At 73.5% G+C, this 55,473-nt stretch carries 59 protein-coding genes and 1 riboswitch (2 of these 60 cut by a window edge); of the genes, 43 read left to right on the forward strand and 16 right to left on the reverse strand.

The genetic code is table 11. The features are described from left to right. Window positions 1-1,991: the 3' portion of a diguanylate cyclase gene (locus tag VFG42_RS05950; protein WP_324906268.1), read on the forward strand. 13 nt of this gene lie to the left of the window's left edge; the window shows 1,991 of its 2,004 coding nt (coding positions 14-2,004); its start codon lies beyond the left edge, outside the window; it ends in the stop codon at window positions 1,989-1,991. Between the two features lie 2 nt (window positions 1,992-1,993). On the opposite strand, the gene VFG42_RS05955 is transcribed toward VFG42_RS05950, so the two are convergent. Beyond that, window positions 1,994-3,568 (reverse strand): PQQ-binding-like beta-propeller repeat protein, encoded by a 1,575-nt coding sequence (locus VFG42_RS05955; RefSeq protein WP_324906270.1) that lies wholly within the window; start codon window positions 3,566-3,568, stop codon window positions 1,994-1,996. A 46-nt stretch (window positions 3,569-3,614) separates the two neighbouring features. On the opposite strand from VFG42_RS05955, the gene VFG42_RS05960 reads away from it, so the two are divergent. The 8 genes from VFG42_RS05960 (at window position 3,615) to VFG42_RS05995 (ending at window position 9,231) form a co-directional block, all read left to right on the forward strand. After that, window positions 3,615-4,775, forward strand: a complete 1,161-nt coding sequence (locus VFG42_RS05960; RefSeq protein ID WP_324906272.1) for a hypothetical protein — start codon at window positions 3,615-3,617, stop codon at window positions 4,773-4,775. Window positions 4,776-4,785: 10 nt separating this feature from the next. Continuing rightward, window positions 4,786-5,469 carry a polyphenol oxidase family protein gene (locus VFG42_RS05965; RefSeq protein ID WP_324906274.1) on the forward strand — a complete coding sequence of 228 codons (684 nt, stop codon included), beginning with the start codon at window positions 4,786-4,788 and terminating at the stop codon, window positions 5,467-5,469. Then, window positions 5,457-6,134 carry a YggS family pyridoxal phosphate enzyme gene (locus VFG42_RS05970; protein ID WP_324906276.1) on the forward strand — a complete coding sequence of 226 codons (678 nt, stop codon included), beginning with the start codon at window positions 5,457-5,459 and terminating at the stop codon, window positions 6,132-6,134. Before VFG42_RS05965 ends, VFG42_RS05970 begins: the two co-directional genes overlap by 13 nt. 45 nt (window positions 6,135-6,179) lie before the next feature. Continuing rightward, complete coding sequence (locus VFG42_RS05975; protein ID WP_324906278.1) at window positions 6,180-6,743, forward strand: cell division protein SepF; 564 nt, start codon at window positions 6,180-6,182, stop codon at window positions 6,741-6,743. Window positions 6,744-6,835: 92 nt separating this feature from the next. Then, entirely contained in the window at window positions 6,836-7,588 is a 753-nt protein-coding gene (locus VFG42_RS05980) for a pyrroline-5-carboxylate reductase (RefSeq protein ID WP_324906280.1), read from the forward strand. 2 nt (window positions 7,589-7,590) lie between these two features. Further along, window positions 7,591-7,893, forward strand: a complete 303-nt coding sequence (locus tag VFG42_RS05985) for a YggT family protein (RefSeq protein WP_324906282.1) — start codon at window positions 7,591-7,593, stop codon at window positions 7,891-7,893. Continuing rightward, complete coding sequence (lspA, locus tag VFG42_RS05990) at window positions 7,890-8,360, forward strand: signal peptidase II (protein WP_324906284.1); 471 nt, start codon at window positions 7,890-7,892, stop codon at window positions 8,358-8,360. The genes VFG42_RS05985 and lspA overlap by 4 nt, the downstream gene beginning before the upstream one ends. Beyond that, complete coding sequence (locus tag VFG42_RS05995; protein ID WP_324906287.1) at window positions 8,335-9,231, forward strand: RluA family pseudouridine synthase; 897 nt, start codon at window positions 8,335-8,337, stop codon at window positions 9,229-9,231. The genes lspA and VFG42_RS05995 overlap by 26 nt, the downstream gene beginning before the upstream one ends. Here the strand turns inward: VFG42_RS05995 and VFG42_RS06000 are convergent. Beyond that, window positions 9,209-9,622: a TA system VapC family ribonuclease toxin gene (locus VFG42_RS06000; protein ID WP_324906289.1), complete on the reverse strand. Its 414-nt coding sequence runs from the start codon at window positions 9,620-9,622 to the stop codon at window positions 9,209-9,211. The genes VFG42_RS05995 and VFG42_RS06000 overlap by 23 nt on opposite strands. A gap of 9 nt (window positions 9,623-9,631) precedes the next feature. After that, window positions 9,632-9,853, reverse strand: coding sequence for a hypothetical protein (locus VFG42_RS06005; protein ID WP_324906291.1), 222 nt, complete (start codon window positions 9,851-9,853; stop codon window positions 9,632-9,634). Window positions 9,854-10,072: 219 nt separating this feature from the next. On the opposite strand from VFG42_RS06005, the gene rpsB reads away from it, so the two are divergent. The 10 genes from rpsB (at window position 10,073) to VFG42_RS06055 (ending at window position 18,931) form a co-directional block, all read left to right on the forward strand. Further along, a complete protein-coding gene (gene rpsB, locus VFG42_RS06010; RefSeq protein WP_324906293.1) occupies window positions 10,073-11,056 on the forward strand; it encodes a 30S ribosomal protein S2 in 984 nt (327 codons plus the stop codon). Window positions 11,057-11,161: 105 nt separating this feature from the next. Continuing rightward, entirely contained in the window at window positions 11,162-11,707 is a 546-nt protein-coding gene (gene tsf, locus VFG42_RS06015; RefSeq protein ID WP_349260391.1) for an elongation factor Ts, read from the forward strand. Between the two features lie 90 nt (window positions 11,708-11,797). Next, entirely contained in the window at window positions 11,798-12,532 is a 735-nt protein-coding gene (gene pyrH, locus VFG42_RS06020; RefSeq protein WP_324906297.1) for a UMP kinase, read from the forward strand. Further along, window positions 12,529-13,095 carry a ribosome recycling factor gene (frr, locus tag VFG42_RS06025; RefSeq protein ID WP_324906299.1) on the forward strand — a complete coding sequence of 189 codons (567 nt, stop codon included), beginning with the start codon at window positions 12,529-12,531 and terminating at the stop codon, window positions 13,093-13,095. Before pyrH ends, frr begins: the two co-directional genes overlap by 4 nt. Continuing rightward, window positions 13,092-13,775 (forward strand): polyprenyl diphosphate synthase, encoded by a 684-nt coding sequence (gene uppS, locus VFG42_RS06030; protein ID WP_324906301.1) that lies wholly within the window; start codon window positions 13,092-13,094, stop codon window positions 13,773-13,775. Before frr ends, uppS begins: the two co-directional genes overlap by 4 nt. A 5-nt stretch (window positions 13,776-13,780) precedes the next feature. After that, entirely contained in the window at window positions 13,781-14,662 is an 882-nt protein-coding gene (locus VFG42_RS06035) for a phosphatidate cytidylyltransferase (protein WP_324906302.1), read from the forward strand. Then, window positions 14,644-15,255, forward strand: coding sequence for an ADP-ribosylglycohydrolase family protein (locus VFG42_RS06040; protein WP_324906303.1), 612 nt, complete (start codon window positions 14,644-14,646; stop codon window positions 15,253-15,255). Before VFG42_RS06035 ends, VFG42_RS06040 begins: the two co-directional genes overlap by 19 nt. A gap of 21 nt (window positions 15,256-15,276) precedes the next feature. After that, window positions 15,277-16,647, forward strand: a complete 1,371-nt coding sequence (gene hydA, locus VFG42_RS06045; RefSeq protein WP_324906305.1) for a dihydropyrimidinase — start codon at window positions 15,277-15,279, stop codon at window positions 16,645-16,647. Beyond that, entirely contained in the window at window positions 16,644-17,900 is a 1,257-nt protein-coding gene (locus VFG42_RS06050; protein WP_324906307.1) for a Zn-dependent hydrolase, read from the forward strand. The genes hydA and VFG42_RS06050 overlap by 4 nt, the downstream gene beginning before the upstream one ends. Further along, window positions 17,900-18,931 (forward strand): TIGR03842 family LLM class F420-dependent oxidoreductase, encoded by a 1,032-nt coding sequence (locus VFG42_RS06055; protein WP_324906309.1) that lies wholly within the window; start codon window positions 17,900-17,902, stop codon window positions 18,929-18,931. Before VFG42_RS06050 ends, VFG42_RS06055 begins: the two co-directional genes overlap by 1 nt. Window position 18,932: 1 nt before the next feature. On the opposite strand, the gene VFG42_RS06060 is transcribed toward VFG42_RS06055, so the two are convergent. The 3 genes from VFG42_RS06060 to VFG42_RS06070 are packed head-to-tail and all read right to left on the reverse strand — an operon-like array spanning window position 18,933 to window position 22,759. Further along, on the reverse strand, window positions 18,933-20,870 hold the full coding sequence (locus VFG42_RS06060) for a hypothetical protein (protein ID WP_324906311.1): 1,938 nt from the start codon (window positions 20,868-20,870) through the stop codon (window positions 18,933-18,935). 60 nt (window positions 20,871-20,930) lie between these two features. Beyond that, window positions 20,931-22,256 carry a hypothetical protein gene (locus VFG42_RS06065; RefSeq protein ID WP_324906313.1) on the reverse strand — a complete coding sequence of 442 codons (1,326 nt, stop codon included), beginning with the start codon at window positions 22,254-22,256 and terminating at the stop codon, window positions 20,931-20,933. Window positions 22,257-22,294: 38 nt separating this feature from the next. Further along, complete coding sequence (locus VFG42_RS06070; protein WP_324906315.1) at window positions 22,295-22,759, reverse strand: hypothetical protein; 465 nt, start codon at window positions 22,757-22,759, stop codon at window positions 22,295-22,297. 79 nt (window positions 22,760-22,838) lie between these two features. Here VFG42_RS06070 and dxr point away from each other — a divergent pair, with 79 nt between their 5' ends. From dxr to VFG42_RS06085, 3 genes are read left to right on the forward strand one after another with little or no spacing between them, the layout of a single operon-like run. After that, window positions 22,839-23,990 carry a 1-deoxy-D-xylulose-5-phosphate reductoisomerase gene (gene dxr / locus VFG42_RS06075; RefSeq protein WP_324906317.1) on the forward strand — a complete coding sequence of 384 codons (1,152 nt, stop codon included), beginning with the start codon at window positions 22,839-22,841 and terminating at the stop codon, window positions 23,988-23,990. After that, window positions 23,991-25,073 (forward strand): M50 family metallopeptidase, encoded by a 1,083-nt coding sequence (locus VFG42_RS06080; RefSeq protein WP_324906319.1) that lies wholly within the window; start codon window positions 23,991-23,993, stop codon window positions 25,071-25,073. Between the two features lie 42 nt (window positions 25,074-25,115). Then, on the forward strand, window positions 25,116-26,903 hold the full coding sequence (locus VFG42_RS06085; protein ID WP_324906321.1) for an AMP-dependent synthetase/ligase: 1,788 nt from the start codon (window positions 25,116-25,118) through the stop codon (window positions 26,901-26,903). Window positions 26,904-26,967: 64 nt separating this feature from the next. Here the strand turns inward: VFG42_RS06085 and VFG42_RS06090 are convergent, their stop codons facing one another. Both VFG42_RS06090 and VFG42_RS06095 read right to left on the reverse strand, forming a co-directional pair. After that, a complete protein-coding gene (locus VFG42_RS06090; protein WP_414642331.1) occupies window positions 26,968-27,816 on the reverse strand; it encodes a HugZ family protein in 849 nt (282 codons plus the stop codon). Between the two features lie 5 nt (window positions 27,817-27,821). Continuing rightward, the gene (locus VFG42_RS06095; RefSeq protein WP_324906325.1) at window positions 27,822-28,853 is read right to left on the reverse strand and encodes an HtaA domain-containing protein; all 1,032 of its coding nucleotides are present in this window, start codon (window positions 28,851-28,853) and stop codon (window positions 27,822-27,824) included. Between the two features lie 132 nt (window positions 28,854-28,985). Here VFG42_RS06095 and VFG42_RS06100 point away from each other — a divergent pair, with 132 nt between their 5' ends. From VFG42_RS06100 to VFG42_RS06115, 4 genes are read left to right on the forward strand one after another with little or no spacing between them, the layout of a single operon-like run. Then, the gene (locus VFG42_RS06100; protein ID WP_324906327.1) at window positions 28,986-29,840 is read left to right on the forward strand and encodes an ABC transporter substrate-binding protein; all 855 of its coding nucleotides are present in this window, start codon (window positions 28,986-28,988) and stop codon (window positions 29,838-29,840) included. Window positions 29,841-29,844: 4 nt separating this feature from the next. Further along, window positions 29,845-30,888, forward strand: coding sequence for an iron ABC transporter permease (locus VFG42_RS06105; protein ID WP_324906329.1), 1,044 nt, complete (start codon window positions 29,845-29,847; stop codon window positions 30,886-30,888). Continuing rightward, window positions 30,888-31,682, forward strand: coding sequence for an ABC transporter ATP-binding protein (locus VFG42_RS06110; protein ID WP_324906331.1), 795 nt, complete (start codon window positions 30,888-30,890; stop codon window positions 31,680-31,682). Before VFG42_RS06105 ends, VFG42_RS06110 begins: the two co-directional genes overlap by 1 nt. After that, a complete protein-coding gene (locus tag VFG42_RS06115; protein WP_324906333.1) occupies window positions 31,679-32,992 on the forward strand; it encodes an HtaA domain-containing protein in 1,314 nt (437 codons plus the stop codon). Before VFG42_RS06110 ends, VFG42_RS06115 begins: the two co-directional genes overlap by 4 nt. Window positions 32,993-33,011: 19 nt before the next feature. On the opposite strand, the gene VFG42_RS06120 is transcribed toward VFG42_RS06115, so the two are convergent. From VFG42_RS06120 to VFG42_RS06130, 3 genes are all read right to left on the reverse strand, one after another. Continuing rightward, window positions 33,012-34,649 (reverse strand): GGDEF domain-containing protein, encoded by a 1,638-nt coding sequence (locus VFG42_RS06120; RefSeq protein ID WP_324906335.1) that lies wholly within the window; start codon window positions 34,647-34,649, stop codon window positions 33,012-33,014. A gap of 139 nt (window positions 34,650-34,788) precedes the next feature. Further along, on the reverse strand, window positions 34,789-35,856 hold the full coding sequence (locus VFG42_RS06125) for an alpha-hydroxy acid oxidase (RefSeq protein ID WP_324906337.1): 1,068 nt from the start codon (window positions 35,854-35,856) through the stop codon (window positions 34,789-34,791). Further along, window positions 35,853-36,482, reverse strand: a complete 630-nt coding sequence (locus VFG42_RS06130; RefSeq protein WP_324906339.1) for a class I SAM-dependent methyltransferase — start codon at window positions 36,480-36,482, stop codon at window positions 35,853-35,855. The genes VFG42_RS06125 and VFG42_RS06130 overlap by 4 nt, the downstream gene beginning before the upstream one ends. Between VFG42_RS06130 and ispG the strand changes: the two genes are divergently transcribed. From ispG to VFG42_RS06150, 4 genes are read left to right on the forward strand one after another with little or no spacing between them, the layout of a single operon-like run. Next, window positions 36,472-37,767 (forward strand): flavodoxin-dependent (E)-4-hydroxy-3-methylbut-2-enyl-diphosphate synthase, encoded by a 1,296-nt coding sequence (gene ispG / locus VFG42_RS06135; RefSeq protein ID WP_414642326.1) that lies wholly within the window; start codon window positions 36,472-36,474, stop codon window positions 37,765-37,767. The two genes, VFG42_RS06130 and ispG, sit on opposite strands and share 11 nt — an antisense overlap. A gap of 32 nt (window positions 37,768-37,799) precedes the next feature. After that, entirely contained in the window at window positions 37,800-38,594 is a 795-nt protein-coding gene (locus tag VFG42_RS06140; protein ID WP_324906343.1) for an ABC transporter ATP-binding protein, read from the forward strand. Continuing rightward, window positions 38,591-39,388, forward strand: coding sequence for an ABC transporter permease (locus tag VFG42_RS06145; protein ID WP_324906345.1), 798 nt, complete (start codon window positions 38,591-38,593; stop codon window positions 39,386-39,388). The genes VFG42_RS06140 and VFG42_RS06145 overlap by 4 nt, the downstream gene beginning before the upstream one ends. Before the next feature lie 54 nt (window positions 39,389-39,442). Further along, a complete protein-coding gene (locus VFG42_RS06150) occupies window positions 39,443-39,805 on the forward strand; it encodes a nuclear transport factor 2 family protein (RefSeq protein ID WP_324906347.1) in 363 nt (120 codons plus the stop codon). A 4-nt stretch (window positions 39,806-39,809) separates the two neighbouring features. Here VFG42_RS06150 and VFG42_RS06155 read toward each other — a convergent pair whose 3' ends face one another. Genes VFG42_RS06155 through VFG42_RS06165 form a run of 3 tightly spaced genes read right to left on the reverse strand, consistent with a single transcriptional unit; the run spans window position 39,810 to window position 42,632 of the window. Further along, on the reverse strand, window positions 39,810-40,469 hold the full coding sequence (locus VFG42_RS06155) for a class I SAM-dependent methyltransferase (RefSeq protein ID WP_324906349.1): 660 nt from the start codon (window positions 40,467-40,469) through the stop codon (window positions 39,810-39,812). Continuing rightward, complete coding sequence (locus VFG42_RS06160; RefSeq protein WP_324906351.1) at window positions 40,466-41,986, reverse strand: hypothetical protein; 1,521 nt, start codon at window positions 41,984-41,986, stop codon at window positions 40,466-40,468. The genes VFG42_RS06155 and VFG42_RS06160 overlap by 4 nt, the downstream gene beginning before the upstream one ends. A 40-nt stretch (window positions 41,987-42,026) precedes the next feature. Beyond that, window positions 42,027-42,632 carry a superoxide dismutase gene (locus tag VFG42_RS06165; protein WP_324906353.1) on the reverse strand — a complete coding sequence of 202 codons (606 nt, stop codon included), beginning with the start codon at window positions 42,630-42,632 and terminating at the stop codon, window positions 42,027-42,029. 201 nt (window positions 42,633-42,833) lie between these two features. Between VFG42_RS06165 and VFG42_RS06170 the strand changes: the two genes are divergently transcribed. From VFG42_RS06170 to VFG42_RS06200, 7 genes are read left to right on the forward strand one after another with little or no spacing between them, the layout of a single operon-like run. Next, entirely contained in the window at window positions 42,834-44,501 is a 1,668-nt protein-coding gene (locus VFG42_RS06170; RefSeq protein WP_324906355.1) for a proline--tRNA ligase, read from the forward strand. Next, a complete protein-coding gene (locus VFG42_RS06175; RefSeq protein WP_324906357.1) occupies window positions 44,483-45,136 on the forward strand; it encodes a CDP-alcohol phosphatidyltransferase family protein in 654 nt (217 codons plus the stop codon). Before VFG42_RS06170 ends, VFG42_RS06175 begins: the two co-directional genes overlap by 19 nt. A 60-nt stretch (window positions 45,137-45,196) precedes the next feature. Beyond that, window positions 45,197-45,457: a hypothetical protein gene (locus VFG42_RS06180; protein WP_027007313.1), complete on the forward strand. Its 261-nt coding sequence runs from the start codon at window positions 45,197-45,199 to the stop codon at window positions 45,455-45,457. Between the two features lie 25 nt (window positions 45,458-45,482). Beyond that, entirely contained in the window at window positions 45,483-45,962 is a 480-nt protein-coding gene (locus VFG42_RS06185) for an FHA domain-containing protein (protein WP_324906362.1), read from the forward strand. Next, window positions 45,962-46,717 carry a MerR family transcriptional regulator gene (locus tag VFG42_RS06190; RefSeq protein ID WP_324906364.1) on the forward strand — a complete coding sequence of 252 codons (756 nt, stop codon included), beginning with the start codon at window positions 45,962-45,964 and terminating at the stop codon, window positions 46,715-46,717. Before VFG42_RS06185 ends, VFG42_RS06190 begins: the two co-directional genes overlap by 1 nt. Window positions 46,718-46,748: 31 nt before the next feature. Beyond that, complete coding sequence (locus VFG42_RS06195; RefSeq protein ID WP_324906366.1) at window positions 46,749-47,285, forward strand: adenine phosphoribosyltransferase; 537 nt, start codon at window positions 46,749-46,751, stop codon at window positions 47,283-47,285. A gap of 3 nt (window positions 47,286-47,288) precedes the next feature. Continuing rightward, on the forward strand, window positions 47,289-47,741 hold the full coding sequence (locus VFG42_RS06200; RefSeq protein ID WP_324906368.1) for an SRPBCC family protein: 453 nt from the start codon (window positions 47,289-47,291) through the stop codon (window positions 47,739-47,741). Here the strand turns inward: VFG42_RS06200 and VFG42_RS06205 are convergent. Further along, the gene (locus tag VFG42_RS06205; RefSeq protein WP_324906370.1) at window positions 47,719-48,660 is read right to left on the reverse strand and encodes a sigma factor-like helix-turn-helix DNA-binding protein; all 942 of its coding nucleotides are present in this window, start codon (window positions 48,658-48,660) and stop codon (window positions 47,719-47,721) included. The genes VFG42_RS06200 and VFG42_RS06205 overlap by 23 nt on opposite strands. 49 nt (window positions 48,661-48,709) lie before the next feature. Between VFG42_RS06205 and VFG42_RS06210 the strand changes: the two genes are divergently transcribed. Further along, entirely contained in the window at window positions 48,710-49,108 is a 399-nt protein-coding gene (locus tag VFG42_RS06210; protein WP_324906372.1) for a PaaI family thioesterase, read from the forward strand. A gap of 665 nt (window positions 49,109-49,773) precedes the next feature. Here VFG42_RS06210 and VFG42_RS06215 read toward each other — a convergent pair. Then, on the reverse strand, window positions 49,774-51,216 hold the full coding sequence (locus tag VFG42_RS06215) for a wax ester/triacylglycerol synthase family O-acyltransferase (protein ID WP_324906374.1): 1,443 nt from the start codon (window positions 51,214-51,216) through the stop codon (window positions 49,774-49,776). 172 nt (window positions 51,217-51,388) lie between these two features. On the opposite strand from VFG42_RS06215, the gene VFG42_RS06220 reads away from it, so the two are divergent. The 5 genes from VFG42_RS06220 to VFG42_RS06240 form a co-directional block, all read left to right on the forward strand. Next, entirely contained in the window at window positions 51,389-51,934 is a 546-nt protein-coding gene (locus VFG42_RS06220) for an RNA polymerase sigma factor (RefSeq protein ID WP_324906376.1), read from the forward strand. 11 nt (window positions 51,935-51,945) lie between these two features. Continuing rightward, entirely contained in the window at window positions 51,946-53,088 is a 1,143-nt protein-coding gene (locus tag VFG42_RS06225; RefSeq protein ID WP_324906378.1) for an amidohydrolase family protein, read from the forward strand. Window positions 53,089-53,133: 45 nt separating this feature from the next. Continuing rightward, a riboswitch (cyclic di-AMP (ydaO/yuaA leader) is annotated at window positions 53,134-53,366 on the forward strand. A gap of 6 nt (window positions 53,367-53,372) precedes the next feature. Beyond that, window positions 53,373-54,077: a septal ring lytic transglycosylase RlpA family protein gene (locus VFG42_RS06230; RefSeq protein WP_324906380.1), complete on the forward strand. Its 705-nt coding sequence runs from the start codon at window positions 53,373-53,375 to the stop codon at window positions 54,075-54,077. A 75-nt stretch (window positions 54,078-54,152) separates the two neighbouring features. Further along, a complete protein-coding gene (dinB, locus tag VFG42_RS06235; RefSeq protein WP_324906382.1) occupies window positions 54,153-55,253 on the forward strand; it encodes a DNA polymerase IV in 1,101 nt (366 codons plus the stop codon). A gap of 11 nt (window positions 55,254-55,264) precedes the next feature. Continuing rightward, window positions 55,265-55,473: the start of an alpha/beta fold hydrolase gene (locus VFG42_RS06240; protein ID WP_324906384.1), read on the forward strand. The gene runs 610 nt beyond the window's last position; only the first 209 of its 819 coding nucleotides appear in the window; the start codon lies at window positions 55,265-55,267; its stop codon lies beyond the right edge, outside the window.

The raw sequence follows: 55,473 nt of genomic DNA on the forward strand, positions 1-55,473 counted from the left end.
CGCAACCGCGCTGGCCGTGGTGGGCGCTCGGCGCGCTCGGCCTCTGCCTGCTCACGGGCGCGCTCAACGAGGCCGTCGGGGCGCTCCCGCTCTCGGCCCGGATCACGCACCTGGTCGCCGACTTCGGCGCCGGGCTGGTGTGCGCGGCCGCCGCGCTGCGCCACCGCGGGCCGGCGCGGCTCGGGTGGCTGCTGGTCGCGGGCGGGATCGTCGCGTGGGCGGCGGGCGACGTGTACTGGACGCTCGTGCTGCTCGGCCGCGACGCGGTACCGGTCCCGTCCCCGGCCGACGTCGGGTACCTGCTCTTCCCGCTGCTGGCCTTCACCGGCCTGGCGCGCGTCATGACCGCGCAAGTCGCGGGCGCGCCGAGGCGGCTGTGGGTCGACGGCGCGCTGGCGGCGCTGGCGACCGCGGCGGTCGCGGCCGTGGCGATCGTGCCGTCGATCGTCGGCGGGGTCGGCGGGGACTGGCCCTCGGCGGCGACCAACGCGGCCTACCCGCTGAGCGACATGATCCTCCTGGGCCTCGTCGTCATCGCGATCGCGGTGCGCGGCTGGCGCCTGGACGCCATCTGGGGCCTGACCGCGGTGGGCCTCGTCGTCTTCTGGGCGGCCGACTCGCACTACCTGGTGGAGATCGCCCAGGGCGACGGCGGCTGGGCGGACCTGTTCAACGGCGGCTGGGACATCGCGTTCCTGACGCTGGCCGCGGCGGCGTGGGCACCGGCGCGGGCGGCGGAGGCGGCGGCCGCGACCGGCGGGCGGCGCGGGACGATCCTGCCGCTGGCCTTCGGCGCGATGGCGCTGGGCGTGCTGGTCTACGCGGGCCTGGAGCGCACGACGTGGGTCGCGGTCGTCCTGGCCGGCGTCGCGCTGGTGGCGGTCGGCGTCCGGTTGTTCATCGCCTTCCACGACAACGAGACGATGCTCGCCGCGACCCGGCGCGAGGCGCTCACCGACGCGCTCACGGGGCTGGGCAACCGCCGCGCGCTGCTGCACGACCTGGCGCGGCGCACGGCCAAGGCCGACGACGAGGACCCGGCCGTGCTGGCGCTCTTCGACCTCGACGGCTTCAAGCACTACAACGACTGCTACGGCCATCCGGCGGGCGACGACCTGCTCGTGCGCCTGGGCGCCAACCTCGCGCGCCACGTCGACGGGCAGGGCAAGGCCTACAGGATGGGCGGCGACGAGTTCTGCGCGCTGCTGCGCCCGCGCGGCGCCGATCCCGAGACCGTCGTCGCCGGCGCGGCGGCCGCGCTGAGCGAGCGCGGCGAGGGCTTCGCGATCGGCGCGTCCTACGGCTTCGTGGTCGCGCCGGTCGAGACCGACGACCCGGCCGAGGCGCTGCGCCTCGCCGACCAGCGGATGTACGCCCAGAAGCACGGCGGGCGCCCCTCGGCGGGCTCGCAGTCCCACGACGTCCTGATGCGCGCGCTGGCCGAGCGCGACCCCGAGCTGCGCACGCACCTGGCGTCGGTCGCCGACCTGGCGGTCGCGGTCGCGCGCAAGTTGGGGTTGAGCGCCGCCGAGGTCGAGCAGGTCCGCCACGCCGCGGACCTGCACGACGTCGGCAAGGTCGCGATCCCCGACGCGATCCTCGACAAGCCCGGCCCGCTGGACGCCGACGAGTGGGCCTTCATGCGCCGCCACACGATCATCGGCGAGCGCATCGTCGCCGCCGCGCCCGCGCTGAGCGCCGTCGCGCCGCTGGTGCGCGCCAGCCACGAGCGCTGGGACGGACGCGGGTACCCGGACGCCCTCGCCGGGGAGCGGATCCCGCTGGGCGCGCGGATCGTCGCGGTCTGCGACTCCTTCGACGCGATGATCGACCAGGACCGCGCCTACCGCGAGCCCATGGCCGAGGACGACGCGCTGGCCGAGCTTCAGCGCTGCGCGGGCACGCAGTTCGACCCGCGGGTGGTGGCGGCGTTCCGCGAGGCGCTCGCGGAGGCGCGGGCGGCGGCTGCCGCCGTGCCGCGGGCGGCCTAGCCTCAGCCCTTCCGCGCCCGGCACACGGTCCGGCCGTCCGACCGCTTGAAGCAGACCGGCGGCCTCGGCACCCGGCACACCGTCTTCCCGCCCGACCTGAAGCACACCCGCGCGCCCGCGCGCCGCCGGGCCAGGCGCTCCGCCACCTCGCGCTTGCGCGCCGCGACCCGCGCCGCGACGTAGCGCCGGTGCCGGCGCACGGACGCCGCGCGCAGGTGCGCCCGGCGCCGCTCCCGCGCCGCCGCGGTCAGCGTGCCCTCGGCGGTCCGCCCCTCCTCGGCGAAGGCGTACAGGTTGGTGTAGCCGACGAGGTAGATCCGCTGGCCGTCGGAGACCACCGGGTTGAACGCGCCGCGGCCGATCGACCAGACCGGCGCGCCGGTGGCGGCGCCGACCGCGGCCGTCGACTTGCGCGACAGGTTGGAGTAGAACACCAGGTCGCCGATCACGACCGGGCCGCCGGAGATCTTGCCGCCGCTGTTGCGCGACCACTTCACGTTGCCGGTCCGCGCGTCGAAGGCGTACAGCTTGCCGTCGTAGGACCCGGCGTAGACCGTCCCGCCGCGCACCGGCGAGACCGCGGGGGAGGAGTAGACGTAGCCGCCGGTCTTGTGACGCCACGCCAGGCGGCCGTCCTTGGCGCCGAAGGAGTACACGAACCCGTCGGTGTTGCCGATGAACACGCGGCCGTAGGCGACCGCGGCCGTCGCGTAGAAGTTCCCCGACCGCAGCCCGAAGGCGCCGCCGCTGGTCCCGGTCTTCCAGATCCGCGCCCCGTCCGCGCGCCGCAGCGCGGTCACCGAGCCCGAGTAGTCCCCGAAGAACAGGCGCCCGTCGCCGTCCTCGGCGATCGCGCCCTTGACCGCGCCGCCGGCCTTGTAGGTCCACTTCACGTCGCCGTTGGCGGTGTCCAGCGCGTAGACCGTCCCGTCCTCGGACCCGAAGTACAGCCGGTCCTGGAAGATCAGCGGCGAGGACTCGCTGCGGCTGGGCAGCTTGCGCGACCACATCGTCCGGCCGGTGTAGCCGCGCAGCGCGACGACGCGGCCCGCGCGGATCGTCTTGCCGCGCTGCAGCAGCACGCTGTAGACGACGCCGTCGTGGCAGGCGGGCGACGCCGCGGCCAGGTAGCCGAGCTTCTTGCGCCAGCGCACGTGGCCCGTCCGGCGCGAGATCGAATACAGCGCGCCGTTGTTCTTCAGCAGGTACAGCGACCGCCCGCAGATGACCGGCGGGAACTCCAGCAGGATCCGCCCCGTCACCTTCCAGCGCAGCGAGAACGGCGGGCGCAGCGGGCGGTCGAGCGGCAGGTAGCGCGCCCGCGTGTCCGTGTAGCCGTACATCGGCCATTCGAACCCGTCGTCGAACGGGTCCTTCGCTGTGGTGGTCGTCGAAGGCTGGGGCGTGGTCGCGGACGGCACCGTCGGCGGCGCCGTGTCGAACTCCACATCGGGGTTGGAGACGTCACCCTGGCCGCCCGTCAGCACCTTGACCGCGCCGGCGGCGAGCAGCAGGGCGAGCAGCGCCGGCAGGATCCACACCAGCCGACGGCGTCGGCCGCCGGAGGGACGGGTCATGGGCCAACAGGGTACGAGAGGCGGCGGCGTGGCAGGATCGCCGGCGGTGTTCAGCTCCCGACAGGCCCTCGAGGCGCTCCGCGCGCTGCCCTGCGGCGACCGCGTGCTCGGCGTGCTCGCCGAGTTCCCGGACGCGTGGATCGTCGGCGGCGCGGTCCGCGACGCGCTGCTGGGCCGGGAGACGCTCGATGCCCTCCCGGACCTCGATGTGACGGTCGTCGGCGACGCCGCCGCGGTGGCGCGCGCGCTGGGACCGGTGACCGAGGCCCACGAGCGCTTCGGGACCTACGTGGTCGAGACCGCCGAGGGCTGCGTCGTCGACGTCGTCACCGCGCGGACCGAGCGCTACGACGCGCCCGGCGCCCTGCCCGAGGTCACGCCCGCGGGCCTGGAGGACGACCTGCTGCGCCGGGACTTCACGATCAACGCGCTCGCGCTCAACGCCGCGGGCGTGCTGCACGCGGCGCCCGCGGCGCTGGACGACCTCGAGCACCGCCGCCTGCGCGTCTTCCACGCCGCGTCGTTCCGCGACGACCCGACGCGCCTGTGGCGCCTGGTCCGCTACGCGGTCCGGCTCGGGTTCACGCCCGAGCCCGCGACCGACCGGCTCGCCCACGAGGCCGTCCGGCACGGCGCGCTGCGGACCGTCAGCGGCGACCGCCTCGGCGCCGAGCTGCGCCTGGCGCTGCGCGAGCCCGACCCGCTGAGCGCGCTGCACGCCGCCCAGAACCTCGGGCTCGTCGACGGGCTGGCGCTGGACCCCGCGCTCGTGGCGCGGGCGCTGGCGATCCTGCCGCGCGCCGAGGGACGGGCCGACCTGACGATCCTCGGCGCGGTGATCCCCGACGCCACGTGGGCGGACGGCTGGGGCTTCGACGCGCGCGAGCTGGCGGTGCTGCGGGCGTGCGCGCAGGCCGTGCCGCTCGACGCCGCCGCGCCGCCGTCGGCGGTCGCGCGGCGGCTGCGCGCGCTGCCCGTCGAGGCCGTGGCGGTCGCGGGCGCGCGCGGCGACGGCGACACCGCGCTGCGCTACCTCGGCGCGTGGCGCCACGTGCGCCTGGCCATCGACGGCGACGACCTGATCGCCGCCGGCGTCCCGCAGGGCCCGGACGTCGGCCGCCGCCTGGCCGCGACGCTCGCCGCGCGCCTGGACGGCGCGCTGGGCGACGACCGCGACGCGCAGCTGGCCTTCGGGCTCAACTGCTAGAACGAGCACCGTGGCCCTCGACGCCATCGACCTCGAACTGCCCGGGGCGCGCGTGCGCTTCACCGGCCGCGCCGGCGGCGTCTCCGCAGGCCCGTACGCCTCGCTGAACCTCGGCCGCTGGACCGACGACGACCCCGCGGCGGTGGACGAGAACCGCCGCCGCGCCGCCGATCGCGCGCCGATCGCCTTCGCCCGCCAGGTCCACGGGACGCGCGTCGTCGCGCTGGACGCGGCGCCGTCCGGGAGCGAGATCCCCGACGCCGACGGCGTCGTCACCCGCGCCCACGGCGTCGCCGCGATGGTCCTCACCGCCGACTGCGTGCCGGTCGCGCTCGCCTCCGCCGACGCGGTCGCGATGGTCCACGCCGGGTGGAAGGGCCTCAGCGGCGGCGTCCTCGAAGCGGGCGTGGCGGCGCTGCGCGCCGCCGGCCCGGTCCACGCCGCGATCGGCCCGGCCGCCGGCGCCTGCTGCTACGAGGTCGGCCCGGAGGTCGCCGAGCGCTTCCCGGGCTGGGCGCTGGACGGGCGCCTGCTGGACCTCAAGGGCGTCGCGGCCCGGCGGCTGCGCGCCGCGGGCGTCGCGCACGTCCACGATGTCGGCCGCTGCACGATGTGCGAGCCCGACGTGTTCTTCAGCCACCGCGTCAGCGGCGGCGTCACCGGACGCCAGGGAGGGATCGCATGGCGCAGCTGATCGAGGGCCTGACCGTCGAGGGCGTGCGGGCCAACGTCGAGCGCGTGCGCGGCGAGATCGCCGACGCCGCCGCCCGTGCCGGGCGCGGCGCCGACGACGTCGGGCTGCTGGCCGCCGTCAAGTACGTGGCGATCGACGAGCTGCCGGTCCTGGCCGCGGCGGGCATCGACCTGGCCGGCGAGAACCGCGCCCAGGAGCTGGAGCGCAAGGTCACCGCGCCCGGCGGCGACCGCCTCACCTGGGACTTCATCGGCCACCTGCAGTCGCGCAAGGTCAAGCAGATCCTGCCGCTGGTCCGGCTGATCCACTCGGTCGGCTCCGACAGCGTCGTCGACCAGCTCGGCAAGCACGCGCCGCCCGGCACCGAGGTCCTCGTCGAGGTCAACATCGCCTCCGAGGAGGGCAAGAGCGGCATCGCCCCCGACCGCCTCGACGACTTCATCGCGCGCTGCCGCGAGGTCGGCGGGGTGGAGGTCGTCGGCCTGATGACGATGCCGCCGCTGGCCCGGACGGCCGAGGACTCACGGCGCTGGTTCGCCGCGCTCGCCGAGCTGTCCGCGCATCGCGGGCTGCGCGAGCTTTCGATGGGCACGACGCAGGACTTCGCCGTCGCCGTCGAAGAAGGAGCGACCATCGTGCGTGTGGGCACGAGGTTGTACCGGTGATTGCAGGACAATCACCGTCTTTGGCGTACAGTTGGAGACGTGGCCGTGAGCGACAGCTGGCATAAGGCGCTCGTGTACTTCGGGTTGGCCGAAGAGCGCGACAGCTATGCCGACGACGATGAAGACGATTACCGCGGACGTGACCGGGAGCCCGAGCCGGAGCCCGAGAGCTACCGCGAGCGGCCGAACGTGCGCCGCCTCTCGTCGCGCCGTCGTCGCGACGACTTCGACGACATCTTCGCCGACGACGAGCCCCCGACCCGCGCGAACCTCCGCCCGATCGGCGGCGGGGGCGGCGGTGGCGGCGGCTCCAAGGGCCGCAACGGCGGCTCGGTGAAGCTGCACCTGGTCATCCCCAAGTCGTTCAACGACGCTCAGCAGGTCGCCGACAAGTTCAAGGACGACATCCCGGTCGTGCTGAACCTCCAGTCGACCGACACCGACCTGTCCAAGCGCCTGATCGACTTCGCCTCCGGCCTCACCTACGCGCTGGACGGCGGCATGCAGCGGGTCGCCGACCGCGTCTTCATGCTCACGCCGCGCAACGTCGAGATCTCGGCCGAAGAGCGCGCGCAGCTGATCGAGAAGGGCTTCTTCAACCAGTCCTAGGGCGAAGCTCGCCCAGGGGGCGAGTTCGCCTTGCGGGTGTTCGCCCAGAGGGCGAAACCCGCCGCCGTGCGGGGCACTACAGTGTCGCGCGTATGCAGGTCGGATTCATCGGTGCGGGGAACATGGCGCGAGGGCTCGCGCGCGGCTGGGGGCGTCCGGTGCTCGCCGCCGATCCACGCGCGGAGGTCGCCCAGGCGCTGGTCGACGAGCTGGGCGGCGAGGCCGTCGCGAGCAACGTCGCGCTGGCCCAGAAGGCCGACCTCGTCGTGCTCGCGCACAAGCCGCCGCAGCTGCACGACGTGGCGCGCGAGATCGGCGACCACGCCAAGGCGGTGGCCTCGATCCTCGGCGGCGTCTCGCTGGCCGACCTGAAGGCCGCCTACCCGGACCGGCCCGTCTACCGCTTCCTGCCCAACACCCCGGTCGAGCTGCGCGAGGGCGTGGTCGTCCGCGCCGCCGACGGCCACCAGGACGCGCGGCTGGACCAGGACGTCCCGGCGCTGTTCGGCGAGCTGGGGCTGCTCGTCGAGGTCGCCGACGACCTGGTCGACGTCGCGATGGGGCTGATGAGCAACGCCCCCGCCTACGTCGCGCTGCTGGCCGAGGCGCAGGTCGACGCCGGCGTCCGCCACGGCCTGCCGCCGGACAAGGCGGCCGAGATGGTGGTGCAGACCTTCGCCGGAACGGCCGCGCTGCTGCGCGCCCGCGGCAACGACACGCTCGCGGTCCGCCGCGAGGTCACCTCCCCGGGCGGGTCGACGGCCCGCGGCCTGGCGGCGCTGGAGCGCGCCGGGATCCGCGCCGCGTTCCAAGACGCCCTGGACGCCGTCCTCGGAGTGCGTTGAAGATGCTCATCCTCGCCACCACGCGCGAATCGGTCGCCAACTTCGTCGAGGCGCTGCTGCTGGTCTACACGATCATCATCATCGCCTACATCTTCACGTCCATGTACTTCAACGTGGGCGGGCGGATCCCGTACTCGCGCTGGTCGCGCTCGGTGCTCGACTTCCTCCGGGACGTCAGCGAGCCGTACCTCTCGATCTTCCGTCGCTTCATCCCGCCGTTCGGCCCGTTGGACCTCAGCCCGATGATCGCGATCATCCTGCTGTGGGTGGTCGGCGACATCGTCGTCCAGTTGATCCGGGGGTGAGGGGCCGGACGCTCGTCCGCGCCGGGCTCGTCCTGGTGGCGGTCGTCGTGCTCGACCAGGTCACCAAGGCGCTGGTCCGCGGCGGCATCGACGTCGGCGAGGAGGATTCGATCCTCCCGGGCGTCTCGCTCGTGCACGTCCGCAACACCGGCGTGGCGTTCGGCGCGTTCTCCGGAGGCGGGATCATCGTGGTGGCCTTGGTCGCCGCCGCGCTGATCGCGTTGTTGTATTACTTCTTCACCCACCTCGACAAGCCGCTGGTGTGGCTGCCCACGGGCATGCTGCTGGGCGGGTCGATCGGCAACATCATCGACCGCGTCCGCGACGGCGCGGTGACGGACTTCGTGAAGCTGCCGGCGTGGCCGGCGTTCAACGTCGCGGACATCTCCATCACCTTCGGCGTGCTGGTGCTGCTGTGGGTCATCGAGCAGGACGGTCGCGGTGGAGCTGACGGCGAGCGCGGATGACGCGGGCACGCGCCTGGACGCGCTGCTCGCCGGGCCGCTCGGGTCGCGCTCGCGCGCGGCGCGGCTGATCGACGCCGGCGCGGTCACCGTCAACGGCCGCGCGCGGCCCAAGCGCCACAAGGTCGACGCGGGCGACGTGGTCGTCGTCGACGACGCGGCCGACGCGCCGCCGGTCCCCGAGGACGTGGGCGCCGCCGTCGACTTCGCCGTCCCGTTCGAGGACGAGCACCTGCTGGTGGTCGACAAGCCCGCGGGCGTCGTCGTGCACCCGTCGCGCGGGCACCTGACCGGGACGCTCGCCCAGGCGCTGGAAGGGACCGCCGAGGGCGGGGAGGAGGGCTGGCGCGCCGGCCTCGTCCACCGCCTGGACCGCGACACCTCCGGCCTGCTCGTCGTCGCGAAGTCCGACGCCGTGCACGCCGCGCTGAAGGACGCGCTGCAGCGCCGCGACATCACCCGCGAGTACACGGCGCTGGTCGAGGGCCGCCCGCCGGCGCGCACCGGCACGATCGACGCGCCGATCGGCCGCGACCGCCGCGTCCGGACCAAGCACTCCACCGACAGCGACACGCCCCGCGAGGCGCGCACCCACTTCGAGGTCGAAGAGGCCCTGCCGCGCCACACGCTGCTGAAGGTGACGCTCGAGACCGGGCGCACCCACCAGATCCGCGTCCACCTCCAGGCCATCGGCCATCCCGTCGCCGGCGACCCCGAGTACGGCCACGCCGGCCTCCTCGGCCTCACCCGCCAGTTCCTCCACGCCCGCCGCCTCGCCTTCACCCACCCGATCACCGGCGAGCACGTCGAGGTCGAGTCCCCGCTGCCGCCGGACCTGCGGGCGGCGCTCGCTAGAGCGCGCGCAGCAGGGTGACGTCGCCGCCGCCGAGCTTCGCGAGGCCGGCGTCGAACGTCAGCAGGCGGGCTTCCGCGCGCCGGGCGAGCACGAGCAGGTGGACGTCGGTCACCTGACGATGGCCGGCGATCGCCGGGACGTCGTCGTCGACGAGCGAGACGTCGTCGGGGACGAACCGGTGCGTCTCGGCCTGTCGCAACCCGAGGAGGACCTCGCGCGCGACGTCGACCGAGATCGGGTGCGGCAGCACCTTCGGGTTGGACGAGACCCGCACGAACCCGCTCTCGGTGATCGGGCAGGTCGCCCAGCCTCGGGCGGCGTTGGCCCGGAACCACCGCCGCATCACGTGATGGTGGACGTGCGAGTCCCAGGCCAGCGCGACCAGCGCGTTGACGTCGAGGATGTGCAAGGCCCGGCGTCAGTCCTCGTCGAGCGCGCGGCGGACCATCTCCGGCGTGATCGGCGCGCTGCCGGCGGGGACGCGCACGACCGGCAGGTCCGCGTCGGTCTCGACCCGGGCCGGCGTCAGCCCACGGCGCGCCAGCTCGGACACGACCGACCCGAGTGAGCGCCGCTCGGCGGCCGCTAGCTCCCGCGCCGCGGCGATCACGTCGTCGTCGAGGTCGATCGTGGTGCGCACCACCCTGATGCTATCGCATCACCGCATCACCGGCCAACTGCGTCGCGCGCCGCCGAACCGCGGGCGCCGACACGCGTCGTCTATCCTGAACGGCGTACCAGTTCCCTCGACCCCACCGGGTCACAGCGGAACGCGGTCCTGCCTGGGCGATTCGAGCCCGGGTCCCGCGCTCCGGCCGGTGGGTTTTTCCCCGCAAGCACCATCAAAAGGAGCACCTCCATGGCCGCGTCGACCGAAGTCGGCATTCGTGAGCTGCTGGAGGCCGGAGTCCACTTCGGCCACCAGACCCGTCGTTGGAACCCCAAGATGCGTCGGTTCATCTGGGGCGAGCGCGGCGGCATCTACATCATCGACCTGCTGCAGACCGAGCGTCTGCTGCGTCAGGCCCAGGAGTTCGTCGGCGACCTCGCCGCCCGTGGCGGCACGGTTCTCTTCGTCGGCACCAAGAAGCAGGCGCGCGACTCCGTCAAGGAGGTCGCCGAGGCCTGCGGCATGCCGCACATCAACCACCGCTGGCTCGGTGGCCTGCTGACGAACTTCCAGACGATCAACCAGCGGATCAAGCGCCTCCACGACCTCGAGCGCTACGAGGCCGACGGCCAGCTGGCGCTGCTGCCGACGCGCGAGCGCCTGGCCGCCGAGGCCGACCTGGCCAAGCTGCGCGCGAACCTGGGCGGCGTCAAGAACATGACCCGCACGCCCGACGCGATCTTCGTCGTCGACCTCAAGACCGAGGTCATCGGCGTCCGTGAGGCCCAGCGCCTGCGCATCCCGCTGATCGGCCTGGTCGACACCAACTGCGACCCGGACGGCGTCGACTTCGTCATCCCGGGCAACGACGACGCGATCCGGTCCTGCGACCTGATCACGCGCGCCCTGGGCAACGCGATCTCCGCCGGTCGCGCGCAGTGGGAAGCCGCCGAGCAGGCGCGCGTCCAGCGCGAGCAGGAGGCCGCCGCGGCCCGCCAGGCCGAGGAGCACGCCCGCCGCGAGGCCGAGGAGGCCGCGCGCCGCCAGGCCGCCGCCGACGCCAAGGCCGCCGAGGAGGCCGCCGCGGCCGCCGCCGCGGCGCCGAAGGCCAACCAGGACGAGGTCGCCGGCTCCCCGGCGCCGACCGCGCAGGACCAGACGCCCGATCCCGCCTCGACGCCGGAGACCCCGGTCACGGACGCGGTCCAGGGCACCGACGCGCCCGCGCAGTAGCACCGCACCCTTCCCGAACCTGACCCTGAAACGGAGCACACACCCGTGAGCACCACGATCAGCGCCGCCGACGTCAAGGCCCTTCGCGAGAAGACCGGCGCCGGCATGATGGACTGCAAGAACGCCCTCACCGAGGCCGGCGGCGACGGCGCCAAGGCCGAGGAGATCCTGCGCGTCAAGATGGGCAACAAGATCGGCAAGCTCGCCGGTCGCGAGACGTCCGAGGGCACCGTCCAGGCCTACGTGCACGCCACCGGCAAGGTCGGCGTGCTCGTCCAGGTCGAGTGCAACACCGACTTCGTCGCCAAGAACGAGGACTTCGTCGACTTCGCGAAGGACCTCGCCCTGCACATCGCCGCCTCGCCGCAGACGAAGTACGTCACGGAGGAGGAGATCCCGCAGGCCGACAAGGACGCCGAGGCGCGGGTCTTCGAGCAGCAGGCCGCCGACAAGCCGGAGAACATCCGGCCCAAGATCGTCGAGGGCAAGCTGAAGGCCTGGTACAAGGACGTCGTCCTGCTCGACCAGGAGCACGTCAACGGCGACAAGCACGACGGCAAGACCATCGAGCAGCTGCGCGCCGACCTCTCGGCCAAGACCGGCGAGAACGTCGTCATCAAGCGCTTCACGCGCTTCGCCGTCGGAGAGTGACGCTCGCCCCGGGGGCGAGGTCGATGGGGGCCCGCCCACCCGCTCGCGTGGCGGCTCCCTCCCGCGGCCCTGTCCGTTTAGGATCGGGCCGTGCCTGACCCCGTCTTCAAGCGGATCATGCTGAAGTTGTCGGGGGAGTCCCTCATGGGCTCCCGCGACTACGGCACCGACCCGGAGCGCATCCGGGCGGTCGCTTCGGCCATCAAGCGCGTCCACGAGCTCGGCGTCGAGATCGCCATCGTCGTGGGCGCCGGCAACATCTATCGCGGGATGAAGGGCGCGGCCGCCGGCATGGACCGCGCGACCGCCGACTACATGGGGATGCTCGCGACGATCCTCAACGCGCTGCCGCTGCAGGACGCCCTGGAGTCCACGGGCGTCCACACGCGCGTGCAGAGCGCGATCAAGGTCGAGGAGGTCGCCGAGCCCTACATCCGCCGCCGCGCCATGCGCCATCTGGAGAAGGGCCGCGTCGTGATCTTCGCGGCGGGCACCGGCAACCCGTTCTTCACCACCGACACCGCGGCCGCGCTGCGGGCGGTGGAGATCCACGCCGAGACCATCCTGATGGCCAAGAACGGGGTCGAGGGCGTGTACACCGCGGATCCGCGCGAGGATCCCGAGGCGATGCTGATCCCCGAGATCACGCACATGGAGGCGTTGCGGCGCGGCCTGCGGGTGATGGACGCCACGGCGCTCACGCTCTGCATGGAGAACCGGCTGCCGATCCACGTCTTCAACATGGACGACGAGCAGAACATCGAGCGGATAGTGTCCGGCGAGAGGGTCGGGACCCTCGTCAAGCCGGAGGCAGGAGAGTCATGAGCGAGCTGATCGACGAGCTGCTGGCGGACGCCGGCGAGCGGATGGACAAGGCGGTCCAGGCGACCCACACCCAGTTCGGGTCGGTGCGCACCGGCCGTGCGAGCCCGGCCGTCCTGGACCGGGTCGTCGTCGACTACTACGGCGCCCAGACCCCGCTGAACCAGCTCTCCACGATCTCGGTGCCCGAGGCACGGCTGATCACCGTTCAGCCCTACGACGCATCCTCGATCAAGGCCATCGAGAAGGCGATCATGGAGTCCGACGTCGGGCTGACGCCCAACAACGACGGCAAGATCATCCGGCTCCAGGTGCCCGAGATGAACGAGGAGCGCCGGCGCGAGATGGTCAAGGTCGCCCGCGGGATCGCCGAGGACGGCCGCGTCCAGATCCGCAACGTGCGGCGCGACATCATGCACGACCTCAAGGCGCTGAAGGACGACGGCGACGTGGGCGCCGACGACGAGCGCCGGGGCGAGCAGGAGCTGCAGAAGCTCACCGACGCCAAGGTCGCCGACCTCGACGCCCTGCTGAAGGGCAAAGAGGAAGAGATCCTCGAGGTTTGAGCGCCTCGGAGGACGGCGGCAGGGCCCGCTACGTCGCGATCATCACCGACGGCAACGGCCGTTGGGCGCAGTCGCGCGACCTGCCGGTCGCCGAGGGCCACAAGGCGGGCGCCGACGTCGTGAAGGCCCGGCTCCGCGACGCCGTGGAGCTGGGCGTCGAGGAGCTGACGGTCTACTCGTTCTCGACCGAGAACTGGTCGCGCAGCGCCGAGGAGGTCACGGCGCTGATGCGGATGTTCAGCGAGCGGATCATCGGCGAGACGCCCGAGCTGAAGGCCGAGGGCGTGCGGATGCGGTTCGTCGGGCGGCGCGACAAGATCGCCCCGGCGCTGCTGGAGCAGATGGACTGGGCCGAGGCCGAGACCGCGGGCAACGGCACGATCACGCTGTTCATCGCCTTCAACTACGGCGGGCGCGCGGAGATCGTCGACGCGGCGGCGCGCTACGAGGGCGGCGGGGAAGCGGCGTTCCGAGAGTTGTTGTACGCCCCCGAGATGCACGATCCTGATGTCGTGATCCGCACCTCGGGCGAGCAGCGCACGTCGAACTTCCTGCTGTGGCAGGCGGCCTACAGCGAGTGGGTGTTCCGCGACGAGCTGTGGCCGGACTTCTCGCGCGAGGCGTTCGTGGCGTCGCTGTCCGAGTACGAGGCGCGCTCGCGCCGCTTCGGGGGGCGCTGAGCGCGATGCCCCAGCCGCGGCGAGCGATGGCGCAGCGCCGGGCCGGCCGTGGCGGGACGCCGCGGACGCCGCGCGGCGACCGCGAAGGCGGCGGCCGCCGGGGAGGCGACCTCGGCAACCGCGTGCTGGTCGCGATCCCCGCGCTGGCCGTGGCGCTCACGATGGTCGCGCTCGGCGACTGGGTCTTCCTGGCCGGCGTCGCGGTGCTCGGCCTGATCTGCCTGCACGAGCTGTTTCAGATGTTCGAGCGCGCCCGGCCCGCGCGGCTGGCCGGGGCGGTGGGGCTGATCGGCCTGCTGCTCGCCGCGCACTTCGGCACGCGCGAGACCGTCCTGCTCGTCTTCCTGGCCTGCCTGCCGCTGACGTTCGTCGTGGCGGTCAACCAGCGTGGCGGCGGGGGCGCGCCGGGGATCAGCGTCACGATCCTCGGCCTGGCCTGGATCGGCCTGGCGCTCGCGCACGCGATCCTGCTGCGCGACCTCGACCACGGCGGCGGCCTGGTCTTCGCCGTGCTGCTGGGCACGTTCGTCGGCGACACCGGCGCCTACCTCGGCGGCCGCGCGTTCGGGCGCCGCAAGCTCGCGCCGACCATCAGCCCCAACAAGACGATCGAGGGCCTGGCGATCGGGATCGTGCTCGGCACGGCCGCGGTCTGGTGGGCGGGGCTGAGCCAGCCGTGGCTGGGCGGCGGCAACGGCGCGATCCTCGGCGTGGCGATCGCGATCGCGGCGCCGCTCGGCGACCTCTTCGAGTCCTACCTCAAGCGCGACGCGGGCACCAAGGACACCGGCACGCTCTTCGGCGCCCACGGCGGCGCGCTGGATCGCCTCGACGCGATCCTGTTCACCGCGGTCACCGGCTACTACGTGTGGCAGGCCCTGGTCTAGAGGGCTTCGCGCTGGGCGACGCGCTCGGCGTGCCGTGGATCGGCGTCCCGCCGCGGAAGATCACGCGGCGCAGGCTGCTGGACGACCTGGGGCCGACCGGTGAGGCGACGCGGGTCGCCCTGGCCGCCTCGGCATCCGTGTCGCCTGGTGGTGAGCTGGTCACCACGAGACGACACGGATCGCGGGGAGCCGACGCGCTGGCGCTGCCGGTGGCGTTCGTCCGCGGGCTGGGCCTGGAGGACGCGCGCGAGCGCCGCGCGGCGACGCTGCCGCTCGGCTTCGGCGCGGTCGTCGTGGCCGACCTCACCGCGTGGGCGCTGGAGGGACGGCCGATCTACCAGTACCTGATCGACCACGCCAACAAGTGGGGGCCGCCGTACGGCGGCGTGGCGATGGACCAGCGGTCGATCGTCGACTCGCTGCTGGCGACGCTCTCCCGCCACGATGAGGCGAGCGAGGGGATGCTCTCCGCGGTCCGGATCGGCGGGGACGGGGTGGCGGTGCTGACGGCGCTGGTCGGCGGCATCCTCGGGGCGAAGCGGCCGGTGGCGGTCGAGCGCGTCCCGTGGCGCGATCGCGTGACGCTGCCTTGACGCGCCCGTACGCTTGTGCGCATGAGCACAGTGCTGCGGGGCGGGAGGGTCGTCAGCGCGGACGGCGAGTACGACGCCGACGTGCTGATCAGCGGGGAGCGGATCGCGGCCGTCGGGGACGTCGCCCCGCCGGGCGACGCGACCGTGCTCGACGTCTCCGGCTGCTACGTGCTGCCGGGGCTGATCGACAACCACACGCACTTGAGCATGCCGTTCATGGGGATGATGAGCAGCGACGACTACAACACGGGCACGCAGGCCGCGGCGGCCGGCGGCGTCACGTGCCTCGTGGACTTCTCGATCCAGCGCGAGCCCGACCAGCTGCGCTCCGCGCTGGCCGAGTGGCAGGGGCGCGCCGAGGGCGCCGCGCACGTCGACTACGGCTTCCACATGGCGATCACCAACGCCAACGAGGCGACGATCGACGACATGGCGGCGATCGTCGAGGCGGGCGTCACGTCGTTCAAGCTGTTCATGGCCTACAAGGGCGAGCTGATGACGCGCGACGACGCGATGGTCGCCGTCCTGGAGCGCGCCCGCGACCTCGGCGCGCTGACGATGGTCCACTGCGAGAACGGCGACGTGGTCGACATCCTGGTCAAGCGCGCGCTGCACGCGAAGGAGACCGACGCGATCCACCACGCGCTCACGCGCCCGGAGTTCGTGGAGGCCGAGGCGACCTCGCGCGCCGCCCGGCTGAGCGAGTACACCGGCGCGCCGCTGTTCGTCGTCCACGTGACGTGCGAGCCGGCCGCGGCCGAGATCCAGGCCGCCCAGCAGCGCGGCGTCCCGGTCGCCGGCGAGACGTGCACGCAGTACCTCGTCAACACGATCGACGACCTGCGCAGCCCGGGCGTCGAGGGCTGCCGCTACATCTGCTCGCCGCCGCTGCGCGACGCGTCCAACCACGAGCCGCTGTGGGACTTCCTGCGCCGCGGCGTGCTGGAGTCGGTCTCGACCGACCACTGCCCGTTCACCGACGAGCAGAAGGCGCGGGGTCTCGACGACTTCAGCCTGGTGCCCAACGGGCTGCCGGTCATCCAGCACCGGCTGTCCAAGCTGTGGGACGAGGGCGTGGTCGCCGGGCGGATCACGCCGTCGCAGCTCGTGGACCGCTGCTCGACGACGATCGCGCGGCGGTTCGGGCTGGCGTCCAAGGGCGCGCTGGCGCCGGGCAAGGACGCCGACGTGGTGGTCTTCGACCCCGACGCGCCGCGCGACTACGGCACGCACACGTCGTTCATGAACGTGGACTACGACCTCTACGCGGGCGAGACCGCGTCGGGCTCGGTGCGCCACACGCTGTGCCGCGGGACCATGGTGTACGACCACGGCGAGATCGTCTCGTCGCCGGGGCACGGCCGGTTCGTCCGGCGGGAGGGGCAGGCGTGAACGTCGATGCCGACCGCGTGCTGGCCGACCTCCGCGAGCTGGCCGCGGCGTCGGGCGGCGAGCACGCGGGCGCCAAGCGCCTGGCGTGGTCGGCCGACTGGGTCGCGGCGCGCGACTGGCTGCTGGGCAAGCTCGCGGAGATCGACGGGCCGGTCGTCGAGCGCGACGAGGCCGGGAACCTGTGGGCGACGCTGGAGGGCGCCGGCGAGGCCGAGGGCTTCGTCATCGTCGGGTCGCACATCGACGCGGTGCCGTCGGGTGGCTGGCTGGACGGGTGCCTGGGGGTGGTGGCGGCCCTGGAGGTCCTGCGGGCGCTGGCCGCCGCGGACCCGCCGCCGGCGGTGACCGTCAAGCTGGTGGACTGGGCCGACGAGGAGGGCGCGCGCTTCGGGCGCTCGCTCGTGGGGTCCTCGGCGGTCGCCGGAACCCTCGACCCCGACGACGTCCGCGGCCTGCGGGATCCCGACGGCGTGACGCTGCAGGAGGCGATGGCGTCGGTCGGCGTCGACCTCGACGGCGCGCACGCGGCGCGGTCGCGGCTGGACGGCGCGCTGGCCTACGTCGAGCTGCACGTCGAGCAGGGCCCGGTGCTGCTGGACGCCGGGCGGCTGGCCGGCGCGGTCGCCGGGACGGTCGGCGACGAGCGCTACCTGGTCGCGTTCGGCGGCCAGGCCGCGCACGCGGGCTCGACGCCGATGCGGTTGCGGCGCGACACGCTGGCGGCGGCGGCCACGGCGGCGCTGGAGATCCGCGAGGTCGGGATCCGGCACGACGGCGTCACGACCGTCGGGGCGATCGCGTCGACACCCGCGGTCATCACCGCGGTCGCGGGGGAGAGCGAGATGATGCTCGACCTCCGCCACCTCGACGCCGACACGTTGGCCACCATGTTGGCCGAGTGCCTGGACGCCTGCGAGCGGGCCGCGGCGCGCTTCGACTGCACCGTGGAGGCGCGGCGCGTCTTCCGCGCGGCGCCGACGCCGTTTCACCCCGAGCTGGTCGCGATCGCGCGCGAGGCGACCGACGGCGGCGCGCCGATCCCGTCCGGTCCGCTGCACGACGCGACCGAGATCGGGCGCCTGGTGCCCACGGTCATGGTCTTCGCGCAGTCCGACCCGCCGATCAGCCACACCGAGGTGGAGGACTCGCCGCCCGAGGCGCTGCGGGCGGCGATCGCCGCCTACGGCGAGACGGTGGCCAAGACCATCGCGTTGGTCGCCGCCGGCGGCCTGCGCGGCGGGGTGAAGGCCTGATGGACTTCGGCGTGGTCCTGCAGACCGACCCGCCGGCGACGCGGGTCATCGACCTGGCCAAGCGCGCCGAGACCTACGGGTTCACGCACGCGTGGACGTTCGACTCCCACCTGCTGTGGGAGGAGCCCTACGTCATCTACAGCCGGATCCTCAACGAGACGCACAGGCTGATCGTCGGGCCGATGGTCACCAACCCGGCCACGCGCGACTGGACGGTGACCGCGTCGACGTTCGCGACGTTGAACGAGATGTACGGGAACCGGACGATCTGCGGCATGGGCCGCGGGGACTCCGCGGTGCGGGTCATCAACGGCGCGCCGGTCAAGCTCGCCGACATGAGGGCCTCGATCGAGGTCATCCGCGCCCTGGCCAACGGCGAGGAGGTCGAGCATCACGGCGCGCGGCTGCGGCTGCCGTGGGCGCCGGACTGCGCGCTGCCGATCTGGGTCGCCGCCTACGGCCCGCGCGCGCTGGCGCTGGCCGGCGAGGTCGGCGACGGCTTCATCCTGCAGCTGGCCGACCCGGCGATCGTCGCGTGGTCGATCGCCGCGGTGCGCGCGGCCGCCCAGGCCGCCGGCCGCGACCCGGACGCGATCGCCATGTGCGTCGCGGCGCCCGCCTACGTCACCGACGGCACCGACCTCGGCCTCGCCCACGGCCGCGACCAGTGCCGCTGGTTCGGCGGCATGGTCGGCAACCACGTCGCGGACATCGTCGCCCGCTACGGCGCCGACGGCGTCGCGGTCCCCGCGGCGCTGACCGACTACATCGAGAACCGGCAGGGCTACGACTACAACCAGCACGGCCGCGCCGGCAACGACCACGTCGCGTTCGTCCCCGACGACGTCATCGACCGCTTCTGCCTGATCGGCCCGCCCGAGGCCCACGTCGAGCGCCTCGAGGAGCTGCGCGCGCTCGGCGTCGACCAGTTCGCGCTGTACCTCCAGCACGACGACAAGGACGGCACGCTGCGGGCCTACGGGGAGAAGGTCGTCCCGGGCGTGACGACGCGGGCGGCGGCGAAGCGCTGACTCAGCGGCCGTCTGGAGAGAGGACGGTCCGATAGCCGCACTGCTCGCGTGCCGCAGGTAGCTGGAGCGCGCTCGAAAGGGTGCCGTCCACGCGCCGCCGCAGGAGCGTCCGGGGTGTCGCGTCGGCGGGCAGGACGACGACGCCGATGGCGGCGGCGTCCGACGTGCGCAACGCGGCGGGCAGCTTCAGCGTGCGACCGGCGACGGTGCGGCCGGACGCGGTGCGGACCGCGAGCCGGTCCGTCGTGTGGCGCAGGCCGCCGACCAGGACCAAGCGCCGGGGCGCGCAGACGACGGCCGCGGTGAACCAGGCGAACCCGAGCGGCTGGCACTGCGTGTCGACGTCGGCGCTGAGGACCGTCGCGCGGGTGTAGGCCTTGTCGGCGGCCGTCACGCCCGGAGCCAGCGCGGCGACGATCGGGCCCAGCCCCGGCGCGGCGTGGGCGAACAGGGTCCTGCGGTGCCGACGCGTCGGCGTCTCCAGGGCGTCGAGGTGGTCGAGTGCTCGGCCCGCGGCGTCCAGCAGCTGATAGCCGATCACGCGGCGCGCGCCGGGGACGTCGGCGGCGACCAGCGCGGTCGTCCCGGCGTACTGGCCGGTCACCGGCATCGGGACGACGTCGCGGTGCCCGCCGCCCTCCAGGGTGAGCCGCGCGAGCGCGACCCATGCCGGGACGAGGCCCACGACGTAGCGGCCGTTGGCGGTGGGCGTGGTGTCCAGCGTGACGTCGCTCGCGTCGGTCGGTGGGATCGCGCACCCCGCCGGCGGACGCGGCGCGCGGTCGATCGCGACGCACAGCCGCTCGCCGACGTCGGCGAGGTGCGGGGTGTGCGGGCCCGCGCCGAGCTGGCCGGAGCCGACGAGGCCGACCGCGTAGGTGATGATGGACGAGGCGGCACCCAAACATCCGCCGCGCTCCGGGTAGGCCGGCGCAGCGCCGTAGGGCAGGCGGTCGACCAGGCGGCCGTCGGCGCCCAGCCCGTCGACCCGCCGGATCGCGATCCCGGCGCCGAGGACCAGCACGCCCGCGCGCAGACCGTCGGCGTCGCCGGGCACGACGCTCAGCGGCACCGTGCGGCGACGGCCTGCGCCGTCGAGCACGACCACGCGGTGCACCGCTCGGCGCGCGAGGACCGACACGTAGGCGTCGATCGGCGAGCAGGCCTTGCCGAGGTCGACGAGCACCTGCTCGGCGTCGCGTCCCGGCTGATCGCACAGCTCGCCGCCGGTGCGACCGGCCGCGAACGTCGCGCAGGCCAGCGCCGCGCGGCGCTCCGGCACCAGCGGCGTCCCGACGATCGGATGGCCCAAGCGCGTGCGCAGCGTCCACGAGGTGCCGTGGAACGTGCCGCGCCGCAGCACCGGTCCTGGCCCCGGCCGCGGAACGTACCTGGTGGTCGAGGCGTGCTCGCGCGGGTCGGCGGGATCGAGCGCGCGCTGGACCGTCTCGAAGGTGTCGAGCAGCGCCAGCTCGTCGATCGCCAACGGCGAGGGAGCGGTCAGCACGTAGAAGCGCAGCGCGGCGGCGGGGCCGGGCAGCGGCGCGGCCCGGGTCGCGACGCGGGCGACGACCGCGCCGGCCTGGCGCAGCTGGACGACGGCGGTGGCGGCGCCGACCACGGCGATCTCGACGTAGCGCCCGTCGTCGTCGCGGACGACGATGACCCGCCGGCCGAAGGGGCCGAGGACGGGCGCGGCGTCGAGGCAGTCGCCGCCGTCGGGCGTCAGCGTCGTCGGCCTCGGGGCGCCGACGTCGTGGAACGCGGCGCAGAGGCGTTGGCCGTCGGCGAAGACGATCGCCTCCTGGCCGCTGTCCCACCAGCCGGGGATCGTCGGCGCATCGGCGGGGATCGGGATCACGCCGGTCTGGGCGCGGGCCGCCGCGGGCAGGAGCGCGCAGATCGCCGCGACGACGAGGACCAAGCACCGATGGAGCACGCTGCGCAATCTAGCTTCCGTCGCGGACGCCACCGTCCGTCCGTCCAGCTGTGGGCGGCGTCAGGAGAGGACGTCGGAGAGGAAGCCCGGCAGGTCGTCGTAGCCGCACTGCCGCGCCGCGGGCGGCAGGCCGATCGCCAAGCGCCGAGACGCGCGACCGCGGATGATCGCCGAGGCGAGGCCTTCGTCCGGGCGGAGCGTCGCCAAGGCGTAGTACCTGCCAGCCAACGCCCCGGCGGCCGCGGGGAGGCGCGCCGTCCGGGCCGTCACCTCGCGCCCGTCGGTCGTCCGCAGGACGAGCCGGTCGCCGCGGCGCGCAAGCACCGCGCTGACCAGGATCCGGCGCGGGGCGCAAGGCACGTGGACGGTGATGCTGTGGGCCCCGGTCGTGGTGGCGAAGCCGCCGCCGTCGCAACGCGCCGCGTCGCTGATCGCGCGGAATCCGATGCACGTCGCCCGGTAGTCGCCGCTGCGCACCGCGGAGGCGTGGACGGCGGGCACGCCTCCGGCGGCGGGCAGGACGGTCACGTCCGGGCCGTAGCTCACCTCGAAGCCGGCGTCGCCGTTGAGCACCCGGCCGCGGTCGTCCAGCAGCTCGATCCGGTCGACGGTGCGCGGGCCCGGCAGGTCCGCGGCGATCTGGCGCAGCGCGCCCGCGTAGATGCCGGCGTAGCCGGTCAGCGGCCCGGCCGCGAACGTCTGCGTGGTGCGGTCGTGCAGCGTCACGCGCGCGGCGGCGATCTCGGCCGGCACGACGCCGAAGAGGAAGCGTCCGGTGGCCGTCTTGTGCGTCGAGACGTACGTCACCGCCGGGTCGGTCGGCGGCAGCGCGCAGTCGTCGGGGATGCGCAGCGGGCGGTCGATCGCGTCGCACAGCTGCACGCCGTGGTCGGCGAAGCGTGCGACGAGCAGCGCGCCGGCGCGCGCGCCCGCGCCGAAGGGCGACAGCGCCACCGTCCGGCGCGCGCCGTCACCGGTGACCACCACGACGCGCCGGACCGCCGCCGCGACCAGGACCACGACGTGCGCGCCGACCTCGCAGTCGCTGCCGGGGTCGGCGAGCAGCGGCGTCCGCTCGTCGAGCGAGCCGGTGCACGGCCCGCCGTTGGACGCGCCGCCGTTGCGGGAGCGCACGACGAACACGAGGCAGCGCTGCGTGACGCGGCGCTCGGGCTCCAGCGGGGTCGCCGCGAGGTCGTTGGCGGTCGTGCCGCGCAGCTGCCAGGTCGCCGTGCCGACGCGTCCGCGGCGCACGAGCGTGCCCGCCTCGTCGAACGGGTCGCCGCTGAGGCCGCCGACCCGGAACCAGGTCGGGTCGTAGGCGCGCCGCACCACGCCGCCGGCGTCGGCCAGCGCGACCTCGTCGACCCGGGCGGTGGACGGCACCTCGGCCGCCCAGAAGCGCAGCCCGGCGGCCGGCCCGGTCAGCGGGGACGGCGTGGTGGAGACCTGCCCGGCGACGGCGCGCCGGCCTTGAACAGCACGGATCCCGTGTCCTCGCCCGCGACGCCCCAGACCAACGATCGCGCGGACGCCGGGTCGTCCGGTCGGAAGGCGCCGAGCGCGGCGCCGCCGAAGCGGGCCAGGACGGGCGTCGCGTCACAGCCGCCCGGCGCGACGTCCTCCTCGCCGGGGAGGCCGGTGAAGCTCGCGGCCCGGGTCGGCCGCGGTGTCCCGGGCCGCTGGAGCGCGGTGCACGTCGAGCCGCCGTGGACCCAGGCCAGCACCATGGCGCCCGAGGACGTCGTGGCGACGGCCGGCGCGTCGGCGGGGACGGTGACGGCGCGGTTGTCGGGGGCGGCCGCGCCGGCGGGGGCGGCGAGCGCGAACAGGGCGAGGACGGGCAGCAGCGCGCTGAGCGCGCCGCGACGACTGGACCGGTGCGACACGCTGCGCGACGCTACGCCGGAGACCGGTCGCGTCCACTCTTGAGGAGGTGTTGAGGATCGCGCAGCTACCCTCCAGCCAATGCCCCGCCGTCTTCTCGTGCTCGGGTCGACCGGGTCGATCGGGACCCAGGCGCTCGACGTGGTCTCGCGGACCGACGATCTGGAGATCGTCGGCCTGAGCGCCGCGCGCTCCTGGGAGCCCCTGGTCCAGCAGGCCATCGACCACGGCGTGCGCCGGATCGCGCTCGCCGACGAGGACGCGGCCGCGCGCGCCGCCGAGGCGTGGACCGACGGCGAGGTGCTCGTCGGCGCGCAGGGGCTCGTGCAGCTCGTGATGGAGTCGGGCGCCGACCTCGTGCTCAACGCGCTCGTCGGCTCGGCGGGCCTCGGCCCGACCGTCACGGCGCTGGGCGAGGGCATCGACCTCGCGCTGGCCAACAAGGAGTCCCTGGTCGTCGGCGGCGAGCTGGTCACGCAGCTCGCGGAGGCCACCGGGGCGCGGCTGCTGCCGGTCGACTCCGAGCACGCCGCGCTGCACCACCTCCTGCAGGGCGTCCCCGCGGGCGCGCTGGAGCGGATCACGATCACCGCGTCCGGCGGCCCGTTCCGCGGGCGCACGCGCGCGGAGCTGGCCGACGTCACCGTCGACGAGGCGCTCGCGCACCCGACGTGGTCGATGGGCGGCAAGATCACCATCGACTCGGCCACGTTGATGAACAAGGGCCTGGAGGTCATGGAGGCCCATCACCTCTTCGGCGTCGACTACGACCGCATCGGCGTCGTCGTCCACCCCCAGTCGATCGTCCACGCGACCGTCGAGACCGCCGACGGCGCCCAGCTCGCGCACCTCGGGCTGCCCGACATGCGCATCGCGATCGCCTACGCCCTGCACCACCCCGAGATCGTGCCGCTGCCCACGCGCCGGCTCGACCTCGCCGCCCTGGGCTCGCTGACCTTCGAGGAGGTCGACCGCGACGCGTTCCCGTGCCTGGACCTCTGCCTGCAGGCCGCGCGCGCGGGCGGCACCGCGCCGTGCGTGCTCAACGCCGCCAACGAGGTCGCCGTGCACGCGTTCATGAGCGGCCGCCTCGCGTTCACCGGCATCGCCGAGGTCATCGACGCCACGCTGCAGGCGATGCCCGGCGGCCCCGTCCACGCCTTCGACTCGCTGTTCGAGGCCGACCGCGAGGCGCGCGAGATCGCCGCCGAGCAGATCGGGGCGCGCGCCTAGATGAGCTGGTTCCTCGCCGCCCTCGGCTTCATCGTCCTGATCATCCTGCACGAGCTGGGCCACTTCACCGCGGCCAAGCTGGTGGGGATGCGCGTCGAGCGCTTCTCGCTGTTCTTCCCGCCGCTGCTCGGCAAGATCAAGAAGGGCGAGACCGAGTACGCGATCGGGGCGATCCCGGCCGGCGGCTACGTGAAGATCACCGGGATGAACCCGACGGAGGAGATCCCGCCGGAGCACGCCGACCGCGCCTACTACCGCCAGCCGGTCTGGAAGCGCGTCGTCGTCATCGCGGCGGGCCCGTTCGTCAACGTCGTGGTGGCCTTCGCGATCCTCTTCGGCCTGTTCGCCTTCAAGGGCCAGGTCGTCGCGAGCGACCACGTCTACGGCGTGCAGAAGGACTCCGCCGCCCAGGGCGTGCTGAAGCCCGGCGACAAGATCGTCTCGGTCGACGGCGTCGGCGGCGGCCCCGCGGACTTCCGCAAGCAGATCGGCACGCACACCTGCGCCGACGACGCGAGGACCGACGGCTGCGTCGCCGCCACCGCGGCGAAGGTGGTCGTGGTCCGCGACGGCCGGCAGCAGACCGTCGAGGTCCGCCCGCGCTACGACACCGCCGCCGGGCGCATGCTGATCGGCTTCACGTTCGACAACGCCTACGACCGGCTCGGGCCGGCCGACGCCGCGAGCCGCTCGGTCACCGGCATGTGGAACGTGACCAAGGGCACGGTCTCGGCGATCACCAAGATCTTCTACAGCAGCGAGGCCCGCAAGAACGTCTCCGGCATCGTCGGCTCCTACGAGACGACGCGCGAGTCCTTCAAGGCCGACGACATCGTCCTGTCGCTCCAGATCCTGGCCATCATCTCGCTCTCGCTCGCGATCGTGAACCTGTTCCCCTTCCTTCCGCTGGACGGGGGGCATATCTTCTGGGCGCTGGCGGAGAAGGTGCGAGGGCGCCCGATCCCGTTCCGCGTCATGGAGCAGGCCAGCTATGTGGGGTTCGTGTTGGTGATCATGCTCTTCGCGGTCGGGCTCACCAACGACATCAACCGGCTTGCAGGACCCGGGTTCGGCGTGAAGTAGCGCCCGGCCCGGGCAGGGCCACCCGAAGAGGAGAGGGTCGAAGTGGAGAGCAGCACCGCACCGACGCGCGGGGTGGACGCCGCGACGATCGCGCAGGCGTTCCGGATCACGGCGGCGCAACGGGCCGACGAGGTCGCGGTCCGCACCAAGGGCGACGAGGTCTCGTGGACGTGGGCCCAACTGCGCGAGCGGGTCGACCGCCTCGCCGGCGGCCTGCACGACCTCGGACTGCGCAAGGGCGACACGATCGCCCTGCTGCTGGGCAACCGGCCCGAGTTCCACCTCGCGGACCTCGCGGCGATGATGGTCGGGGCGACGCCGTTCTCGATCTACATGACCTACGCGCCCAACCAGATCGAGTACGTGGTCTCGGACGCCGGCGCGCGGATCCTCATCACCGAGCAGGCCTACCTGGCCAACGTCCTGGAGGCGCGGAAGGCCCTGCCGGACCTGGAGCACGTGATCGTCGTCGACGGCGAGCCGCCCGAGGGCACGCTGGCGCTGGCCGACGTCGCCTCCGACGGCTTCGACGTCGAGGCCTCGATCGCCCGGCTGCACGGCGACGACGTGCTGACGCTGATCTACACGTCGGGCACGACCGGCCCGCCGAAGGGCGTGGAGCTGGCGCACCGCAACCTGCTGACCGCGGTCTCGGGCATCGAGGAGATCGTCGAGTTCCCCGAGGGCGCGCGCGTGATCTCGTGGCTGCCCAACGCGCACATCGCCGAGCGCGCCGCGCACCACTACCTGCCGATCGTCTTCGGCTTCACGGTCACCTGCTGCCCGAACCCGCGCGAGATCGTGTCGTTCCTGCCCGAGGTCCGGCCGCACTGGTTCTTCGCCGTGCCGCGGATCTGGGAGAAGCTCAAGGCCGGCCTGGAGGCGATGGTCGCCTCCCAGCCCGACGAGCAGCGCGAGAAGGCGCAGGCGGCGCTGGCCGCGGCGCGCGAGAAGGTCCGGCTCGAGCAGGCCGGCGAGCCGGTGCCCGAGGAGCTGGCCGCGGCGGTCGCGCGGGCCGACGCCGAGATGTTCAGCGGCCTGCGGTCGATGCTCGGCCTCGACCAGGTCGTGGCGATCAACGTCGGCGCCGCGCCGACGCCGGTCGAGGTCCTGGAGTTCTTCCACGCCATCGGCCTGCCGCTGGCCGAGCTGTGGGGGATGAGCGAGACCTGCGGCGGCGGCGCGGTCAACCCGCCCGGCAAGATCAAGATCGGCACGGTCGGCCCGGCCACGCCCGGCGCCGAGCTGAGGATCGCCGACGACGGCGAGCTGCTGATGCGCTCCGGCATGGTGATGCTCGGCTACCGCGGGCTGCCGGACAAGACCGCCGAGGCGATCGACGCCGACGGCTGGCTGCACACCGGCGACATCGCGACGATGGACGAGGACGGCTACGTCAAGATCGTCGACCGCAAGAAGGAGATCATCATCAACGCCGCGGGCAAGAACATGTCCCCGGCGAACATCGAGGCGACCCTGAAGTCCGCTTCGCCGCTGATCGGCAACGCGGTCTGCATCGGCGACGCCAAGCCCTACAACACGGCGCTGATCGTCCTGGACGCGGACTTCGCGCCCGCGTGGGCGGCGCAGAACGGCATCGAGGACCCGTCCCTGGAGACGCTGGCCCACGACGACCGCGTCCGCGCGGCGATCCAGGAGGGCGTCGACGCCGCCAACGCCAAGCTCGCCCGCGTCGAGCAGATCAAGAAGTTCACGATCGTCGAGGGCGACTGGCTGCCCGGCGGCGACGAGCTGACGCCGACGATGAAGCTCAAGCGCAAGCCGATCGCCGAGAAGTACGAGGCGACGATCGGCGACATGTACGCCTAGGCCGGGAGGGGACGCGAGGGGCGGCGCTGTCGTCCGCCGCCCCTCGTCCCCCTCTTCCGCGGTGCTAGCTCGCGTCGTCGGAGCTGAGCGCCGCGCGCGAGCGCTTCGCCAGCTCGACCGTGGCCTGGCGCAGGCCGACCGGGTCGTCGCCGACCGGCTCGGCGAAGCCGACGCGGGCCGTCGCGGAGCCGCGCGGCGTCTTGACCTGGAGGTCGAGGCCGTAGCGGTCGGCGCCCGTGCACTCGGCCGCGGTCGCGTCCGGGTAGCCGCCGAAGGCCTGCGCCATCGCCAGCAGCGCGTCGGCGTGGTCCTCGTTGAGGTGCTTGACCGCGCCGATCGGCTTGCCGACCGGATCGGCCTCCGCGTTGGCGTAGGCCTCGGCGTCGGCCGAGTCCATGCGGCCGTAGCCGCCGACCCAGCGCACGCGCTCGACCTTCAACACGTACAACGAGAAGTCCGTGAAGTCGGCGTAGTACTTCGCGTTCGGCACGGCCTTCAGGTACGCGGCGCGGGCCCGGGCCTCGTCGTCGCCCTCGGGCGAGACGACGCGGCCGGCGATCGTGACGCGGCCGTTGGCCAGCGGGTCGGTGCCCGACGGCGTCTCGGCCACGACCAGGCTCGCGCGCTGGTCGCGCTTGAGGTTGCGGCCGTGCTCGGCCATCGTCGAGACGAAGAGGATCGGCGAGCCGTCCTCCAGCGACGCGTAGCTGACCAGCGACGCCCAGGGGCCGCCGTCGTCGCTCAGCGTCGCGAGCGTGCCCACGGCGGTCTGGGCGACGAGCGTGCGGGCCTCCTCGCCGGCGGTGCGCCGGCGGGTCGGCGGGACGTCGCTCAGCGGCGGGGGCGGGGGCGGCGGGGCCGCCGCGGCGGCGCCCTCCTTCACCTGGTGGTCGCCGAGCGGGATGGCGGAGATGTCGCTCACGAGGGGATGCTCACGGTCTTGGAGGACTTGGCGCCGGTCACCTTGACCTTGACCTTGCCGGACAGGGACGTCACCTTGCTGGCCAGCGTCACCTTGAGGACGCGGCCCTTCAGCGTGCCGGACGCCAGCTTCTTGTTCTTGGTCGAGTAGACGGTGACCTTGCGGCTCGCCGAGCCCTTGTACGGGGCCTTGGCCAGCACGGCCTGGACCGTGCGGATCGTCGTCGAGGCGCCGTCCTTGCCGTTGGCCCCCGCGGCGCCGGGAGCGCCCGCGGCGCCGGTGGCGCCCGTGGCGCCGGTCGCACCCGTCGCGCCGGCGTCGCCCTTCGGGCCCTGGTCTCCGCCGTTGGTCTTCACCGTCAGCGAGAAGGAGCCGAACGTGTTCGGCGAGCGGTCGGGGCCGGCGCCGACCGCGTAGTTGTTGGGGAACGCGGTCTTGGCGGTCGCGATGCTCGGGACGATCGGGCCGATGACGCGCGAGCCGTCGGCCTTGATCGTCACCGACGCGTCGCTGAGGTCGAGGTCGAACAGCGGCGCGCTGCGGTCATAGGTGCCCGAGTCGGTGCTGCCCTTGCCCGAGGCGTACAGCTCGCCGCTGAGGCCGTCGAGCACGAGCTGCGGCTGCTCGATCGAGATGTCGAAGCCGTGGCCGTCGGGCGGCGGGGGCGCGACGAACGACAGGCCGCCGTCGAGCTCGATGGTGCCCGTGCCGTCGGTCGCGTCGTAGCTGCCCGAGGTGGAGGGGAACGAGGTGGTGTAGAAGACGCTCGCGCCCTTGGGGCTGTCGGGCGTGACGGTGTCGCCGGTGGCGGGGGCGATCGGCGTCGCGGTGCCGAGCGCGTTGAGCGGGGCCTTGCTCGTCGCGTAGCCGAGCCACGTCTTGGAGCCGGCCAGGTCGTACACGTTGGCCTGCGTCCAGTCGAGGTGCGCGCTGGTGACCGTGCCCGCCTGGGCGGCGGCCGGCAACGCGGCGGCGCCGGCCGCGAGCGCGGCGATCGCCAGGAGGCGCGGGGTGGTGGTGGAGGTCAAGGGAGGTCCTTTCCGGAAAACGACAGCCCGCCGGTCTGGATGGGAACCGGAGGCTTAGGGGGCCCTACGAACTGTTAGGGTGGCCGAACATACCCGATTCCGGCCTCGCTCGTTAGGCCCCCCTAAACTCCCATGCCCCGCACGCTCACCGCCTCCCTTCTCGCTCTCACGCTCGTCGCCGTCCCCGCCGCGGCGCAGGCCAAGACCTACAAGCGCGTCGCCGCGCTCACGCCGTTCACCGCCAACACGCTGGCCGAGCTGGGCGTCCGGCCCGTCGCCATCGGCCAGACGCTCGGCGGCCAGGACCGCCTCGACCCCCGCCTCAAGGGCGTGCCGACGCTCGCGCTGTCGCACCCCAGCGGCCCCAACCTCGAGCAGCTCGCGGTCCGCAACCCGCAGCTCGTGCTGTCGGCGCCGATCTGGAAGAAGGGCGAGGCGGGCATGAAGCGCCTCGGGATGAAGGTCGCCTACAGCGACCCGCGCTCGGCCCACGACCTCATCGACGACACCAAGACGATCGGCGCCCTGGTCGGGAAGTCGTCGGCCGCCGCGCGCCTGGCGGCCCGCCAGCAGGCGGCGATCCGGTCGGCGTCCGCGGGCGTCAGGAAGCACCCGACGGTCCTGCTGATCATGGGCGTCGGCCGCACCTCCTACGCGATGCTCGCCAACTCGTGGGGCGGGGACATCGTGCGGCGCGCCGGCGGCCGCCTGCTCACCGGCGGGCTGACGGCGTCCGGCGGCTACGCCCGGATCTCCGACGAGGCCGTCGTCCAGCGCAACCCCGACGTGATCATCGCCGTCCCGCACGGCGCCCCGTCCTCGATCCCGTCGTTGGCCAAGTACCTGGCCAACAAGGCGGGGTGGAAGAAGACCAAGGCCGCGCGCCACAAGAAGGTCTTCGTCGCGACCGGCAACTCGTTGCTGCAGGCCTACACCGACCCGGGTCGGATCATCACCGACGTCCGCAAGAAGTTCCTTGGGAACTGATGCCGTGAGCGCTGTCGCCGCGCCCACGGCCCGGACGGCGACCGCCCCCGCGCGCCGCCGCGCGGCGCTGCGGCAGACGGCGGTCGTGGCGATCGCGGCCGTCGTGCTCCTCGTCGCGGCCGCGCTGTCGCTGACGCTCGGCGCCGTCCACGTCCCGCTGCACGACGTGATCGACGCGCTCACCGGGCGCGCCGAGGACGGGCCGCTGCGTGAGATCGTCGTGTCGCTGCGCGTGCCGCGGATGGTCGAGGCGATCGTCGTCGGCGCCGCGCTCGGCGTCGCCGGCGTGCTGCTGCAGGGCGCGCTGGGCAACCCCTTGGCCTCGCCCGACATCGTCGGCGTCACCGGCGGCGCGAGCTTCGGCGCGATCCTCGTGCTGCTCGCGTTCCCCAGCGCCGTGGCGCTGCTGCCGGTCGGCGCGCTGGTCTTCGGCGTGCTCGCCGGCGCGATCGTGCTGATGATCGCGTGGAGCGGCGCGAACGCGGGCGCGACGAGCCGGCTGATCCTCGCCGGCATCGCGGTCGCCGCGCTGTTCAACGCGGGCACGACGTCGTTGATGGTGGCCTTCAGCGACCGCGTCCAGTCCGCCGTGCTGTGGATGGCCGGCGGGCTGTCGTCGGACGGCTGGTCGGACATGGAGGTCGCGTGGCCGTACTTCGTCGTCGGCTTCCTCGGCGCCGTGGTCCTGGCCCGGCCGCTGGACCGCCTGGCGCTGGGCGACGACGTGGCCGAGTCGCTCGGCGCGCACCCCAAGCGGATCCGCCTGGCCGCGGTGATCGCCGCGACGCTGCTGGCGTCCGCCGCCGCGGCGCTCGTCGGCCTGTTGTCGTTCTTGGGCCTCGTCATCCCGCACCTGGTCCGCCTCGCGGGCGGGACCGCGTCGCATCGCTTCGTGATGGGCGCCTCGGCGCTGGTCGGCGCCGCGCTGCTGCTGGTGGGCGACACGCTCGCGCGCGTCGTGCTCGCGCCGATCGAGCTGCCCGTCGGGCCGTTCATGGTGGTGTTGGGCGTGCCGGTGTTCCTGTGGCTGCTGCGGGGAGCCCACTGATGCTCGCCGTCCACGACGCGGTCGTGAAGCTCGGCGGCGTCGAGATCCTGCACGGCGCCCACCTCGCCGCCGCGCCGGGCCGCCTGGTCGCGGTCGTCGGGCCCAACGGCGCCGGGAAGTCGACGCTCGTGCGCGCCGCGGCCGGGATCCAGAAGCTCGAGTCCGGCACGGTGCGGTGGGACGGAGTGGACGTCGCCGCGCTGCGCGGGCGCAAGCTCGCCAAGCTGCGCGCGTTCGTGCCCCAGCGGGCGCGCGTCCCCGACGGCGTGCGCGTCCACGAGGCGGTCGCGATCGGCCGCGCGCCGCACCTCGGCCCGCTTTCGCGCCCGACGCGCGCCGACCACGACGCCGTGGAGCGCGCGATGGGGCGGGCCGGCGTCCTCGCGTTCGCCGACCGCCGCCTGAACACGCTCTCCGGCGGCGAGCTGCAGCGCGTGCAGGTCGCGGTCGCGCTCGCGCAGGAGGCGCCCGCGCTGCTGGCCGACGAGCCGACCTCCGCGCTGGACCTCGGCGCCACCTCGACGATGGCCCGCCTGCTGCGCGGCCTGGCCGACGACGGCCTGACGGTCGTGCTCGTCGTCCACGACCTCGCGCTGGCCGCCGCCGTCGCCGACGAGGTCGTCGTCGTCTCGCACGGGCGCACGGTCGCCGCCGGGCCGCCCGACACCGTCCTCACCGAGTCCCTGCTGGCCGAGGTCTGGCAGGTCGACGCGTCGCTGGCCGGCGGCGCGCTGCACGTCGACTGGCTCGGCCGCACGCCTGGCCGCACCCCCACGAAGGAGCCCCTCGCATGACCCGTCGTCTCCCCGTCCTCGCCACCCTCGCCGTCGCGGCGGGCGCCGGCGCCGTCGCCGTGCCGTCGGCGGCGAGCGCCGCGTCCGGCACGTCGGCGCTGACGCTCAAGGGCGCCGCGGCGTCGTCGCTGTCGCGGGCGGGCGTCAAGGTCTCGGCGGTCGCGCCGGCCCGCGCCAAGGGCAAGACCATCACCTTCCCGGTCAAGGCCGTGACCGTGGGCTCGTCCGCGTCGCTGGGCCACTCCGGGGCGATCCGCTTCAAGAAGGGCTCGCGCACGCTGACGCTGAAGGCCCCGGCGCTGCGGCTGGCCGGCAGCGGCTCGCGGCTGACCGCCAAGGTCGGGAGCAAGACCACCACGATCCTCACGATCGACGCCAAGAAGCGCTCGCTGAACGGCACGGCCGGGACCGTCGCGCTGAAGGCCGGCTCGGTGAAGCTGACCGCCGCGGGCGCCGCGGCGATCCGGCGCGCGCTCAAGCTGAAGGCCTTGAAGGGCGGGACGCTCGGGACGCTGACCGTCGACGCGTCGCGCGGCGGCTCCGGCACGACCGGCGGCGGGTCGGGCGGCAGCGGCAGTGGCAGCGGCGGCGGCACGGGGACGACGGGCGGCTCCGGCTCCGGCTCCGGCTCCACCGGCGGCGGCTCGACGGGCGGTGGGTCGACGGGCGGCGGCGGCTCCACGGGCGGCGGCTCGACCGGCGGCGGCTCGACCGGCGGCAACACCAAGACCTGCACCAGCGGGCCCGTCGTCACCGCTCCGGGCGGGCCGAACGCGCTGACCGCGCCGCCGACCTCGGTCGCCGTCGCCGCCGGCTCGATCACCTGGCACGTGCGCGACTCGTTCATCCAGTACATCAACGCCGGCGAGGGCACCGCGGTCGCCAACGGCGCCACCGCCGATCCGGCGACCACGCAGCCGGGCAGCAGCGCGTCGCTGGTCTACCAGTTCCACTTCCCGTTCCAGGGCGGCTGGTATGACCCGGCCAGCGGCGCCACGCGCCTGACGTACGCGGGCACGGTGCTGTTCTGCTACGCCGGCCACGGGATCAAGCTGACGGCGTCCAACCCGGAGATCGAGATCACGGCCTCGGGCTCGCGCGCGGTCTTCACCACCGGCAACGTCGGCACCGCGGACAAGCGCGGCGTGCTCGTCAACCTGGAGAACGTGGCGCGCGCCGACGCCGGGACGACCCACACCTGGAGCCAGATGCCGGGCAAGATCCCCACCGACGTCGGCGACTCGACGTTCGCGGGCTACTACGCCGCGGGCGACCCGTTCGGCTGGATCACGGTGAGCGGGACGGAGTAGCCCCGCCCGCCGGGCCGGCCTACGGCCAGCCCGCGCCGGGCGTGGCGAGCCTCGCGGCGTCGCGCCCGGCGGCCTTGGCCTCGTACATCGCGCGGTCGGCCGCCTGCAGCAGCGCCTCGGCGCTGCGGTCGGGGCGGTCGGGCAGCGCGACGCCGATCGACGCCGTGACCTGCGCGACGCCCGCGGCCAGCGGGATCGGCTCGGCCAGCAGCATGCGCAGGCGCTCGGCGATGTCCATCGCCTCGTCGGCCGACGCGACGTCCTCGCAGAGGGCGACGAACTCGTCGCCGCCGAAGCGCGCGACGGTGTCGCCGGGACGCAGGTCCTCGTCGATCCGGGCCGCGGTCACGCGCAGCAGCTCGTCGCCGGCGTTGTGGCCGAGCGTGTCGTTGGCGTGCTGGAAGTTGTCCAGGTCGATGAACAGCACCGCGACGGTCTCCTCGGCGCGCTTGACGCGCTGCAGCGCGTGGCGCAGGCGGTCGGCGAGCTTCGGGCGCGTCATCAGGCCGGTCAGCGGGTCCTGCTCGTGGAACGGCGCCGGGAGGATCTCCGGACCGGCGTCGCCGGTGAGCGCGGCGGCGGCGTGGTCGGCCAGCAGGCGCAGCGCCTGGAGCGTCTCACGGTCGGGCAGCAGGCGGTCGCCGGGATCGTCGGCCCAGAGGACGCCGATCAGCACGCCGGCCTCGTCGCGCAGCGCGGCCAGCAGCCAGTGGCGCTCCCACGCGTACGGGCCGCGGCCGTTGGTCTGCGAGCGGTAGATCGTCGTCTGCAGGTGCAGCGTCGCCTCGGCGTCGTCGCGGGCGATCAGGTGGCAGCCGTGGCGCTCGTGGGCGGGCTGCAGGATCGGCTCCAGCTGCGCGGGCGTGAAGGCGGCGTGCGAGAAGACCGGGTCGTGCAGCGTCCAGCCCGCGGTGGCGACGGGGCGCAGCAGGCCGCCCTGCTCGGCGTGCAGGACCGCGACGCGGCCGAAGCCGAGCGTCTCGCGGACGGCGGCGCCGACGGCCTCCAGCGTCTGGGCGCGGCCGCGCGCCTGGCCGGTGCGGGCCGACAGCGTCAGCAGGCGGTCCATCGCGGCGCGGTGGCGGGCGCCGCGCTCGGCGCTGCCGGCCTGCTCGACGGCCAGGCCGGCCAGCTCGGTCAGCGCGACGAGGCGGTCGCGGTCGGCGTCGGTCGGCCGCAGGCCGCTCAGCGGCTCGTCGACCGAGACGATCCCGAGCACGTCGCCGTTGCCGCGGCGCATGACGGCCAGCAGCAGGTCGTCCGGATCCCACTGGTCGTCGGCCTGCGACGGCGCGCCGTCGGGCCGGTACATCGGCAGGCCGCCGGGACGGTCGGCCAGCGATCCCGCCGGGATGTGGTGCGTGCCGCGGCGCTCGAAGCGCGACGCGAGGTACGGCGCCCACTGCTCCCACGTGGAGGCCTTGCCGAGCAGCGCGCGCCGCGCCTCCTCGCTGCCGTGGACGGTCGTGGCCTCGAAGTCGTCCCACGCCGGCCGATGCAGGTTGATCGCGACGCTGCGGTAGCCCAGCGCCTGCGCGATCAGCTCCGCGATGCGGTCCAACGCGATCGTGAGGTCGTCACGAGACCGGACGCCACGGGCGGCGCTCAGCGCATCGCGCAGCGTGGCGATCAAGGAGAGGTCGGGGGAGTCGGACACGCTTGTCTCGGTTAACGGCCTTTGCGGGCTTCGGCTTGAGGCGAGCCTCCGGGCGCTCGCAGAGGATGCGGGTCACTGCCGACGTCACCATGACGTCGGCAGTGACCCGGGTCCTGGAGGCGGATGGCTTCGCGGGCTGTCAGATCACGTGATGCCGCGCCACGTGCGCCGGTGACGGCGCGCCGAGCAGCATCAGGTCCAGCTCCAGCTCGGCCTGGAGCGTGTCGAGGACCCAGCGTGCGCCGGCCTCGCCGTCCCAGGCCAGGCCCCACAGCATCGGGCGGCCGACGAGGACGGCCTTCGCGCCGAGCGCCAAGGCCTTCAGGATGTCGGTGCCGCGCCGGATGCCGCCGTCGACGAGGACCTCGGCGTCGCCGCCGACCTCCTGCACGACGTCCTCCAGCAGGTCGATCCCGGCCGGGACGCCGTCGAGCTGGCGGCCGCCGTGGTTGGAGACGACCACGGCGGAGGCGCCGTGCTGGAGCGCCAGGCGCGCGTCGGCCGCGGCGTGGACGCCCTTGACGATCACCGGCAGGTCGACCTGCTCGACGAGCTGCTCGAGGTCCTTCCAGGTCAGCGACGCGTCGACGAGGCTGAAGAAGCCCGCGGGGGTCAGGCCCGCGCTGTGCCCGGCCGCCGCGGTGACGCCCGGCATGTCGATGCCGGGCGGGACGGCGAAGCCGGTGCGCACGTCGCGCTCGCGGCGGCCGGCGCGCGGGGCGTCGACGGTGAGGACCAGCGCGCGGTAGCCGCAGTCGACCGCCTCGTCGATCAGCGCGTGCGTGACGCCGCGGTCCTTCAACACGTAGAGCTGGAACCAGCGCGGCGCGTCGGGCGCGGCCGCGTGGACCTCGCGCGCGGTGGCGGTCGCCAGCGTCGACACGCACATCAGCGTGCCCGCGCCCGCCGCGGCGCGGGCCATGCCGCACTCGCCGTCGGGGTGGGCCATCTTCTGCAGCGCGACCGGCGCGACGATCGCCGGCAGCGCGATCTCGGTCCCCAGGACCGTCGTGGCGGTGCTGACGCGGTCGACGTCGACGAGCACGCGCGGCAGCAGCTGCCGGCGCGCGAACGCGGCCTCGTTGTCGGCCAGCGTGCGCTCGTCGCCCGCGCCGCCGGCGAAGTAGCCCAGCGGGCCCGCGTCCAGCCGCGCCTCGACGAGCGCCGGCAGGTCGCGGAGGTTGACCGGACGGCCGGACGGGGTCATCGCGCCTCCTCCACGGGTCGGATGGCGATCCAGGACTTGGCCAGCGGCCCGAGGCGCTCGGCGTGCACCGCCGACGCCGGGAACAGCGCGCGCATCTCGCCGCGGCCGAGCAGGTGGATGTCCTCCCAGTAGCCCTGCGCGCCCAGCCGCCAGTACGGGCGCCGCAGCGTCGCGGGCAGCCAGTGGGCGAAGGGCAGCAGGCTGTGGGGCTCGACCGGGAAGCCGCGCGCGGGCGTCTGGACGTAGACGCCCCGCCCGACGCGGTTGACCTCGGCCGCGAACGCCGCGCGGCGCTCGGGCACGACGTGCTCGACGACGCTGGAGGAGTAGACGAGGTCGAACTCGCCGTCCTCGTAGGGCAGGTGCTCGGTCGCGTCGGCCTGCACGAACGGGCCGGGGTAGGAGGGACGCGGCTCGAGGTCGACGCCGGTGATCTCCAGCTCGGGCTCCAGCGCCCGCAGGCCGAGCGCGCCGCAGCCGACGTCGAGCACGCGCATGCCGGCGCGCAGCCCGGTCAGGCCGAAGAACTCGGCGTGCCGGCGCGTGCGGGCACGTGCCGCGAGCGGGGACGCGAGGCGCGCCCGGGTCTGACCCCGCGCGGTCCCGTAGACGTCGATGGGCGCCACGGGCCAGGAGTCTAGGTGGATTCGCGTTACTAGAATGGCCTCCATGGCCTCCGCCCGTCAGATCCACGTCGGCTCCGTCCCTGTCGGGGGCGGTGCGCCCGTGGCCGTCCAGACGATGACCAAGACGGAGACCGCCAACCTCTCCGCCACGATGGACCAGATCCGCCGGGTCGCCGAGGCCGGCGCGGACATCGTCCGCTGCGCCGTGCCGCGCGAGCAGGACGTCGAGGCGCTGAAGACGATCGTGGTGGAGTCGCCGATCCCGATCATCGCCGACATCCACTTCAACCACACGCTGGCGATCAAGGCCATCGAGGCCGGCGCCCACTGCGTGCGGATCAACCCGGGCAACATCGGCGGGCCGGACAAGGTCGCCGAGGTCGTGGCCGCCGCGAAGGCCGCGAACACCCCGATCCGCGTCGGCGTGAACTCCGGCTCGCTGCCCAAGCACCTGCGCGACCTCGAGTTCACCAACCCGGTCGAGGCGCTCGTCACCGCCGCGACCGAGTGGGTCGAGCTGATGCACACGCTCGACTTCTACGACTTCAAGGTGTCGATGAAGTCGACGTCGGTCCCCAACACGATCGCGTCCAACCGCCTGCTGGCCGAGAAGATCGACCACCCGCTGCACCTCGGGATCACCGAGGCGGGCACGAAGTGGTCGGGCTCGCTGAAGAGCGCGGTCGGCCTCGGCACGCTGCTGGCCGACGGCATCGGCGACACGATCCGGATCTCGCTCTCGACGTTCCATGCCGAGGAGGAGGTCAAGGTCGCCTGGGAGATCCTGAAGGCCTTGAAGCTGCGCGAGAAGGGCCCGGTGCTGATCGCCTGCCCGACCTGCGGGCGCCTGCAGTTCGACATGGACTCGGTCGTCATGGAGGTCGAGCGCCGGCTGGAGGCCTACGAGGACCCGATCGAGGTGTCGATCCTCGGCTGCGCGGTCAACGGCATCGGCGAGGCGCGCCACGCGGACTTCGGCATCACCGGCGCCAAGGACAGCGCGATGATCTTCTCCAAGGGAGAGCCCCTCAAGAAGGTCAAGACCGAGAACCTGGTCGACGAGCTGTTCGCCGAGATCGACAAGTACTACGCCTCGGGCAAGGAGGTCGTCGTCGACGACGCCGCCCGCGCGGAGGCCGCGCGATGGCTGGCCGAGAACGAGGACGACACGGCGATGACCCCGGAGCGCCTGGCGGCGCTGGAGGCCGAGCAGGCCCGCAAGGACGCCGACGCCATCGATGAAGCCGTCTCCCCGGTCGCCGGCCGCCGGTTCTCCCGCGCCTAGCCCTTGACTTCAAGCGTGGTTGAGGTCCGATCATGACGGACGTGAAGACACCTGCGCCCGCGGCCGCCGCCGCGCCACCCGCCCTGGAGATCACCGACCTGGTCAAGCGCTACCCGACCGGGACCGAGGCGCTGCGCGGCGTCTCGCTGTCGATCGGGTCGGGTGAGTTCTTCGGGTTGTTGGGCCCCAACGGCGCCGGCAAGTCGACGCTGATCCACTGCACGACCGGCCTCGCGGCACCGACGTCCGGCGGGATCCGCGTGTTCGGCCACGACGCGGTCGACGGCTACACCGAGGCGCGCGCCGCGGTCGGCCTGGCGCCGCAGGACCTCAACCTGGACCAGTTCCTCACGCTGGAGGAGACGCTGGACTTCCACGGCGGCTACTTCGGCATGCGCAAGCAGGACCGCCGCGAGCGGGTCTCCGAGCTGTTGGAGGCCTTCTCGCTGAGCGAGAAGCGCCACGACCGCACGCGGTCGCTCAGCGGCGGCATGAAGCGGCGCCTGATCCTGGCGCGGGCGCTGATGCACCGTCCGCGGCTGCTGATCCTCGACGAGCCGACCGCGGGCGTCGACGTCGAGCTGCGCCTGGAGCTGTGGCACTACGTCCAGCGCATCAACGCCGAGGGCACGACGATCCTGCTGACCACGCACTACCTCGAAGAGGCCGAGCAGCTCTGCGACCGGATCGCCTTCATCAACGGCGGGCAGCTCGTGGCGAGCGGGACGTCGCCGGAGCTGGCGGCGCGCTTCGGCGTCGCCGGGCTGGAGGACGCCTACCTGGAGCTGGTCGGGCGCAAGGAGCTGTCGCGAGGGCTGGTCGCGTGAGCGCGCTGTCCTCGGGGCGCTTCACGCTGACGCCCGCGCAGATCCGCTTCGCCTCGCTGCTGCGGCGCGAGGTCGCGCGGTTCATGAAGATCAAGCGCCAGACGATCGGCGCGCCGCTGCTGGAGACCTTCCTGTACATCTCGGTCTTCGGCGCCGCGCTGGGCTCGCGCGTCGGCAGGCTGCACGGCTTCGACTACGTGGTCTTCGTCGTCCCCGGCCTCATCATGATGGCCTGGGCGACCAACGCCTTCAGCAACAACTCGTCGAGCATCCTCCAGCAGAAGTTCCTGCGCGCGATCGACGACCAGCTGAGCTCGCCCGCCTCGCCCGCGGAGCTGCTGCTGGCCTTCACGCTCGGCGGCTTCCTGCGCGGCGGCCTGGTGGCGGTCCTGACGTTCGCGGCGGCCAGCGCGCTGGTCGGCGTCCCGGTCCACCACCCGGAGGTCCTGCTGCCCGCGCTGTTCCTCGTCGGCTTCTTCTTCGCCCAGCTCGGCGTGCTCATCGGCGTCCGGGCCGAGCAGTTCGACGACGTGTCGTTCGCCCAGACCTTCGTCCTGCAGCCGCTGCTCTTCCTCGGCGGCGTCTTCTACTCCGCCTCGCTGCTGCCCGAGCCGTTCGAGACGCTGACCCACATCAACCCGATCTACTACATGATCGGCCTGGTCCGCTACGGCTTCCTCGGCTACTCCGAGATCAACGTCGCCCTGGCGCTCGGCGTCCTGACGCTCGCCACCGCGGCGCTCTTCGCGGTCAACCTGAAGCTCTTCCGCTCGGGCTACAAGCTGCGCGCCTAGGCCTCGCCCGAGAACTCACACACGCAACCCAAGGGTTGCGGTACCCTCGGTCGCATGCCCGCCGACCGCGAAGCGCTCCTCCGTGAGATGTACGCGCTGTTCAACGCCCGGGACGTCGACGCGCTCCTGGCGACGATGGCCCCCGACGTCGACTGGCCCAACGGCTGGGAGGGCGGTCGGGTCAGCGGCCATGAGGCCGTGCGGGAGTACTGGACGCGCCAGTGGGCGGAGATCGACCCGAGGGTCGAGCCGCTCGCGTTCGCCCGGCGCGACGACGGCCGCGTCGCGATCACCGTCGAGCAGACCGTGCGCTCGCTCGACGGCGCGCTGATCGCCCAGGACACCGTGATCCACACCTACACCTTCGACGACGCGACCGGGCTGATCGCGGCGATGGAGATCGAGGCGCCGGCCTAGCCGCTCAGCTCCGCGGCTCCAACCGGTCGAAGGGCACGAAGATCTCGTGGCCGCTGGTCTCCGGTCGGTAGGCCTGGTCGAGGACGAGCAGGCCGAGGCCGTTGAAGCCGCGGCCGCGGATCTCCTCGGGCAGCTCGTCGTCGTCGCGCACGAGGTAGCCGGGCACGAAGTCCGGCAGCCAGAGGCTGACCTTCGGATGCGACGGGAGGTCGAGGTCGTCGAGGCCCGCCCGGACGCCGGCGTGGGCGGTGTCGTGGAAGACGATCGTCGTCGTGTGGCAGGCGTCGGCGTCCAGCAGCGAGCGGGCGTCGGCCTGAACGGCGTCGTAGGTGTGCAGCCCGTCGACCAGCGCGAAGTCGACGGCCTCGCCGCGCGCGTGCAGCTCGGCCAGGACCCGCGGGACCTCGACCGCGCCGTCGCCGAGGTGCAGCGTCGCGTTGTCCAGCGCCGCGGCGTGCGGCACCGAGCGCTCGTCGATGTCGAACGCGTGCACGTGCCCGGCGTGGGCGGCGATGCGCCGCAGGCTGCCGCCCTCCCAGGTCCCGATCTCGACGGCGATCCGCGGCGCGAGCTGGGCCAGCAGGCCCTCGAACGCGAAGCGCTCGCCCAGCTGCATCATCCAGTGCGCCTCGGAGGCGACGGCGGTCTCGTGGAAGCGGGTCATCGGCGCGGGGTCACCTGGAGGGCGTCGGAGGTCATGGTCACGGCCGGCGCGGGGTCGGTCGTCCGGTAGCGGTAGGTCGCGGCCTTGCCGATCGGCGGCGCGAGCGTCTTGACGAGCAGCCCGCGCGAGTCGGTGGTCAGCCGCGCGATCGTCACCCACGTCCCCGACGGCGAGCGGCGCTGCAGCGCGACGCGGTGCGTGGTGCCCGGGCGCACCTGGCCCCAGAAGCGCACGCGCGGCGCGAGCGTGGTCGCGTCGGCGAAGAACGGGTGCTCGAAGCCCGCCAGCGCGGGCTTGGGCCTGCCGTTCTTGTCCAACAGCCCGGACTGCCAGCCGGCGTACTTCTTGCGGCCCGAGCCGACGGACTTCGTCGGCTCGTCCTGCCACTCGTACTGCACGAGCGTCCGCACGCGCGGGTCGCGCCAGGCGATGTAGGCGGCCTCCTGCAGCCAGCGCGACTGGCGCGCGGGCGGGATGCCGTCGTAGGGGTCGGGTGGGTTGGTCTGGTAGCCGAACTCCGTCAGATGCAGCGGCGCGTGGGCGCCGGTCGGCGTCGTGAAGCCGCGCGCCCGCTGGACGGCGTCCAGCGTCTTCTCCAGCTTGCCGAGGTCGGCGAGGTCCGCGTCGTCGGTGTGGGGCGACGGCGTCGTCGGCGAGGCCTTGATCGAGTGCGGGTGGTAGGCGAAGCCGTCGATCCGCGCGGGCTGGAAGCCGCGGCAGCGGCCGGTGCGGACCGGCTTGAAGCGCTCGTCCACGCACCCGAACGCGCGGATGAAGGCCAGCGGGCGCAGCGGGCGGTTGCGCTGCAGCGGGTCGGCGCCGCGCGGCGCGAGCGTCCCGGCGATCACCTGCGCGCCCGGGTCCGCGCGATGGATCGCCGGATAGGCCGCGCGCACGAGCGCCCGGTAGGTGTGCGGCGCGACCGGCGTGCACTTCCTGCCCGCGACCGGGCACTCCTGCTGGGGCTGCAGCCACAGCGGCTGGTTGGGCTCGTTCCAGATCAGGTACTGCGTGACGACCCTGCCGTAGCGGCGCGCGACGGCCGTAGCGAAGTCGCCGAACTTCGCGGGATCCGGCTGGTAGCGCGGGTTGCCCAGCGACGGCACGCGGCTGGACCACAGCGGGCCCGAGCCCGTCACGCTGAGGATCGGCGTCAGGCCGTTGGCCACCAGCAAGCCCATCGCCTGGTCGAGGTAGGCCCAGTCGTACCGCGGGTCGTAGGGGTCGGTCGGGTGAAACCCGATCGGCATCGTCGGCGACAGCTCGTCGGGCGCGATCCCCGCCCAGCGGACCTGGACGCGCACGGTCTCGATCCCGGCGGCCTTCCACCGCGCGACGACCTCGGGGGCGCGCTCGGGCGAGTGCAGCAGCACGCCGTCGTCGGCGATCCCGACCCGGACCTGGGGCGAGGCGACGGCGGACGCGGCGGCGATCAGCGACAGCGCGAGGAGCGCCGCGGCGAGGGGGAGGGGGCGAAGCCGCGCCCAGAGGGCTCGGCTCGCGGAGCGGAGGGGCACGCCGTCATCGTGGCATGCCCCTCGCTCGGAACGACGCGTCCTACTTGGCGGCGGCGTACCGCTCGGCGACCTTGTCCCAGTTGACGACGTTCCACCAGGCCTTCAGGTAGTCCGGGCGCTTGTTCTGGTACTTGAGGTAGTACGCGTGCTCCCAGACGTCGTTGCCCAGCAGCGGCGTCTGGCCGTCGAGGACCGGGCTGTCCTGGTTCGGCGTCTTGGTGAGCTTCAGCGCGCCGCCGTCGAGCACCAGCCACGTCCAGCCCGAGCCGAACTGCCCGACGCCGTTGGCCTCGAACTGCTCCTTGAAGGCGTCGAACGAGTCGAACGCGCTGTTGATGGCGTCGGCCAGCTCGCCGGTCGGCTCGCCGCCGCCGTTCGGGCTCATCGACTCCCAGAACAGCGTGTGGTTGGCGTGGCCGCCGCCGTTGTTGCGGAAGACGCCCTGCTTGTCCTCCGGCAAGGACGACAGGTTGGCGAGGACCTCCTCGACCGGCTTGTCGGCCCACTCGGTGCCCTCGAGGGCGCCGTTGGCCTTGTCGACGTAGGCCTGGTGGTGCTTGTCGTGGTGGAGCTTCATCGTCGCCTCGTCGATGTGCGGCTCCAGCGCGTCGTAGGCGTACGGAAGATCAGGAACGGAGTAAGCCATGGGGTCTCCTTGTCGTCGTTGCGTTCTGGTCTACAACATCATCGGCCTTCAAGCGAGCTTGAAGTCAATCGAGATGCTGCGGAAGAGGGGCGCGGCAGGCGAAACATATCCCTACCCGCTCCGTTGCCTCGCAAGCCTTGCGCCGGCTGTCGGTTCGAGCCACGCCGCCGCGTCGCGCGCGTGGGCCGTATCGTCCGGCCCATGCGCATGAGCCAGCTCTTCCTGCCGACCGAGCGCCAGCCGCCCGCCGACGCGGAGGCGCTCTCCCACAAGCTGATGGTTCGAGCCGGCCTGGTGCGCCAGCTCGGCGCCGGGCTGTGGACGTGGCTGCCCGCCGGGTGGCGCACCCACCAGCGGATCGTGCAGATCGTCCGCGAGGAGATCGACGCGATCGGCGGCCAGGAGATGCTCATGCCCGTGCTGCAGCCCGCCGAGCTGTGGAAGCGCTCCGGGCGCTACGACGCGATCGGCGGCGAGCTGTTCCGCCTCAAGGACCGCAAGGGCGCCGACATGGTGCTGGCGATGACGCACGAGGAGGCCGTGACCTACCACGCGGCCCAGTCCGTGCGCTCCTACCGCGACCTGCCGATGATCCTGTACCACTTCCAGGTCAAGGAGCGCGACGAGCCGCGCCCCCGCGCGGGCGTCCTGCGCACCCGCGAGTTCATCATGAAGGACTCGTACTCCTTCGACCGCGACGAGGAGGGCCTGCAGGCCAACTACGAGCGCCACCGCGAGGCCTACGCGCGCATCTACGACCGCGCGGGCCTGGACTGGTACGAGTGCGAGTCCGACGTCGGGATGATGGGCGGCGCGCGCGCCCACGAGTACATGGCGCCGTGCACGGCGGGCGAGGACGACGTCGTCCTCGGCCCCAACGGCTACTCCGCCAACCTCGAGATCGCCACCGCCGACGCGCAGCCCGTGCCCGCGTTGCCCGACAGCCTCACCGGCACGCTGGACACGCCCGGCCAGACGACGATCGAGGCGGTCGCCGGCGGCCTCGGCGTCCAGCCCGGCAACCTGCTCAAGGCGTTCCCGATCATCGGCGAGGAGCGCGGGCCGATCCTCGTCTTCGTGCGCGGCGACCACCGCGTCGGCGAGATCAAGCTGAGCAACGCGCTGGGGGAGAAGTGGCGGCCCGCGCGCGACGAGGAGCTGCCGGGGCCCGCGGGCTACCTCGGGCCCAAGGACGGCGTGCTGACGTTCTTCGACCAGGCGATCGAGCCCGGCCGCTACGTCGTCGGCGCCAACGCCGTCGACCGACACGAGGTCTATGCCTACGAGGGCGGCCAGACGCTCGACGTCCGCTCCGTCGAGCCCGGCGACACGATCGGCGGCGAGGCCGTGCGCATCGAGCCCGCGATCGAGATCGGCAACATCTTCCAGCTCGGCACGCGCTACAGCGTCCCGCTCGGCCTGACCTACCTGGACGAGAACGGCAAGGAGCACCCGGTCGTCATGGGGTCCTACGGCATCGGCCCGGCGCGCATCGCGGCCGCGGCGGTCGAGCAGTACGCCGACGAGAAGGGCATCGCGTGGCCGAAGGCGATCGCGCCCTTCGACGTCGAGGTCGTCGCGCTGGGCAAGCCCGGCACGCCGGAGCTGGAGGCCGCCGAGCGCGTCTACGAGCAGCTCGTCGCGGTCGGCTTCAGCGTCCTGCTGGACGACCGCGCCGCCGGCCCCGGCGAGAAGTTCGCCGACGCCGAGCTGCTCGGCGCGCCGCTGCGGCTGACGATCGGCAAGCGCTCGCTGGAGTCCGGCGCGATCGAGGCCCAGCTGCGGCGCGGCATGCGGGAGGTCGAGGGTGGCATCCCGCTCAAGGAGGCCGCGGAGGGCGTGCGGACGCTGTGGCCGACGATCCCGTAAAGGCCTGGCGCAACCCGCGCCTGACGTTCCGGCGGCTGTCGGGCCTGGACCGCTCGGGCCCGCCGCCGCCGCAGACGCTCTCCGACGCGCCGTGGCACGTCTGGACGATCCCCAACGCCATCGGGTTCTTCCGGCTGGCGCTGATCGTCCCGCTGCTGATCACGGGCCTGTCGTCGGGCGACGGCGTCGGCGCGTGGCCCGCGATCCTGTTCGCGGTCGTCTCGTGGTCGGACTACGCCGACGGCATCGCCGCGCGGATCACCGGCCAGTACAGCCGCTTCGGCGCGCTGCTGGACCCGGTCGTCGACCGCACGCTGGTCATCGCCGGCGTGGTCATCTGCTGGCACTACGAGACGCTGCCGCGTTGGGGGATCGCGATCCTCATCGCGCGCGAGCTGTACCTGCTGGTCGCGGGCCGGATCGCGCTGAGCCGTGGTTTGGAGCTGAAGATCAACTGGTGGGGACGCTGGGGCGTCTGGCCGACCATGTCCTCGATCTTCTTCGCGCTGGCCGGCGTGGACGTCCTGGCCCACGTGCTGTTCTACATCGGGCTGGCGCTGTCGCTCGTCGCGGCGGCGGTCTACACGCGCGACGCGCTGTCCGCAACGCGCGCTGCACCCTCAAGTTCAGCTTGAGCGAAAGCCCTCCGCTGCTATTCTCGCCCGGCCCGTCCCCAGGAGGAGAAGGACCTCAGCATGGACACGTTCCCCGATCTCGGCTCGCTCTCTGACCAGGAGCTCAAGGACCTCATCCAGCAGCTCACCGAGGAGGAGGTCGACATCTCCTACCGCCGGCGCATCCTGCACGGCAAGATCGACATCCTCCGCGCCGAGCTGGTCAATCGCCTGCGCAAGCGCCACGAGGGGGGCGAGGAGGTCATCACGGGCGCCGACGTCCAGCGGCTGACCGACATCCTCGCGGGGCGCGCGGCCGGCGACGAGCCCGCGGCGGAGTAAGGCCGGCCGGGGACGTCGAGACGGCATGGCCCGCCACTGCCCCGAGTGCGGTTTCTCCAACGCGGAAGGCGCGAACTACTGCCAGCGCTGCGGCGCGTTCATCGGCGTGCCCGAGACGCCGGCGACGCCTGAGTCCTCCACGGCCACCTACCGCATCGACGAGACCGGCGAGCTGGTCCCCGTCGAGCTGGAGGACGTGGTCGAGCAGGGCGGCGGTGCCGCGCTGGTCGTGCGCGCCGGCGGCGGTCGCGTCGGCGAGAGCTTCCCGCTGGAGCGCGACCGCATGACGATCGGGCGCCGGCCCGACTCCGACGTCTTCCTCGACGACGTCACGGTCTCGCGCGACCACGCGCTGATCGTCCGGCGCGGCGACGAGTTCCACCTCGACGACCTCGGCTCGCTGAACGGCACCTACGTCAACCGGCGTCGGATCGAGTCGCATCCCCTCGCCGACGGCGACGAGCTGCAGGTCGGCAAGTACAAGCTCACGTTCCTCTCGCGCTGATGGCCGCCGTGGAAGAGGACCGCACCGCACCGACCGAGGAGCGCCCGAGCAAGGCGATGACGATCGGCGCGGTGTGCAAGGCGCTGCGCCAGGAGTTCCCGGACATCTCGATCTCGAAGATCCGGTACCTCGAGGACCAGAAGCTGCTGGAGCCGCGGCGCACGCCCGGCGGCTACCGCCTCTACGCCCAGACCGACGTCGCGCGCCTGCGCACGATCCTGCGGATGCAGCGCGACGAGTTCCTGCCGCTGCGGGTCATCCGCCAGGAGCTGGCCTCCGGCCGCGTGGACGCCGACCCGAGCGTCCCGGCGCCGTCGGCCGACGGCGCGGCGGCCGGCCCGCGGCGCCGCCCGAGCGTCAGCGTGACCGCCGGCGGCGGCGCGCTGTACTCGCTGGACGACGTCGTCGAGGACACGCGCGCCGACCCGGCCCTGGTCGCCGAGTTGGAGGACTACGGCGTCATCAAGGGCGAGCACCGCGCCGGGACCAAGTACTACGACGAGACCGAGCGCGAGATCATCCGCGCGGTCACCGAGCTGGCGCGCTACGGCGTCGGCGGGCGCAACCTGCGCGCGTTCCGGACGTCGGCCGACCGCGAGGCCGCGTTGTTGCAGCAGATCCTCGCCCCGGCGCTGCGGTCGCGCAACGTCGAGCGGCGCAAGGAGGCGGTCGAGGCGCTGGAGAACCTGGCGGCGGTCACGACGCACCTCAAGCACCTGCTGCTGATCCGCGATCTGCGCAAGATCGTCGGCTAGCGGATCCGTTCCCACCACCGCCCCCAACGCCATGACCGTCGACATCGCCTCCTACGTCCGGGACATCCCGGACTTCCCGAAGGCCGGGATCGTCTTCAAGGACATCACGCCGGTGCTCGCGTCGGCCGAGGCGCTGGACGCCGCCGTCCAGCAGCTGGCGGCGCCCGCGCGCGAGTGGGGGCGGATCGACGTGGTCGTCGGCGCCGAGGCGCGCGGCTTCCTGCTCGGCGCCGCGCTGGCGCGCGAGCTGGGCGCCGGGTTCGTCCTGGCTCGCAAGCCCGGCAAGCTGCCGCACCACACGGTCCGCGCCGAGTACCTGCTGGAGTACGGCACCGACGCGCTGGAGCTGCACTCCGACGCGGTCGCCCAGGGCGCGCGCGTCCTCGTGCACGACGACCTCCTGGCCACCGGCGGCACGGCGCGCGCGCTGTGCGAGCTGGTCGAGCAGCTGGAGGGCACGGTCGTCGGCTGCGCGTTCCTGATCGAGCTGGCCTTCCTCAACGGCCGGCAGCGGCTCGCGCCCTACCCGGTCGCGTCGCTGCTGAAGTACGACGACGCCGACGCCTAGAGGATGCCGACGACGACCCGTCGCGCGACGGTGGGCGCGCCGCCCGCGGTCGTCTGGCAGACGGTCGCCGACCCGCACCAGATGCCGCGCTGGTGGCCGCGCGTGGAGCGCGTGGAGGGCGTCAGCGGCCAGGGCTTCACGCAGGTCATGCGCTCCAAGCGCGGCGCGCTGGTGCGCGCGGACTTCCGGATCGGCCGGCGCAACAAGCCGCGCGTGATCGAGTGGTCGCAGGACCTCAAGGGCACGCCGTTCGCGGGCCTGCTGAAGGCGTCGGTGACGACCGTGTCGCTGGAGGAGGTCCCGGCGGGGACCGGGACGCTCGTGGAGCTGAAGCTCGTCCAGAAGCTCCAGGGCGGCAACCGCCTCGGGGGCTTCATGGTCAAGCGCGCGGCGCGGCGTCAGCTGGACGCCGCGCTGGAGGCGCTGGACGCGCTCAGCCGGTCAGCGACCCCTTGAGCACGATCGTCGTCGGCGCCTTGGGCGTCGAGGACGCCTCGCGCGTGATGAGCATCTCGCTGTAGGACGCGAGGTCGCTCGGGGCCTCGACGAGGCCCTGCAGGCGGCCCTTGTCGCTGCCCTTGCCGGTGACGATCGGGAAGAAGCCCAGGAACTTCACCTTGCCGCCGTCGCGCAGCCACAGCACGTAGTGGCCGGAGGCCGGCAGGTCCTGGCCGACGACGGCCAGCGCGCGCTTGCCGCTCTGCGAGACGAGGTTGGCGACGCCCAGGGGCTTGCTGCCGCCGTTGGGCGGGGTGAGGTTGAACTGCTTCTCGACCGTCGCCTGGGTGTTGGCGTTGGCGGTCGAGGACGCGTCGGTCGTCGTGGAGACGTCGGCGGCGTCCTTGCTGCCGTTGTCGTCGCTGCCGCCGATGACGCCGGTCAGCAGCAGGACGCCGCCGGCGAGGACGATCACGACGGCGGCGAGGATCAGCACGCCGCCCAGGCGCGAGGAGCGCTGCTGCTGGACGCGGGCCTCGCGGCGGGCGTGCAGCGCGTCGAACGCCTCGTCGACCTCGGCGGGGTCGGCCGGGATCTCCGGCAGCTCCTCGCCCGCGACGCCGGCGCCGCGCAGCTCGGAGGCGACCTGGCGGGCCCAGTCGCGTGCGGAACCGTTGGCCTCCAGGAAGTCGCGCGTCGCGGCCCGCTCGGAGGCGGACTGCTGGCCGAGGAGGTAGTCGCCGACCTCGTCCTGGCGCTCGTCGTCCAGGCCGGTCCCGGACGGCCCGATGGCGTCCAGGGCCGTGAGGGCGCGGTTCTGGACCGCGGCCTCGGAGATCTTGAGCAGGCCGGCGATCTCCGCGTACGTGCGCCCCTGGCGCAGCACGAGCTGGAGTACGGCCTTCTGGTCGGCGGGGAGATCGTCGAAGCGCGCCATGCGGCGCAGGAGGCTAACCGAAGCGCCACCGGTATCGTGCCGCACCCCGATGGAGCTTCAACTGCCGTTCACACTCGACCAGGGGTTCGACGCCCTCTACGGGCTCGTCATCGACGCCTACGACACCGACGCCGGCGTCATGACCGGGCACGTCGACGTGACCCAGAACCACCTCCAGCCGGCCGGGCTCGTCCACGGCGGCGTCTTCGCCTCGATCGCCGAGTCGATGACGTCGCTGGGCACCTGGGTCGTCGTGTCGGCGGACGGCAAGTCCGCCCAGGGCCTGTCGAACCAGACCTCGTTCCTGCGCCCGATCCTGGAGGGCACGATCCACGCGACCTGCCGCGTGCGCCACCGCGGCCGGACGACCTGGGTCTGGGAGGTCGAGATCGCCGACGACCAGGAGCGCCTCTGCGCCCTGGTGCGGATGACGATCGCGGTGCGCTGAGCGATCGGTCGGCCGTCGGCGCAGCGGCCCCGCTCGACCCGATCGCATCCAGTGGAAGGTTCGGGCCAGGACGGGTGGGCGGGTGGACGGCCGGTGCCACCGAGGTCGGTGGCGCGTGCTGCGGTGGGAAGGCGGCGAGGGGATGAGGCCGGGTCGGCGTGGCCGCCGCGTGGTGTCGTCCTCCGGCCGTGCGACGGGCGCGCGCCTCCGGGGCCGGGTTGCCGGGACCCCTTGCATCCAGACAGACCCTCGGCCGTCCCGGCGAGACTCGGCCGTCAGCGCTTCGCGGCGCTGGTGGTGGGGCCGGCGTCGCCCGGGAGTGCGACGAAACCGTTCCGGGTCGCCTTCTGACGCCTATACCGTCACCAAGCGACCCGCATCCCGTGGTTCGGCCCCGAAGCTCGCCCCTTATCGGCCGAGGGACCCACCCCCGCGCTCCGGCTAGCGTCCGAGCCAGTACTCCAGGAACGCCCGCAGCCTCGGGTCCTCCGCCGTCGTCGCCGTGATCGCGCGGCGAGGAGGTCGGCGGTCAGGTCCGAGCCCGCGACGTCCCGCGCCAGCACGCGCGCGGCGTCGAAGAGCGTCGCGTCGGCGGCGGTCTCGACGAGGAGGTTCCCGGCGCGCAGCTCGTCCTGCCAGGGGCGCGGGTCGGTCGCGGCCGCGCCTCACGACGGCACGACGCCGGTCGGGCGGCGGCGCGGGCCGGTGCGGCCGTAGCGGTCGTCGGCGCCGGTCGCCGCGCCGAGGTCGTCGATCGCCTCCTCCAGGTGCGTGGCGATGTCCTCCAGGTCGGGCAGCGCGTCGAAGTCCCCCAACAACCCGAAGCCGAGCCGGCCGTTGTAGGACATGATCGCGATCCCGAGCGCCTGCTTGAGCGCCAGCGGCACGACCGGGTACAGGCCGCGCAGGCGACGACCCAGCAGGTACAGCTCGAACTGCGGCCCGGGGACGTTCGTCACCACCAGGTTGAAGAACCGCTGGCGGGCCTGCAGCCGCGCGGCCTGGGACATGATCGTCGGCGGCGCGAAGTCGGCCAGCTGGGTCAGCGTCTCGGCGCCGACGGCCTGGCCGGACTCCTTCAGCCCCTTCATCGCGGCGTGGACGTCGTCGAAGCAGGCGATCGGATCCTCGACGCCGACCGGCAGCGGCGCCCACATCGTCGCCACGCGGTTGCCCAGCGCGCCGCGCTGGGCCTCGGCGCGCACGCTCACCGGCACCATCGCGCGCAGCTCGAGGCCCTCGGTGTCCTCGCCGCGGTCGCGCATCCAGCGACCGAGCGCGAGCGCGACGCTCGTCAGCACCACGTCGTTGACGGTCCCGCCCAGCGACGCCTTGATGGCCTTGAAGCGCGCGAGGTCCGCGTCGACCCACGTGTAGCGCCGGTGCGGCCCGATCGGCACGTTCAGCGGCGAGCGCGGGGCGGGGCTGAGGCTCGCGGCGGCCATCGAGCCGAGCCCGCCGACGCCGCGCGCCACGCGGCGGGCGACGAGCCGCGGCGCGCGGGTCAGCGCGCGCACGCCGCGCGCCGCCTCGGCCGGGACCGTCGTGCGCTCCAGCAGCGCCTCGGCCAGCAGCTCGGTCGCGGTCGGCACGGGACGGGGGAGCCACGGCGAGGCCGGCGGCGCGGGCGGCGCCGGCTCGCGCGCGGCGTCGAACAGCACCGAGACGATGTCGACGCCGCTGACGCCGTCGACCACCGCGTGGTGCGTCTTGCTGAGGATCGCGAAGCGCTCGTCGCTGAGGCCCTCGACCAGCCAGATCTCCCACAGCGGCTTGGCGCGATCCAGGCGCTGGCCGAAGATCCGCGCGGCCAGCCGCTTCAGCTCCTCGTCGCCGCCCGGCGCGGGCAGCGCGGTGTGGCGGATGTGGTACCCGGCGTTGAAGTGCGGGTCGTCGACCCACCGCGGCCGGCCCTGGCCGAGCGGGACGAACGCGAGGCGCTGGCGGTAGCGGGGCACGAGGTGCAGGCGCGCCTGGATCGCGTCCAGCAGCTCGTCGTAGGCGGGCGCGGGGCCGTCGAACGTCATGACGGCGGCGACGTGCATGTGGGCGCCGCCGTCCTCGAGGTGGAGGAAGGAGGAGTCCAGAGCGGTCAGGCGTGCGGGCACGGTCGCGATGCTCGCACCGCGCGGGATGCGCGGCAAGGTCCCGCGCGACAAGTTCTTGCAGGGAGACTGCACACTGTATGTTGCCAACCTTCAACACCGTGTGTAGGGTGCTGAGGCCACGGGTAGGCCACGTGACGTCGGCCTTTCCACCACGGACCCGGAGAACCGCCACATGGACCTCAGCGACCCCGTCACCTTCGGCCGCGTCTACGACGAGCATCGCCGCGGGGTCCACGCGACGGCCTACCGCGTGCTGGGGTCGACCGCCGCCGCGCAGGACGTCGTCCAGGACGTGTTCCTGCGGATGTGGCGCAACCCCTCCAGGTACGACGCGCGGCGCGGCGAGCTGGGCAGCTACCTGCGGCTCATGGCCCGCTCGCGGGCCGTCGACCTGTGGCGCGAGGGGCAGGCGTCCGGCCGCGCCGAGGACCGCCTCAAGGGCGCCGTCGCGCACGAGCCGCCGCGCCCCGACGCCCAGCCCGACCACCTCGCGCTGGAGTCCGCCGACCGCACGACCGTGCGCGCCGCGCTGAACCGCCTGCCCGCCGCGCAGCGCGAGGCCCTCGTGCTCGCCTACTGGGGCGGGCTGACCGCCGACCAGATCGCCGAGCGGTCGGACATCCCGCTCGGCACCGCCAAGAGCCGGATCCGGCTCGGGCTGGCCCGCCTGCGGACCGAGCTGGCCTCGCTGCGCGGAGCCGAGGCCGTCGCCGCGTAGAGTCCTGCGGCGTGCCCGTCCGTGGACTGCCCTACGACGACGTCGTCGACGACCTGCGCGACCGCGAGCTGGCCTGGCTGCGCGACGGCGCCGGCGCGGTCGAGTGGTTCGACGCCCACACGCACATCGGCCACCACGACCCCGACGGCTTCGAGGCCGACCCGCACGAGCTGATCGAGGCGCTCGACGCCGCGGGCCAGCGGCGGGCGCTGCTGTTCGCGATGCAGGAGCCCGACGGCTACCGCGAGCCCAACGACTGGGTGATCCGGTCGTGCGCGGAGTCCGGCGGGCGGCTGGTCGCGCTGGGCCGGATCGACCCCAACGCGCCCGACGCGATCGAGGAGGCCCACCGCGTGCTGGAGGCCGGCGCGCGCGGCTTCAAGCTGCACCCGCGCAGCGACGCCTTCAGCTTGCCCCACCCGGTCGTCGAGCAGGTCGTCGCGCTGGCCGGCGAGCATCGGCTGCCGGTGCTCTTCCACGCCGGGCGCGGGATCCCGGACCTCGGCTCCTCGGTGGTCGAGATGGCGCGCGAGCACCCCGGCGCGCGGCTGATCCTCGCGCACGCGGGGATCAGCGACCTCGGCCTGATCGCGCCGCACGCGCGCGAGTTGTCCAACATCCTGTTCGACACCTCGTGGTGGCACATCGCGGACATGCTCACGCTGTTCACGACGATCCCGCCCGGGCAGATCCTGTACGCCTCGGACATGCCCTACGGCGGCCCGCGCTTCCCGTCGTTCCTGATGCTGCGCTGCGCGCGCGCCGTCGGGCTGAGCCCCGAGCAGGCGCGGTCGATCGCCGGCGAGCAGACCGCGCGCGTGGTCGGCTCCGAGGACCTGGCGGACCTCGGCCCGGCCGTCGGCGACGGCCGCGTCGGCCGCCGCGTCCTGGCCTACGAGCGCGTGATCGGCTACCTCACCGCGGCCGTCCAGATGACGTTCCGCGGCGGCGATCCGACCGAAGCATTGTCCTTGGCGCGCCTGGGCTGCCAGGCGCCGGAGGATCATCAGCACCGCGCAGTGCTGAACGAGATCGACCGCTACCTCGCGCTCTCCCAACAGCGTCTCGCGGAGGGCACGGATCCTGTCGGGTTGATCTACCCGGCGATGATCGGCATGGTGCTCGCCGGCACCGCCGAGCCGCTGGCCGTGTGACCTCAATCACACAACATCCCGAGTTCGCGGGTACCTTGACGAACGCTTGTTCGAACGCCGAGCCGTCTCCGCCTGACATCACATAGGGAGACGGGCGGGGGACCCAACTGCCCGGTCGTGGGTGCGGACCGACCGGATTGGGGCGAATCGCGGGCCTGATGGCCCGGTAGCGACCGAGACGACGTCGCGGGCCAGCGCTGTCCATGAGCGAGGGCCGGCGCAGGGCGTCCTCGTCGCGAGCCCGTCAGCTAACCCCGTAGGCGCTGACTACAGGAGGTGCCTCCTTGAGGCTCTTGAACCTGCGCGTCCTGGGGCTTTCCGGCGCGCTGCTCAGCACGACCATCCTCACGGTCGCTCCGGCGATCGCGAACTCCGACACCCATTCCCCGGCTGCCGCTCCCGCGGCCGCCACGCCCGTGGCCTCCAAGGCCTCGTCCTCGCTGACGGTCTCGTCGGTGCGCCGCACGGTCATGGCCGGCAAGCGCGTCGTCGTCCGCGGCACGCTGCGTCCGGCCCCGGCCGGCCGCGCCGTCGTCTCGCTGCAGATCGGCAAGCGCGGCGGCGGGTGGCTGACGGTCGACCACGACCGCACCAGCAGCAAGGGGCGCTACGTCCTGGCCTGGCGCGCGTCGAAGACCGGCACGCGGCGCGTTCGCGTCCACTTCGGCGGCACGCGCCAGCTGTCCTCGGCCCGTCACCTGGCCGGGACGACGAGCATCTACCGCCGGGCGCTCGCGTCCTGGTATGGGCCGGGCCTCTACGGCGGGCATCTCGCCTGCGGCGGCACGCTGACGCCGGGCACGCTCGGCGTGGCCAACAAGTCGCTGCCGTGCGGCACCAAGGTGACGCTGCACTACCACGGCCGCACCGTCCGCGTGCCCGTGATCGACCGCGGCCCCTACGTGGGCGCCCGCGAGTTCGACCTGACCGCCGCCACGAAGGCCAAGCTCGGCTTCGGCTCGACCGGCACGGTCCTCACGACGCGCTGACCCACGGCGTCGTTCCCGGCCACCGCCCGCCGGGGCCGCGCGTCGCCGTCGCCGGCGCCGCGTACCCTGGCGGGCATGGCCAAGCGGGTCATCGCGCACCTCGACTGCGACGCGTTCTTCGCGTCGGTCGAGCTGCAGCGGCGTCCCGAGCTGCGCGGCCTGCCGGTGATCGTCGCCGGGACCGGACCGCGCGCGGTCGTCACGACCGCGTCCTACGAGGCGCGCAGGTTCGGCGTCGGCAGCGCGATGAGCGCGGCCGAGGCGCGGCGGCGCTGCCCGCAGGCGATCACGATCCCGCCCGACCACGCGGCCTACAGCGAGAAGTCGCGCGAGGTGTGGGGGATGGTGCGCGAGCGCCTCGCGGTCCTCCAGCAGGCCGGGATCGACGAGGCCTACGCCGACCTGACCGGGATCGAGGAGAAGCCGATCCCGTTGTTGAGGTCCTTGATCGCCGACGTCCTGGAGGCGACCGGCATCCAGATCTCGGCCGGCGTCGCGCCCAACCGCCTGGTCGCCAAGATCGCGTCGGACCTCGGCAAGCCCGCGGGCTTCGTCGCCATCGGCCGCGAGCAGTGCGCGGCGCACATCGCCGACCGCTCGCCGCGGATCGTCCCCGGCATCGGCCCCAAGACCGCGGCGCGGCTGGCCGAGATGGGCTACGCGACGCTCGGCGCGTTGCAGGACGCGCCGGTCCAAGAGCTTCAGGAACGCTTCGGCGAGCGCTACGGGCACGACCTGCACCGCCGCGCGCACCTGCACGACGAGTCGCCGGTCGAGACGACGCGCGTGGCCAAGTCGCGCTCGGTCGAGACGACGTTCGACACCGACGTCGCCGACCACGCCGAGCTGGAGTCGATCCTGCGCGGCCAGGCCAAGAAGCTCGCCGAGGCGCTGCAGCGCAAGGAGACCCGCGGGCGCAACGTCGCGATCAAGGTGCGGCTCGACGACTGGACCACGGTCACGCGCGCCCGCACGATCGACGCCTACGTCAACGACGAGGCCACGATCATCGAGGTCGCGCTGGCGCTCTTTCGCGACTACGCGCCGCCGCGCCCGGTCCGCCTGCTCGGCGTCCGCGTCGCCTCCTTCGAGGACGAGGCCGACGAGGCCGAGGCCGCGGGGCCGCCGCCCCGGCCCGTCCCGCCGGGCCAGCTCGTGCTGCCGATCAGCGTGTAGCGTCCGCGAGCATGTCGCACCTGACCGTCGGCGGGCGCCGCCTCTTCCACCAGCGGCGTGGCACGGGGGACGAGCCGCTGCTGCTGATCCAGGGCATGAGCGGGACGCACCTGGCCTGGGGCGAGCCGTTCGTCTCGGAGCTGGAGGGCGCCTTCGACGTCGTGGCCTACGACCACCGCGGGATCGGGCGCAGCGACCCGGTGACCGACCCGTTCACGAT

Source organism: Baekduia sp. (assembly GCF_035685985.1).
In the GTDB taxonomy this organism is placed as follows: domain Bacteria; phylum Actinomycetota; class Thermoleophilia; order Solirubrobacterales; family Solirubrobacteraceae; genus Baekduia.

Excerpts from the sequence above, each read along its gene's own strand:
- VFG42_RS05955 (WP_324906270.1), bottom strand. The coding sequence starts at position 3,568 with ATGACCCGTCCCTCCGGCGGCCGACGCCGTCGGCTGGTGTGGATCCTG.
- VFG42_RS05970 (WP_324906276.1), top strand. The coding sequence starts at position 5,457 with ATGGCGCAGCTGATCGAGGGCCTGACCGTCGAGGGCGTGCGGGCCAAC.
- VFG42_RS05980 (WP_324906280.1), top strand. The coding sequence starts at position 6,836 with ATGCAGGTCGGATTCATCGGTGCGGGGAACATGGCGCGAGGGCTCGCG.
- VFG42_RS05985 (WP_324906282.1), top strand. The coding sequence starts at position 7,591 with ATGCTCATCCTCGCCACCACGCGCGAATCGGTCGCCAACTTCGTCGAG.
- rpsB (WP_324906293.1), top strand. The coding sequence starts at position 10,073 with ATGGCCGCGTCGACCGAAGTCGGCATTCGTGAGCTGCTGGAGGCCGGA.
- tsf (WP_349260391.1), top strand. The coding sequence starts at position 11,162 with ATGATGGACTGCAAGAACGCCCTCACCGAGGCCGGCGGCGACGGCGCC.
- frr (WP_324906299.1), top strand. The coding sequence starts at position 12,529 with ATGAGCGAGCTGATCGACGAGCTGCTGGCGGACGCCGGCGAGCGGATG.
- VFG42_RS06035 (WP_324906302.1), top strand. The coding sequence starts at position 13,781 with ATGCCCCAGCCGCGGCGAGCGATGGCGCAGCGCCGGGCCGGCCGTGGC.
- hydA (WP_324906305.1), top strand. The coding sequence starts at position 15,277 with ATGAGCACAGTGCTGCGGGGCGGGAGGGTCGTCAGCGCGGACGGCGAG.
- VFG42_RS06055 (WP_324906309.1), top strand. The coding sequence starts at position 17,900 with ATGGACTTCGGCGTGGTCCTGCAGACCGACCCGCCGGCGACGCGGGTC.
- dxr (WP_324906317.1), top strand. The coding sequence starts at position 22,839 with ATGCCCCGCCGTCTTCTCGTGCTCGGGTCGACCGGGTCGATCGGGACC.
- VFG42_RS06080 (WP_324906319.1), top strand. The coding sequence starts at position 23,991 with ATGAGCTGGTTCCTCGCCGCCCTCGGCTTCATCGTCCTGATCATCCTG.
- VFG42_RS06100 (WP_324906327.1), top strand. The coding sequence starts at position 28,986 with ATGCCCCGCACGCTCACCGCCTCCCTTCTCGCTCTCACGCTCGTCGCC.
- VFG42_RS06110 (WP_324906331.1), top strand. The coding sequence starts at position 30,888 with ATGCTCGCCGTCCACGACGCGGTCGTGAAGCTCGGCGGCGTCGAGATC.
- VFG42_RS06115 (WP_324906333.1), top strand. The coding sequence starts at position 31,679 with ATGACCCGTCGTCTCCCCGTCCTCGCCACCCTCGCCGTCGCGGCGGGC.
- VFG42_RS06125 (WP_324906337.1), bottom strand. The coding sequence starts at position 35,856 with ATGACCCCGTCCGGCCGTCCGGTCAACCTCCGCGACCTGCCGGCGCTC.
- ispG (WP_414642326.1), top strand. The coding sequence starts at position 36,472 with ATGGGCGCCACGGGCCAGGAGTCTAGGTGGATTCGCGTTACTAGAATG.
- VFG42_RS06140 (WP_324906343.1), top strand. The coding sequence starts at position 37,800 with ATGACGGACGTGAAGACACCTGCGCCCGCGGCCGCCGCCGCGCCACCC.
- VFG42_RS06150 (WP_324906347.1), top strand. The coding sequence starts at position 39,443 with ATGCCCGCCGACCGCGAAGCGCTCCTCCGTGAGATGTACGCGCTGTTC.
- VFG42_RS06155 (WP_324906349.1), bottom strand. The coding sequence starts at position 40,469 with ATGACCCGCTTCCACGAGACCGCCGTCGCCTCCGAGGCGCACTGGATG.
- VFG42_RS06165 (WP_324906353.1), bottom strand. The coding sequence starts at position 42,632 with ATGGCTTACTCCGTTCCTGATCTTCCGTACGCCTACGACGCGCTGGAG.
- VFG42_RS06170 (WP_324906355.1), top strand. The coding sequence starts at position 42,834 with ATGCGCATGAGCCAGCTCTTCCTGCCGACCGAGCGCCAGCCGCCCGCC.
- VFG42_RS06180 (WP_027007313.1), top strand. The coding sequence starts at position 45,197 with ATGGACACGTTCCCCGATCTCGGCTCGCTCTCTGACCAGGAGCTCAAG.
- VFG42_RS06185 (WP_324906362.1), top strand. The coding sequence starts at position 45,483 with ATGGCCCGCCACTGCCCCGAGTGCGGTTTCTCCAACGCGGAAGGCGCG.
- VFG42_RS06190 (WP_324906364.1), top strand. The coding sequence starts at position 45,962 with ATGGCCGCCGTGGAAGAGGACCGCACCGCACCGACCGAGGAGCGCCCG.
- VFG42_RS06195 (WP_324906366.1), top strand. The coding sequence starts at position 46,749 with ATGACCGTCGACATCGCCTCCTACGTCCGGGACATCCCGGACTTCCCG.
- VFG42_RS06200 (WP_324906368.1), top strand. The coding sequence starts at position 47,289 with ATGCCGACGACGACCCGTCGCGCGACGGTGGGCGCGCCGCCCGCGGTC.
- VFG42_RS06205 (WP_324906370.1), bottom strand. The coding sequence starts at position 48,660 with ATGGCGCGCTTCGACGATCTCCCCGCCGACCAGAAGGCCGTACTCCAG.
- VFG42_RS06210 (WP_324906372.1), top strand. The coding sequence starts at position 48,710 with ATGGAGCTTCAACTGCCGTTCACACTCGACCAGGGGTTCGACGCCCTC.
- VFG42_RS06220 (WP_324906376.1), top strand. The coding sequence starts at position 51,389 with ATGGACCTCAGCGACCCCGTCACCTTCGGCCGCGTCTACGACGAGCAT.
- dinB (WP_324906382.1), top strand. The coding sequence starts at position 54,153 with ATGGCCAAGCGGGTCATCGCGCACCTCGACTGCGACGCGTTCTTCGCG.